This window comes from Streptomyces sp. NPDC001406 (assembly GCF_042895285.1).
GTDB lineage: Bacteria > Actinomycetota > Actinomycetes > Streptomycetales > Streptomycetaceae > Streptomyces.
This window is the reverse complement of the sequence record NZ_JBIAWG010000007.1, coordinates 348,019-396,779: the sequence shown is the minus strand read 5'-3', so window position 1 is coordinate 396,779 and position 48,761 is coordinate 348,019. Positions and strand designations below refer to the sequence as shown.

Sequence of the window (48,761 nt, the reverse complement as noted above, 5' to 3'; positions counted from 1 at the left end):
AGGCCTGACCGACCTCCGCGGGTCCCATCCGATGACCGCCGGCCCCGAACCGACGGCCGCGGGTCTCACCCGATGACCGTGAGCCTGACCCGATGGGCGCGAGCCCGAGCCGACGGGCGCGAGCCCGAGCCGATGGCCGCAGGCCTGACCGACCTCCGCGGATCCCATCCGATGACCGCCGGCCCGAACCGACGGCCGCGGGTCTCACCCGATGACCGTGAGCCTGACCCGATGGGCGCGAGCCCGAGCCGATGGGCGCGAGCCCGAGCCGATGGGCGCGAGCCCGAGCCGATGGCCGCAGGCCTGACCGACCTCCGCGGGTCCCATCCGATGACCGCCGGCCCCGAACCGACGGCCGCGGGTCTCACCCGATGACCGTGAGCCTGACCCGATGCCCGCGGGCCTGACCGACCTCCGCAGGTCCCATCCGATGACCGCCGGCCCGAACCGATGGCCGCGGGTCTCACCCGACCTCCGCGGGTCTCACCCGATGGCCGCAGGCCCGACCCGATCTCCGCGTACCTCACCCGATGTCCGGCGGATCGATCCGTACCCGTACGGCCTCCCCGCTCCCCCGCGCCATCCGCGCGGCCTGCGCCGACTTCAGCGCGGATGCCAGCGCCGCCCCACTTCCCGGCGGCACCCGCACGAGCGCGCGCTCCCAGTGCTCCCCGGGCGGTGGCGCCCCGGTCCGCCTCGGCCGCCCCGGAAGGGTGACCGGCATCGGCACGGGCCCCAACACCTCGGCGTCCGACGGCAGTTCGGCGGTGTGAAGCAACTCCGCGACGGCCTCCGCCGTGCCCGACACCGCGGCCATCCGGGACACCGGCGGAAATCCCAGCTCGGCCCGCTCGGACAGCTCCCGCACCGCGTGTCCGACGGGGTCCCAGCGCACCAGCGCCTGCACCGGCCGCAGCGTCGGCTCGGCGACGACCACCACGGTGCCCCGGTCCCCCTGCGGCCGTACGAGCGCACAGGCACCGATCCACCGGCGCAGCGCATCCTCTCCGGCCCGCAGATCGGGACGGCCCAGCATGGCCCAGCCGTCCAGCAGCAGGGCCGCCGCATAGCCGCCCTCGGCGACGGGTTCGGCCCCGGGTGTGCTCACGACCAGCGCGGGAGTCCCCGGCACCGTGTCCAGCACATGCTCCCGCCCCGAGGTGCGCACCGGTACGGCGGGAAAGGCCCGCCCCAGTTCCTCGGCCGTCCGCCGCGCCCCCACGACCTGGGCCCGCAGCCGGAAGCCGCCGCACTGCGGACAGTGCCAGGCACCTTCCTCGCGACCGCACCACCCGCACCGCAACGCCCCCGCGTCCTGCGCCTCCAACGGCCCGGAGCAGTGCCGGCACCGCGCGGGCGCCCGACACTGGGCACAGGCCATGCGCGGCACATACCCCCGCCGGGGCACCTGCACGAGGACCGGCCCGTGCTTGAGTCCCTCCCGGACCGCCTGCCAGGCAAGCGTCGGCAGCCGGGCGGCACGGGCGGCCTCGTCCCGGGCGAGGTCGCCGTCCCCCACCGTCCGGACAAGGGGCGCGGCCCGCCGCACCTGCTCCCGACCCGCGATCAGGGGGCGCGCCCAGCCGTTCTCCACGAGCTGTGCGGCCTCCACGGTGCAGCTCCAGCCGCCCAGCAGGAAGCCGCACCTGTCCAGGGCCGCGCGCAGCAGGAGCACGTCCCGGGCGTGCGGCTGCGGCGCGTGCTGCTCGCTGTGGCTGTCGTCCCCGTCGTCCCAGATGGCGACGAGTCCGAGGTCCTGCACGGGCGCGAACATGGCGGCCCGCGTGCCGACGACGGCGCGTACGGAACCCCGCCGCACGGCGAGCCACTGTGCGTATCGCTTCTCGGGCCCGGCGTCGGCGGTGAGCAGCGCGTGGCGTCCCTCGCCGAGCAGCGCGGTCAGCGCCGCGTCGACCCGGGCGGCGGCCCGTCCGTCCGGTACGACGACGAGCGCGCCGCGTCCCGAGGCGAGCGTCGCCGCGACGGCCCGCGCGAGCTCCTCGCTCCACTCCGGTCCGGGCAGCGCGTTCCACACGGCGCGGGGCGCGCCGCCCGAGGCCAGCGACTCGACGAAGGCCGGCCCGTGCTCGTACCGGGACCAGGACCCGGCGTCGGGCGCCGCCGGCGGGGGCAGTGGCGAAGGCGAGGGGCGCTGCTCGGCTCGCGCGCTGCGCGGTGGCACGGCCAGTTGCAGCACATCGGCGAGGCTGCCCGCGTACCGGTCGGCGACGGCCCTGGCCAGGCCGAGGAGTTCCGTGCTCAGCACGGGTTCGGGCGACACCACCTGGGCCAGCGCGGCCAGCGGCCCCGAGTAGTCGGACTCGGCCCGCCGCTCCACGAGGAAGCCGTCGATGAGCCCGCCGCCCTCGCGGCGCCCGTCCCGCACGCGGTGCCGGCCGGCCCCGAACCGCACCCGCACCCGCACCCCGGGCTGGGCATCGGCGTCCAGTTCCTCGGGCACGGCGTAGTCGAAGTACCGGTCGAGGTGGAGCACGCCCTTGTCGACCAGCACCCGTGCGACGGGCAACTCCTTGGCGAGCGCGGCCCCGCGCCAGGTCCGGGGCTTGGCCCGCGGCACCTTGGCGCCCCGCACGCTCTCCCGGATGAGCGCGAGCTGCTCCGGCGGCGCCGCTTCGGCCCCGGCGTCCCCCTGCCCGTTCTCGCTGCTCACGCTTGCATTCTTACCAAAAGCCACTGACAACCGACGCCCGCCCGAGATCAACCCGGCCACGGCCGCCGTCAGGCGCTGACTTCTGCCTTGGGCCGCTCGGCCATACCGGTCCAGGACCGGCAGCAGGATTCGAACCTGCGTGGAAATCATTCCGGAAGTTGAAGTACCCGTGACCCTCGCACCGGGCGGCGTCGTTCTCCCGAGATCCAGTCGACAGCGGTCTGTGCAAAGCCAGTTTCACCGCACGCACGAAGCGCACTCCACCGAAGTAACCGCGGTCGTCGCACCGAGAGATCCCCCACCGTAAGGGCGTGACGGAGCGCCCGCGAGCCATTTACCCGGCCGGTGAATCAGCCGGGTCGTGAAACGCCGAGGCCCGGCCCCCGAAGGGAAGCCGGGCCTCGACGGGAAAGCGGCACTCGGGGCTTACAGCCCCGCGGCCTTGCGCAGCGCGTCCACGCGGTCCGTGCGCTCCCAGGTGAAGTCGGGAAGCTCGCGGCCGAAGTGGCCGTACGCCGCGGTCTGGGCGTAGATCGGGCGGAGCAGGTCGAGGTCGCGGATGATGGCGGCCGGACGGAGGTCGAAGACCTCGTCGATCGCCTTCTCGATCTTCTCGGGCTCGACCTTGTGGGTGCCGAAGGTCTCGACGAAGAGGCCGACGGGCTCGGCCTTGCCGATCGCGTAGGCGACCTGGACCTCGCAGCGCGAGGCAAGGCCCGCGGCGACCACGTTCTTGGCGACCCAGCGCATCGCGTACGCCGCCGAACGGTCCACCTTGGACGGGTCCTTGCCGGAGAACGCGCCGCCACCGTGACGGGCCATACCGCCGTACGTGTCGATGATGATCTTGCGGCCGGTCAGACCCGCGTCACCCATCGGGCCGCCGATCTCGAAACGGCCGGTCGGGTTGACCAGCAGGCGGTAGCCCTCGGTGTCCAGCTTGATGCCCTCGTCGAGCAGCGCCTTGAGCTCCGGCTCCACGACGAACTCACGGATGTCGGGGGCCAGCAGCGACTCCAGGTCGATGTCGCTCGCATGCTGCGAGGAGACGACCACCGTGTCGAGGCGGACCGCCTTGTCGCCGTCGTACTCGATGGTGACCTGCGTCTTGCCGTCCGGGCGCAGGTAGGGGATCGTGCCGTTCTTGCGGACGTCCGAGAGGCGCTTGGACAGGCGGTGCGCCAGGAAGATCGGGAGCGGCATCAGCGTCGGCGTCTCGTCCGTCGCGTAGCCGAACATCAGGCCCTGGTCGCCCGCGCCCTGCTTGTCGAGCTCGTCGTCGTCACCCTCGACCCGGGTCTCGTACGCCTTGTCCACACCCTGGGCGATGTCCGGCGACTGCGCGCCGATCGACACCGACACACCGCAGGAGGCGCCGTCGAAGCCCTTCTTGGAGGAGTCGTAGCCGATCTCCAGGATCGTGTTGCGGACCAGCGTCGCGATGTCCGCGTACGTCTTGGTCGTGACCTCACCGGCCACGTGCACCAGGCCCGTGGTGATCAGTGTCTCCACGGCGACCCGGGAGGTCGGGTCCTCGCGCAGAAGCGCGTCGAGAATGGTGTCGCTGATCTGGTCAGCGATCTTGTCGGGGTGACCCTCGGTCACAGACTCCGAGGTGAACAGTCGACGGGACACAACGCTCCCTGGGGTTGCAGCGGCTGCTGGCTGATCATTGTCGGACGACACGGGGGCTGCGCCCGGCGTCGTCCGAGAACAGTTTATCGGTCGTGCCCCGCCACCGGCCCACCCGTCTCGCCTCTCGGGAGCGCTGTGACCTGCGGCACGCGCATTCTGCCCAATGCCGAGCGGCATTGGCCAGTGCCGCCACGCGACAATGTCACCGGGGAAGGCGCCGTCGCATGGCCGAAACGAATCAGCCCAGACGGGGCCCCACCAGGTCCCAGACGATGTCGGCCAGAGCCTCCTTCGGTCCGTGCGGTACGGGCGTCTCACTGCCGTCCGCGCCCAGCACAACGGCCTCGTTCTCCTCGGCACCGAAGGTCTTGCGCTCCCCCACCTCGTTCACCACGAGCAGGTCGCATCCCTTGCGTGCCAGCTTCGCCCGGCCATTGGCGAGGACGTCGTCCGTCTCGGCGGCGAAACCGACAATCACCTGTCCGGGGCGCGCCCGGTCGGCTGAGATCTCCGCGAGGATGTCCGGATTCCGCACCAGCACGACCGGGTCCGGGTCCTGGCCGTCCTTCTTCTTGATCTTCCCCGAGGCGTAGTTCGCGGGCCGGAAGTCCGCGACGGCGGCGGCCATCACCACCGCGTCGGCGTCCGCGGCCGCCTTCAGCACCGCCTCGCGCAGCTGCACGGCCGTGCCGACCGGGACGACGTCCACGCCGGCCGGGTCCGGCAGGCCGGTGTTCGCCGCGATCAGCGTCACCCGGGCGCCCCGCGCGGCGGCCGTACGCGCGAGGGCGTAGCCCTGCTTGCCGGAGGATCGGTTGCCGAGGAAGCGGACCGGGTCGAGGGGCTCACGGGTGCCGCCGGCGGTGACCACGACATGCCGGCCCTTCAGGTCCGGCTCGGTGACGCCCCGGGCCAGCACCCGGCGGCAGACCTCGAATATCTCGGCGGGGTCGGGCAGCCGGCCCTTGCCGGTGTCGACGCCGGTGAGGCGGCCGACCGCCGGCTCGATCACGACGGCGCCGCGGCGGCGCAGCGTCGCCACGTTCTCCCGGGTGGCCGGGTGCTCCCACATCTCGGTGTGCATGGCCGGGGCGAAGACGACCGGACAGCGGGCGGTGAGGAGCGTGTTGGTGAGGAGGTCGTCGGCGAGGCCGTGGGCGGCCTTGGCGAGCATGTCGGCCGTGGCCGGAGCCACCACCACCAGGTCGGCATGCTGGCCGATGCGGACGTGCGGGACCTCGTGGACGCCGTCCCAGACCTCGGTGGAGACGGGGTTGCCGGACAGGGCGGACCAGGTGGCTGCGCCGACGAAGTGCAGCGCGGAGGCGGTCGGGACCACGCGCACGTCATGACCGGACTCCGTCAGCCTCCGCAGCAGCTCACAGGCCTTGTACGCGGCGATGCCGCCGCTGACCCCCAGAACGACCCTTGGCTTGTCCACCGTGGCTCCCCGAACTCGACAACGTACGACGCGATCTCGACAACGTACGACTCAATGCTGCATCACGGGCCGGGAACGACCCCGCACCCCCGAGCACACCACAGGCCCGGCAGTCGCGCTGCCGGGCCTGTGGATAAAGCCAACCGCAATCCGAAAGTACTACTGCGCCGGGCCCTCGATGGCCTCGGACGTCAGCAGACCGGCGTTGATCTCCCGCAGGGCGATCGAGAGCGGCTTCTCGTGGACGTGGGTGTCGACGAGCGGACCGACGTACTCGAGGAGGCCCTCGCCGAGCTGCGAGTAGTACGCGTTGATCTGGCGGGCCCGCTTGGCCGCATAGATCACGAGGCTGTACTTCGAGTCGGTGGCCTCGAGGAGCTCGTCGATCGGCGGGTTGATGATGCCCTCGGGCGCGGTGATGGAAGAGGACACGCTCTACCTTCCGAAAGATGGGAAAAGATCAGACACGATCACACAACGTCCATCAAGGCTAGCAGCTCGCGGGCCACGTCCTCGACGGAGGTGTTGACCAAGGTCACGTCGAACTCCGGCTCGGCCGCCAGCTCGATCTTGGCCGCGTCCAGACGGCGCTCGATCACCTCGGGCGGCTCGGTGCCCCGGCCCGTGAGCCTGCGCACGAGTTCCTCCCAGGAGGGAGGAGCCAGGAACACCAGCTGGGCCTCCGCCATGGAGTCACGGACCTGCCGGGCGCCCTGGAGGTCGATCTCCAGGAGAACCGGCACACCGGCCTCCAGGTGCTCCAGCACCGCCGCACGCGGCGTGCCGTAGCGGTTGCCGGCGAATTCGGCCCACTCCAGCAGCTCGCTGTTGGCGATCAGCTTGTCCATCTCCTCGTCCGTGACGAAGAAGTAGTGGACACCGTGCTTCTCGCCGGGGCGGGGCTGACGGGTGGTCGCCGACACCGAGAGCCAGACTTCGGGGTGTTCCTTGCGCATATGGGCGACGACCGTGCTCTTGCCGACCCCGGAGGGGCCGGAGAGCACGGTCAGCCGCGGACGTTCACTCATGCAGCGATTATTCCAGCAATCCCGGGTTGCCCGGGACGCCGGTCCCGGACTGCCCAGTACTCAGGAACCGGTGCTGCCGAACTCGCGCTCCAGGGAGGCGATCTGGTTGGAACCGAGGCCGCGCACGCGGCGGCTCTCGGAGATACCGAGTCGCTCCATGATCTGCTTGGCGCGGACCTTGCCCACGCCCGGCAGGGACTCGAGCAGGGCGGAGACCTTCATCTTGCCGATGACGTCGTTCTCCTGGCCCTGCTTGATGACCTCGTGAAGAGAGGCGCCGGAGTGCTTGAGTCGATTCTTGACCTCGGCCCGCTCCCGGCGAGCCGCGGCGGCCTTTTCGAGCGCGGCTGCGCGCTGTTCAGGGGTAAGGGGCGGAAGAGCCACGCCTACGTCACCTCGGATGTCGAACTGTCGGATACGGACCGGTGAGGAACCTAGTCGCCCCACACCTGGGGAGCCACGAGCAACACGCTTGCCCGTTCTCCCCCACTACCTAATGGGTGTGGGGGTGTCCCCACTGCTCGGAGACTAGCGGTCGAGACCGCCAGAGTCAGCGAGAACAGCGGAAAAGTCCTGGTCAGCCTCCGTCAGGCCGGACATTTCAGACATACTGCCCCGGATTTGAGGATGTATTCAGACTCAGGACGTCCAGGCGTCCCTCACCGAAACACCCTTCGGACACATACCCAAGCCCCGACGGAGACTCATCGGAGGACTCAGCCGGCCGTCACGGCCGCCCTGATCTCTTCCGCGAAGCGATCCGCGGCCGAACGCAGCGCTCCGACCTCGGGACCGTGACGCAGAACACCCCGGCTGACGTTCGGCACGACATTGCGCACCGCCGCCCCGAAGACCCCGGGAAGATCGGCGGGGGTCGCCCCCTGGGCGCCGATGCCGGGGGCGAGGAGCGGACCGTTGATGTCGAGGTCGTACGACGACAGGTCGCCGAGCGTGGCGCCCACGACCGCCCCGAAGGAGCCCAGGGGCTCCTCCCCCGCGTTCTCGGCCGCCAGGTGGGCCAGCATCGTCGCGCCGATGTTCCGGCCGCCGGCCCGCACCGCGTGCTGCACCTCGCCGCCCTCCGGGTTGGAGGTCAGTGCCAGCACGAACAGACCCGCGCCGCTCTCCCGCGCCAGCGCGATCGCCGGGCTCAGCGAGCCGTAGCCGAGGTACGGCGAGACGGTCAGGGCGTCGGAGAACAGCGGGGCGTCCTTGTGCAGGAAGGCCTCGGCGTAGGCGGCCATGGTCGAGCCGATGTCGCCGCGCTTGGCGTCCATGACGACCAGCGCACCGGCCGCGCGTGCCTCCTCGACGGTCCTCTCCAGGACGGCGACGCCCCGCGAGCCGAAGCGCTCGAAGAACGCGCTCTGCGGCTTGAGCACGGCCACCCGGTCGGCCATCGCCTCGACGACCGTGCGGCTGAACCGCTCCAGGCCTGCGATGTCGTCGTTCAGTCCCCACTCCGTGAGCAGCGACGCGTGCGGGTCGATGCCGACGCAGAGCGGGCCGCGCTCGTCCATGGCGCGGCGCAGGCGTGCGCCGAAGGGCTCCAAGGCGGTCATACCGTCTTTCCTGCCTTCCTTACGTCGGCGCCGACCGCGTCGGCGAGGGTCGCGTACGGGCTCGTACGGAGCCGGGCGGCGAGCCCCTTGTGGATGGCGCGGCCCCAGAAGGGCCCCTCGTAGATGAAGGCGCTGTAGCCCTGGACCAGCGTGGCGCCCGCCAGGATCCGCTGCCAGGCGTCCTCGGCGTTCTCGATGCCGCCCACGCCCACCAGGGTGATCCGGTCGCCCACGCGCGCGTACAGCCGGCGCAGCACCTCCAGGGAGCGCGCCTTCAGCGGGGCGCCGGACAGCCCGCCGGTCTCCTTGACGAGGGACGGGTCCGACTTCAGACCGAGCCCCTCGCGCGCGATGGTGGTGTTCGTGGCGATGATCCCGTCCAGGCCGAGCTCGACGGCCAGGTCGGCCACGGCGTCCACGTCCTCGTCCGCGAGGTCCGGCGCGATCTTCACCAGCAGCGGGACCCGGCGGTGGGACACCGTGCGGTCGGCGGCCTCGCGCACTGCGGTCAGCAGCGGGCGCAGCGCCTCGGTCGCCTGCAGGTTGCGCAGCCCGGGCGTGTTCGGCGAGGAGACGTTGACCACCAGGTAGTCGGCGTACGGCGCGAGCCGCTCGGCGGACTTCACGTAGTCGCCCACGGCCTCCACCTCCGGGACGACCTTGGTCTTGCCGATGTTCACGCCCACGACGGTCCGGAAGACCGGCTCACGGGTCGCGAGGCGGGCGGCGACAGCGAGGGAGCCGTCGTTGTTGAAGCCCATGCGGTTGATCAACGCACGGTCCGGGACGAGGCGGAACAGCCGCTTCCTGGGGTTTCCGGGCTGCCGCTCGCCCGTCACCGTGCCGATCTCGACGTGGTCGAAGCCCAGCATCGCCATTCCGTCGACGGCGACGGCGTTCTTGTCGAAGCCGGCGGCGAGGCCGAAGGGGCCGTGCATCCGCAGTCCGAGCGCCTCCGTCCGCAGCTCCTTGTAGCGGGGCGCGAGGGCGGCCGCGAGGAAGGTGCGCAGCACCGGGACGCGGACGGCGAGGCGGATCCAGCGGAAGGCCAGGTGGTGGGCCTGCTCCGGGTCCATCCGTTTGAAAACCAGACGGAAGAAAAGCTTGTACATGTCGGTGTCCTCATGAAGAGGGGGACACCGTTTTCCGGTGTCCCCCTCAGGGCTGCTAGTCGCGGGCCGCGGTCAGGTGTTCCGCGTGTTCCTGGAGCGAACGCACGCCCACGTCGCCGTGGTTGAGGGCGTCGATGCCCTGGACCGCGGCGGCGAGCGCCTGCACTGTCGTCAGGCAGGGCACGGACCGCGCCACGGCCGCCGTACGGATCTCGTAGCCGTCGAGGCGGCCGCCGGTGCCGTACGGGGTGTTGACGATCAGGTCGACCTCGCCGTCGTGGATGAGCTGGACGATCGTCCGCTCGCCGTTCGGTCCGACGCCCTCCGACTGCTTGCGCACGATGGTGGCGTGGATGCCGTTGCGCTTGAGGACCTCGGCCGTGCCGGACGTGGCCAGCAGCTCGAAGCCGTGCGCGACCAGCTCACGGGCCGGGAAGATCATCGAGCGCTTGTCCCGGTTGGCGACCGAGATGAACGCCCGGCCCTTCGTCGGCAGCGGGCCGTAGGCACCCGCCTGGGACTTGGCGTAGGCGGTCCCGAAGACGGAGTCGATGCCCATGACCTCGCCGGTGGAGCGCATCTCCGGGCCGAGCACGGTGTCCACACCGCGGCCGTGGATGTCGCGGAACCGCGACCACGGCATGACCGCCTCCTTGACGGAGATCGGCGCGTCGAACGGCAGCTCGCCGCCGTCGCCGTTGGCCGGCAGCAGCCCCTCGGCGCGCAGCTCGGCGATGGTCGCGCCCAGGGAGATCCGGGCGGCGGCCTTGGCCAGCGGGACCGCGGTCGCCTTCGAGGTGAAGGGGACGGTGCGGGACGCGCGCGGGTTGGCCTCCAGGACGTAGAGGATGTCGCCCGCCATCGCGAACTGGATGTTGATCAGGCCCCGCACACCCACGCCCTTGGCGATGGCCTCGGTCGAGGCGCGCAGCCGCTTGATGTCGAAGCCGCCCAGCGTGATCGGGGGCAGCGCACAGGCCGAGTCGCCGGAGTGGATGCCGGCCTCCTCGATGTGCTCCATGACGCCGCCGAGGTAGAGCTCGTGGCCGTCGTAGAGGGCGTCGACGTCGATCTCGATCGCGTCGTCGAGGAACCGGTCGACCAGCACCGGGCGCGAGGGGCTGATCTCCGTCGACTCCGCGATGTAGGAGGACAGCCGGGTCTCGTCGTACACGATCTCCATGCCGCGTCCGCCGAGGACGTACGACGGGCGGACGAGCACCGGGTAGCCGATCTCGTCGGCGATGGCCTTGGCCTCGGCGAAGGTCGTGGCGGTGCCGTGCTTGGGGGCCGGGAGGCCCGCCTCGGCCAGCACCCGCCCGAAGGCACCCCGGTCCTCGGCCGCGTGGATGGCCTCGGGGGACGTGCCCACGATCGGCACGCCGTTGTCCTTGAGCGCCTGCGACAGACCCAGCGGCGTCTGGCCGCCCAGCTGGACCACCACACCGGCGACCGGACCGGCCTGCCGCTCCGCGTGGACGATCTCCAGCACGTCCTCGAGGGTCAGCGGCTCGAAGTACAGGCGGTCGGAGGTGTCGTAGTCCGTGGAGACGGTCTCCGGGTTGCAGTTGACCATCACGGTCTCGTACCCGGCGTCGCTGAGCGCGAAGGAGGCGTGGACGCACGAGTAGTCGAACTCGATGCCCTGCCCGATGCGGTTCGGACCGGAGCCGAGGATGATGACCGCGGGCTTCTCGCGCGGCGCGACCTCGGTCTCTTCGTCGTAGGAGGAGTAGAAGTACGGCGTCCGCGCCGCGAACTCGGCGGCGCACGTGTCGACCGTCTTGTAGACCGGCCGGATCCCGAGCGCGTGGCGGACCTCGCGCACGACGTCCTCGCGCAGCCCGCGGATCTCGCCGATCTGCTGGTCGGAGAAGCCGTGCCGCTTGGCCTCGGCCAGCAGCTCCGGGGTGAGCTCGGCGGCCTCGGCCAGCTCGTCGGCGATCTCCTTGATGAGGAAGAGCTGGTCGACGAACCACGGGTCGATCTTCGTGGCCTCGAACACCTCCTCCTGCGTGGCGCCCGCGCGGATGGCCTGCATGACCGTGTTGATCCGGCCGTCGGTGGGCCGTGCGGCCTCGCGCAGCAGTTCGTCCTTGTCCCCGGCGGAGCCCGTCTCGCCGACGAAGGTGAACTGGCTGCCCTTCTTCTCCAGCGAGCGCAGCGCCTTCTGGAAGGCCTCGGTGAAGTTGCGGCCGATGGCCATGGCCTCGCCGACCGACTTCATGGTGGTGGTGAGGGTGGAGTCGGCCTGCGGGAACTTCTCGAACGCGAACCTCGGGGCCTTCACGACGACGTAGTCGAGGGTCGGCTCGAAGGAGGCCGGGGTCTCCCGCGTGATGTCGTTCGGGATCTCGTCGAGGGTGTAGCCGACGGCGAGCTTGGCCGCGATCTTGGCGATCGGGAAGCCGGTCGCCTTGGACGCGAGGGCCGAGGAGCGCGACACACGCGGGTTCATCTCGATGACGATGACCCGGCCGTCCTCGGGGTTCACCGCGAACTGGATGTTGCAGCCGCCGGTGTCGACGCCGACCTCGCGGATGACGGCGATGCCGATGTCCCGCAGGATCTGGTACTCGCGGTCGGTGAGGGTCATCGCCGGGGCGACGGTGATCGAGTCACCGGTGTGCACGCCCATGGGGTCGAAGTTCTCGATGGAGCAGACGACCACGACGTTGTCGTGCTTGTCGCGCATCAGCTCCAGCTCGTACTCCTTCCAGCCGAGGATGGACTCCTCCAGGAGCACCTCGGTGGTCGGCGAGAGGGTCAAACCCTGGCCTGCGATGCGGCGCAGCTCGTCCTCGTCGTGGGCGAAGCCGGAGCCGGCGCCGCCCATCGTGAAGGACGGGCGGACGACGACCGGGTAGCCGCCGAGCTGCTCGACGCCCGCGAGGACGTCCTCCATGGAGTGGCAGATGACCGAGCGGGCGGACTCGCCGTGGCCGGTCTTCTCCCGGACCGCCTCGACGACCAGCTTGAACTGGTCGCGGTCCTCGCCCTTGTGGATGGCCTCGACGTTGGCGCCGATCAGTTCGACGCCGTACTTGTCCAGGACGCCGTTCTCGTGCAGCGAGATGGCGGTGTTGAGGGCCGTCTGGCCGCCCAGGGTGGGCAGCAGCGCGTCCGGCCGCTCCTTGGCGATGATCTTCTCGACGAAGTCCGGGGTGATCGGCTCGACGTAGGTGGCGTCGGCGATCTCCGGGTCGGTCATGATCGTCGCCGGGTTGGAGTTCACGAGGACGACGCGCAGGCCCTCGGCGCGCAGGACGCGGCACGCCTGGGTGCCGGAGTAGTCGAACTCGGCGGCCTGGCCGATGACGATCGGGCCGGAGCCGATGACCAGGACGGACTGGATATCGGTGCGCTTAGGCACGCTGGCCCTCCATCAGGACTGTGTCCATCAAAGACGTGAAGCGGTCGAACAGGTAGGCGGCGTCGTGCGGACCCGCGGCTGCTTCGGGGTGGTACTGGACGCTGAAGGCCGGCTTGTCGAGGAGCTGGAGGCCCTCCACCACGTTGTCGTTGAGGCAGACGTGGGAGACCTCGACGCGGCCGAAGGGGGTGTCGGAGACCTGGTCGAGCGGGGCGTCCACGGCGAAGCCGTGGTTGTGCGCGGTGACCTCGACCTTGCCGGTCGTGCGGTCCTGCACCGGCTGGTTGATGCCCCGGTGGCCGTACTTCAGCTTGTAGGTGCCGAAGCCGAGCGCGCGGCCGAGGATCTGGTTGCCGAAGCAGATGCCGAAGAGCGGGGTTCCGCGCTCCAGGACCGCCCGCATGACGGAGACGGCGTGGTCGGCGGTGGCCGGGTCGCCGGGGCCGTTGGAGAAGAACACACCGTCAGGGTTGACGGCGTAGACGTCCTCGGCGGTCGCCGTGGCGGGCAGCACGTGCACCTCGATGCCGCGCTCGGCCATGCGGTGCGGGGTCATGCCCTTGATGCCGAGGTCGACGGCGGCGACGGTGTACTTCTTCTCCCCGATCGCGGGGACGACGTAGGTCTCCTTGGTGGCGACCTCGGCGGAGAGGTCGGCGCCCTCCATCTCGGGGGCCTGGCGCACCTCGGCCAGCATCGTGCCCTCGTCGGGCAGCGCGTTGCCGGAGAAGATGCCGACGCGCATGGCGCCGCGCTCGCGCAGATGGCGGGTGAGGGCGCGGGTGTCGATGCCGCTGATGCCGACGATGCCCTGGTGGCGCAGTTCCTCGTCCAGTGACCGCTTGGCGCGCCAGTTGGAGGGCACGCGCGCGGGGTCGCGCACGACGTAACCCGCGACCCAGATCCGCTTGGACTCGGGGTCCTCGTCGTTGACGCCGGTGTTGCCGACGTGCGGGGCGGTCATCACGACGACCTGGCGGTGGTACGACGGGTCGGTGAGGGTCTCCTGGTAGCCGGTCATGCCGGTGGAGAACACGGCTTCGCCGAAGGTCACCCCCGCGGCCCCGTAGGCGCGGCCGCGGAAGATCCGGCCGTCCTCCAGGACGAGTACGGCGGGAGCTGCCTTGTGCCTCTGCGAGGCGGCTCCCTTGATGGAGGTCGTCATCGTTCGGCGCCTTCCGTGCTGTTTGTCTTGATCATGGAGTTGATGGCGTCGACCCACTCGTTGTGCTCGGCCGCGCGGTCGGAACGGAAGCCGGAGTCGATCAGCCGGTCCCCGTGGGCCCAGGTGACCACGAGCAGGCCGCCCTCGGTGAGGACCTTGCCCGCAATGCCCTTGTCGAGCCGGGCCTCACGCAGCGCGGCGGCGGGGACGAAGAAGTCGGCCGCCGCGGGGCGTACGACGTCGAGGCCCGCGTCCGTCAGGGTGAGCTCGGCCCGGCTGCGGGTGCCGAGGCCGTGGGCCACGATGCGGTCCAGCCACTGCCCGGCGGTGGTGGAGCCGTGGTAGCGGCCGCTCATGCTCAGTCTGGCCGGGCCGAGGTCGTCCGGCGCGCTGGGCAGCTCCGGGATGTCGCCCTGGAGGGTGCCCCGCCACTTCCAGCCCTCGCGCATCAGCCAGTAGACGAGCGCGACGAACAGGACGAGTCCGACCAGCCAGCCGGCGCGGGCGGCCCAGTCGGTGACCTCGGCCGACTTCTTCTCGGCCAGGTCGGCGGCCAGCAGGATTACAGGTGTCACGTGAGCTTCCCGTCGACGAGCGTCGCCTTGCCCCGCAGCCACGTGTGGGTGACACGGCCCGGCAGCTCACGTCCCTCGTACGGGGTGTTGCGGCTGCGCGAGGCGAAGCCCGCGGGGTCCACCTGGCCACGGTATGCGGTGTCGACGAGCGTGAGGTTGGCGGGCTCGCCTGCCGAGACGGGACGGCCGTGGCCCTCGGCCCGTCCGATCCGCGCGGGCTTGACGGACATGCGGTCGGCGACGCCGGCCCAGTCCAGCAGGCCCGTGTCGACCATGGTCTCCTGGACCACCGACAGCGCGGTCTCCAGGCCCACCATGCCCATGGCGGCCGCGGCCCACTCGCAGTCCTTGTCCTCGTGCGGGTGCGGGGCGTGGTCGGTGGCGACGATGTCGATCGTGCCGTCGGCGAGCGCCTCGCGCAGGGCCAGCACGTCGCGCTCGGTGCGCAGCGGCGGGTTGACCTTGTACACCGGGTTGTAGGTGCGCACCATCTCGTCCGTCAGGAGGAGGTGGTGCGGGGTCACCTCGGCGGTGACGTCGATGCCGCGGGACTTGGCCCAGCGGACGATCTCGACGGACCCGGCGGTCGACAGGTGGCAGATGTGGACGCGGGAGCCGACGTGCTCGGCGAGCAGGACGTCGCGGGCGATGACCGACTCCTCGGCGACGGCCGGCCAGCCGCCCAGGCCGAGCTCGGCGGAGACGACGCCCTCGTTCATCTGGGCGCCCTCGGTCAGCCGCGGCTCCTGCGCGTGCTGGGCGACGACGCCGCCGAAGGCCTTCACGTACTCCAGTGCGCGGCGCATGATCACGGCGTCGTCGACGCACTTGCCGTCGTCGGAGAAGACGGTCACGCCAGCCGCCGACTCGTGCATCGCGCCCAGCTCGGCGAGCTTCTTGCCCTCCAGACCGACGGTGACGGCGCCGATGGGCTGCACATCGCAGTAGCCGTGCTCCTGGCCGAGCCGGTAGACCTGCTCGACGACGCCGGCGGTGTCGGCGACCGGGAAGGTGTTGGCCATGGCGAACACGGCCGTGTACCCACCACTGGCGGCGGCACGCGTGCCGGTCAGCACGGTCTCGGAGTCCTCGCGGCCCGGCTCGCGCAGATGGGTGTGCAGGTCGACCAGGCCCGGCAGCAGCACCTTGCCTGCGGCCTCCACCACCTCCGCGCCGTCGGCGCTCAGTCCGACGCCGACCTCGGCGATCGTCTCGCCGTCGATCAGCACGTCCTGCGGCTCGCCGCCGAGCACCTTCGCACCACGGATCAGGATCTTGCTCATGGGTCCTACTTCTCCTCGAGGGTGCGGGCGTGGGTGACGGCGGGTTCGTTGCCGCCCAGCAGCAGATACAGAACGGCCATCCGGATGGAGACTCCGTTCGCCACCTGCTCGACGACGGTGCAGCGCTCGGAGTCGGCGACCTCGGCGGTGATCTCCATGCCGCGGACCATGGGGCCGGGGTGCATCACGATGGCGTGCTCGGGCATCTTGGCCATGCGGTCGCCGTCGAGGCCGTAGCGCCGCGAGTACTCGCGCTCGGTCGGGAAGAAGGCGGCGTTCATGCGCTCGCGCTGCACGCGGAGCATCATCACGGCGTCGGACTTCGGCAGGGTGCTGTCGAGGTCGTACGACACCTCGCAGGGCCAGTTCCCGACGCCGACCGGCACCAGCGTGGGCGGGGCGACCAGGGTGACCTCCGCGCCGAGGGTGTGCAGCAGGTCGACGTTGGAGCGGGCGACGCGGCTGTGCAGCACGTCCCCGACGATGGTGATGCGCTTGCCGGCGAGGTCCTGGCCGAGCCCGGCGTCCCGGCCGATCAGCCGGCGGCGCATGGTGAAGGCGTCGAGCAGGGCCTGGGTGGGGTGCTGGTGGGTGCCGTCACCGGCGTTGATGACGGCCGCGTCGATCCAGCCGGAGTTGGCCAGGCGGTAGGGGGCTCCGGAGGCGCCGTGCCGGATGACGACGGCGTCGACGCCCATCGCCTCCAGGGTCTGGGCGGTGTCCTTCAGGGACTCGCCCTTGGAGACGCTCGACCCCTTGGCGGAGAAGTTGATGACGTCCGCGGACAGACGCTTCTCCGCGGCTTCGAAGGAGATCCGGGTCCGCGTGGAGTCCTCGAAGAAGAGGTTGACGATCGTGCGGCCGCGCAGGGTCGGCAGCTTTTTGATCGGCCGGTCGGCGACCCGGGCCATCTCCTCGGCGGTGTCGAGGATCAGGACGGCGTCGTCGCGGGTGAGATCGGCGGCCGAGATGAGATGACGCTGCATCTGTCAGGCTCCGTAAGGCAGTTCAGGTTTTGGGAGATTCCGGGCAGGCAGGGGCGCGGGTGCGGGGCGTACGGCGGGTGCCGTACGCCGGTGCGCTACTGCTGCTCGCCCGGGGCGGCCGGCTTCGCACCGAGCAGCACGGTGTCGCGACCGTCCTCCTCGGCGAGCTGGACCTTGACCGTCTCCCGCAGCGACGTGGGGAGGTTCTTGCCGACATAGTCGGCGCGGATGGGCAGTTCGCGGTGGCCGCGGTCGACGAGGACCGCGAGCTGGACCGCCCGGGGGCGCCCGATGTCGTTCAGGGCGTCGAGGGCGGCGCGGATCGTGCGGCCGGAGAAGAGCACGTCGTCGACGAGGACGACCAGCCGGCCGTCGATGCCGTCACCGGGGATGTCGGTGCGGGCCAGCGCACGAGGCGGGTGCATGCGCAGGTCGTCGCGGTACATGGTGATGTCGAGGGAGCCGACCGGGATCTTGCGGTCGGTGACCTCTTCGAGCTTGGCGGCGAGCCGCTGGGCGAGGAAGACGCCCCGGGTCGGAATGCCGAGGAGCACCACATCGTCGGCGCCCTTGGCGCGCTCGACGATCTCGTGGGCGATACGGGTCAACACCCGTGCGATGTCGGGCCCTTCGAGAACGGGCCGCGCATCGGACGCTTGAATGTCCTGCTTGTCCATACGAAACGGACCTCCTTCTCCGCCTCACGGGACGGACCTTAAAGGACGTCGGATTTGCGCCATCCACGGTAGCAGGTCGCGGCGACGCCCCTGATCACCCCTATGGCGTAATGAGTCACCGCTACCACGGAAGAGTCGGTGTGGACCATTCGGCTTGACGCGCGGGTGTCACGCTGCGTAACCTCACAGTGAGTTACCAGCCGCGCGGCTCGGAACCACAGCCGGCCGCGTCGACACAGTGTCCGGGGAGCCATATGTCCAGCGAATACGCCAAACAGCTCGGGGCCAAGCTCCGGGCCATCCGCACCCAGCAGGGCCTTTCCCTCCACGGTGTCGAGGAGAAGTCCCAGGGACGCTGGAAGGCGGTCGTGGTCGGTTCGTACGAGCGCGGCGACCGCGCCGTAACCGTGCAGCGCCTTGCGGAGCTGGCCGATTTCTATGGTGTTCCGGTGCAGGAGCTGCTTCCGGGCACCACCCCGGGCGGCGCGGCCGAGCCGCCGCCGAAGCTGGTCCTGGACCTGGAGCGGCTCGCCACGGTCCCGGCCGAGAAGGCCGGCCCCCTGCAGCGGTACGCGGCGACGATCCAGTCCCAGCGCGGCGACTACAACGGCAAGGTGCTGTCGATCCGGCAGGACGACCTCCGCACACTCGCCGTCATCTACGACCAGTCGCCCTCGGTCCTGACCGAGCAGCTGATCAGCTGGGGTGTCCTGGACGCGGACGCGCGCCGTGCCGTGGCCACCCACGAGGAGAGCTGAGCCCGCTCAGCACTTGAGCAGAAACGTGCCGCCGGGGTGGCCGGAACTTCACGGTTCCGGCCACCCCGGCGGCTTTCTGCGGGCCTCACAGGGCTCACACGTACGAAGACGCCAGAGGGCCCGCAGCAGTCGTGCTGCGGGCCCTGTGGCGTCTGTACCGCTGAGGCCTTCGATGCCTCTTGGGCCTCGTTCCGGCTTACGCCTCGTCCCGGCGCAGCGAGGGCTTGAGCTCCTTCAGCCGCCCGAGCAGGCCGTTGACGAACGAGGGCGACTCGTCCGTGGAGAACTCCTTCGCCAGCTGCACCATCTCGTCGAGGACGACGGCGTCCGGGGTCTCGTCGACCCAGATCAGCTCGTACGCACCCAGCCGCAGGATGTTGCGGTCGACGACCGGCATGCGGTCGAGCGTCCAGCCGACCGCGTACTGGGCGATCAGCTCGTCGATGCGCCGCACGTGCTGCGCGTAGCCCTCGACCAGCTGCATCGTGTACTCGCTCACCGGCGGCTGCCGGTCGTCGGTCCGGGAGAGCCGGATCCAGTCCGCGAGGACCGTCAGGACACCGGCCCCGCGCTGATCGCCCTCGAAGAGGATCTGGAAGGCGCGCTTGCGGGCCGTGTTACGGGCAGCCACGGTTAGCTGTTCACCCGGCCGAGGTAGTCGCTCGTACGGGTGTCGACCTTGATCTTCTCACCGGTGGTGATGAAGAGCGGGACCTGGATCTGGTGCCCGGTCTCCAGGGTGGCGGGCTTGGTGCCACCGGTGGAGCGGTCGCCCTGGACGCCCGGCTCGGTCTCCTGGATGGTCAGCTCGACGGCGGCCGGGAGCTCGACGAAGAGCACCTCGCCTTCGTGCTGGGCGACGACGGCCGTGAAGCCCTCGATCAGGAAGTTCGCGGCGTCGCCGACGGTCTTCCGGTCGATGTGCAGCTGGTCGTACGTGTCCATGTCCATGAAGACGAAGTACTCGCCGTCCATGTACGAGAACTGCATGTCGCGCTTGTCGACAGTGGCCGTCTCGACCTTGACGCCGGCGTTGAAGGTCTTGTCGACCACCTTGCCGGACAGCACGTTCTTGAGCTTGGTGCGCACGAAAGCGGGGCCCTTGCCGGGCTTGACGTGCTGGAACTCGACGACGGACCAGAGCTGGCCGCCTTCGAGCTTGAGCACCAGGCCGTTCTTGAGGTCGTTCGTGGAAGCCACGGTTGCGGAATCTCCTGGACTGACGTGGACGACCCCGGGGCACGCACCTGCCTAGAGGGCGAGCAGCTCCTTGGTCGTGATGGTGAGTAGCTCGGGTCCGCCGTCCGCCTCGGGGCGCACGACGAGCGTGTCATCGATCCGGACACCGCCCCGGCCCGGGAGGTGGACCCCCGGTTCGACGGTGACCGGCACGCAAGCGTCCAGTTTACCCATGGCTGCGGGAGCCAACTGCGGGTCCTCGTCGATTTCGAGTCCTACCCCATGTCCCGTGAGCGGCTGCAGGCCTTCTCCGTACCCTGCCGAATCCAGTATCTGCCGTGCGGCCCGGTCCACGTCACGGTAGGCCGCACCGGGTGCCAGGGCCTCCCGGCCGGCCCGCTGAGCGGCGAAGACCAGGTCGTACAGCTCGATCTGCCAGTCGGCCGGGGACGTACCGATGACGAAGGTACGGCCGATCTCGCAGCGATAGCCGCGATAGGTGGCGCCCAGACAGACGGAGAGGAAGTCGCCCTCCTCGACGCGCCGGTCGGTGGGGCGGTGGCCGCGGCGGCCGGAGTTCGGCCCGGTGGCCACGGAGGTGGGGAAGCCGGGGCCGTCGGCGCCGTGGTCGACGAGCCGCCGCTCCAGTTCCAGGGCGAGGTGCCGTTCGGTGCGGCCGACCAGGATGGACTCCAGGAGTTCGCCCAGCGCCTGGTCGGCGATCTCGGCGCCGATCCGCAGGCAGGAGATCTCCTCCTCGTCCTTGACGACCCTGAGCTGCTCGACGGCTCCGCCGAGGTCGGCGAGGCGCAGCTCGGGGGCGGTCGAGGCGAGCGCCCGGTGGCGGCTGACCGTGAGGTGGTGTTCCTCGACGGCCATGGAGTCGGCGTCCTGGGCCGTGGCGAGCCCGGCTGCCGCGACCGCCGGGTCGCCTCCCCTGGCGGACAGGATGTGCACCCTCAGGTTCTCGTCCGGCCGCCCTTCGCAGGGGCGGTCGTCGGGCGGGTCGGCGCACACCAGGAGATCCTCGCGTCTGCCGAGCAGCAGCACGGCACCCTGCGGGGACGCGCCCGCGAGGTACCGCACGTTGGCGGGGCATGACACCAGCGCGGCGGGGCTGCCGCCGGCGTTGCAGCGTTCTTTGAGCCTGGCTCGGCGGGCCGCGTACACCTCTGACATGACACGAGCGTAGGAGCGGTGGGCGGATTGTGCCGGTTGGGAGGGTGCGGTCGGGGGACGGGGTGGGTTCGGCCGCGAAGTGCGGGGGGCGGCGGCGCCCCTGGCTACCAGTTCGGGGGGCTGGCTATCGCCCTGGCCAGGACGTCGTCCAGGACCCGTGCCGTGGCCGGGACGTCGAGCTGGGAGTTGTCGATGATCGGGAGGCCCGAGCCGTACCAGCCGGCCATGCGGCCGTGGATGCGGGCGACCTCCTCGTCGGTGAGGCGGCGGTTGCCGGTGCGCTCGGCGTTGCGCTCCAGGACGATGTCCAGGCCGGGCAGCAGGACGACGGGGAGCAGGCCGGGGCCCACATGGCGCTTCCAGCCGCCGAGGCCGACGACCGGGCGGTCCGGGAAGACCGCGTCGTCGAGGATGCACGAGATGCCGTTGGCCAGGAAGTTCCGGGCGGCGAAGCCGCAGGTGCGGCGGGCCAGGCGGTACTGCGCCTCGGAGTGGTCGTTCCAGCCGGACTGGGGGTCGGCGAAGCCCGAGCGGACCCATTCGCGCACGTCGTCGAGGCTGATGTGGGCGGTGGGGACCCGGCGGTGGTCCGCCCAGTACTTGGCCACGCTCGTCTTGCCCGCACCCGCCGGGCCGATCAGCAGCACGGCCAGCGTCGTGGCCGTCGGGTCGGGCGCGACCGCGGCGGGCGGCGCGCTGGGCATGGCGACGGGGCCGCCGGGCGGCAGTGGCACATGGCCGGTGGTGTCGGGCGTCGACGGAGCGGGAGCGTGCTGCGGGACCGGGGGCTGCGGGGGTGCGGGCGGCATCGGTCCGGACGGGATTCCGGCGCCGGTGAAGCCCGGCGCCGGTGGCGGTGGAGGCACGGGTGCGGGACCCTGGTGGGCTCCCGGGTGGTGCGGACCCGGGTGGTGTGCGGCCGGCGACCAGCCGGCGGCCGGTCCCTGCCCCGGCTGAGGGGGCTGCGGCAGCGGAGATCCCACTGCGTGCTGCATCCGGTGCCACTCCGTCTCGTTCTTCTTGCTCGGTCCACCACTCGCCGCGGGCAATTGGTGCTGGCAGCGGGCGTGGACCCGCTCTCCCCCACAGCCTAAAGGGCGTGGGAGGGGCCCCCATCCGAACGGTACCGCCCCCGGTCGTCGTTTGGTGAAACGACCGGGGGCGGTGCAAAGTGCCCGCCTGCGAAGGCGATTCGGGCAGAAGGAACGTCGGGGGACTTACTGGCCCACTTCTCCGTACGCGGCGAGAAGTACGGCCGGGTCGGGACCCTCCAGGACGGTCGGCTTGGCGAGGCCGTCGAGAACGATGAAGCGCAGCAGGTCGCCGCGGGACTTCTTGTCGACCTTCATCGTCTCCAGCAGCTTGGGCCACTGGTCGTGGCGGTAGTGCAGCGGCAGCCCGACGGCCTCCAGGACCGTGCGGTGACGGTCGGCCGTCGCGTCGTCCAACCGGCCCGCCAGGCGGCCGAGTTCGGCGGCGAAGTGCATACCGACCGCGACCGCGGCGCCATGCCGCCACGTGTAGCGCTCGTTCTTCTCGATCGCGTGGCCGAGCGTGTGGCCGTAGTTGAGGATCTCGCGCAGGCCCGACTCCTTCAGGTCGGAGGAGACGACCTCCGCCTTGACCCGGATCGACCGCTCGATCAGCTCGGCCGTGTGCGGGCCCGCCGGGGTGCGCGCCGCCTCGGGGTCGGACTCGATGAGCTCCAGGATCACCGGGTCGGCGATGAAACCGGCCTTGATGATCTCGGCGAGCCCGGAGACGTAGTCGTTGACGGACAGCGACTCCAGCGCGGCCAGGTCGCACAGCACGCCCGTCGGCGGGTGGAAGGCGCCGACGAGGTTCTTGCCCTCGGCCGTGTTGATGCCGGTCTTGCCGCCGACGGCCGCGTCGACCATGGCCAGCACGGTCGTCGGGACCGCGATCCAGCGGACCCCGCGCAGCCAGGTCGCGGCCACGAATCCGGCGAGGTCGGTGGTCGCGCCGCCGCCGACGCCGACGATCACGTCGCTGCGGGTGAACCCGGACTGGCCGAGCGCCTTCCAGCAGTAGGCGGCGACCTCGGCGGTCTTGGCCTCCTCTGCGTTGGGCACCTGGATGGCGACGGCCTCGTAGCCCTGTCCGGCCAGGTCGGCCCGCAGGGCGTCGCCCGTCTCCGCGAGGGCCTCGGGGTGGATCACCGCGACCCGCTTGACCCGGTCACCGATCAACCCGGCGAGTTCACCCAGGAGTTGACGGCCCACCAGGACCTCGTACGGCTCGGTGCCCGCCGTGCCGCCGACCTGGATCCGCGTCACTGCCTCGCTCATGCTTCCTTCAACTCCAGTGCGTCCAACGCTGCTTGGGTGACCTCTTCGGGTGTACGGCCGTCCGTGGACACGACCGCCGTGGCGACCCCCTCGTACAGGTGCCGCCGCGCCTCCATCAGCTCGCGCCACTGCTTGCGCGGGTTGACCGCGAGCAGCGGCCGGGCCACGTTCAGACCGGTCCGCCTGACGGCCTCCTCGACGTCCATCGAGAGGTAGACCACCCGGTTCCCGGCGAGCAGCGCACGGGTGTCCTCGTCGAGGACGGCGCCGCCGCCGAGCGCGAGAACGCCCTGGTGCTCGGCGAGCGCGGTGTGCACCGCCCGCTTCTCGATCGCGCGGAAGGCGGGCTCGCCGTCCTCCACGAAGATGTCGGCGATGGTCCGGCCCTCGGCGGCCACGATGTCCTCGTCGGTGTCCCGGTAGCCGACGCCCAGCCGCTCGGCGAGCAGCTGCCCGACCGTGGACTTGCCGACACCCATCGGACCGACGAGCACGACCGCGGGCACGGCGCTCACCGGATCGCCAGGTTGTCGAGGTACGACTGGACGTTGCGGCGGGTCTCGGTGACCGAGTCGCCGCCGAACTTCTCCGCCACCGCGTCGGCGAGGACCAGGGCGACCATCGCCTCGGCGACGATGCCCGCGGCCGGCACGGCGGAGACGTCGGAGCGCTGGTGGTGGGCCTGGGTGGCTTCGCCGGTCGACACGTCCACGGTCTGCAGCGCCCGCGGCACGGTCGCGATCGGCTTCATCGCGGCCCGCACCCGCAGCAGCTCGCCGGTGGTCAACCCGCCCTCGGTGCCGCCGGAGCGGCCGGAGACGCGGCGGATGCCCTCGGGCGTGTTGACGATCTCGTCGTGCGCCTTAGAACCCGGAACCCGGGCCAGCTCGAAGCCGTCGCCGAGCTCGACGCCCTTGATCGCCTGAATGCCCATCAGGGCCCCGGCCAGCCGGGCGTCCAGCTTGCGGTCCCAGTGCACATGCGAACCGAGGCCCACCGGAACGCCGTACGCCAGCACCTCGACCACGCCGCCGAGCGTGTCGCCGTCCTTGTGGGCCTGGTCGACCTCCGCGACCATCGCCTTCGACGCGTCCGCGTCCAGGCAGCGCAGCGGGTCGGCGTCCAGCTTCTCGACGTCCGCCGGGGTCGGGTACACACCCTGCGGAGCCTTCACGGAGCACAGCTCCACGACGTGCGAGACGATCTCGATGCCCACCGTCTCCTTCAGGTACGACCGGGCGACGGCGCCGAGTGCCACACGGGCCGCCGTCTCACGCGCCGAGGCACGCTCCAGGATCGGCCGGGCATCGTCGAAGCCGTACTTCTGCATGCCCGCGAGGTCCGCGTGACCAGGACGCGGACGGGTCAGCGGGGCGTTGCGGGCGAGCCCGGCGAGGACCTCCGGGTCCACCGGGTCGGCCGCCATGACCTGCTCCCACTTGGGCCACTCGCTGTTGCCGACCATGATCGCGACCGGGGAGCCGAGGGTGAGGCCGTGGCGGACGCCGCCGAGGAAGGTGACCTCGTCGCGCTCGAACTTCATCCGCGCACCGCGCCCATAGCCGAGCCGCCGCCGCGCGAGGTGGTCGGCGACCATCTCGGTGGTGATCGGCACGCCGGCGGGAAGGCCCTCCAGCGTCGCGACAAGTGCGGGACCGTGGGACTCTCCCGCGGTCAGCCAACGCAGCCTGCTCAACGATGCTCCTCAGTGCTCGCGCCCTGGTACTGCCCTGCGTACGCGCGACCTCGCGTACGGCGACGGCTCGACCGGGTGCGCGGCCCCGGTCCGCCACCTCCGATCCTCCCACGTCCGAGGCGCTGTCCGGCCGCCGGTCCAGCAAGCGGACGCGCGTCGGGAGGGAAACGGGAAGTCAGCGCTCGGCGAGCGCCTTCTCCCCGGCCCGGCGCATGGCGTCCAGCGGGCCCGGCGCACGCCCGGTCATCTGCTCTACCTGGAGCACGGCCTGGTGCACCAGCAGGTCCAGGCCGCTGACGACGGCCCCGCCGAACATGGACCAGCGGGCGGCGAGGTCGGTGGGCCAGGGGTTGTAGAGCACGTCGAAGAGGGTGGCGGGCCGCTCGGGTACGGCGGTGGCCAGCGCGTCGGTGGTGCCGGCGGGGGTGGTGGCGATCACGAGGGGCGCGCGCAGGGCCTGTGCCGCGTCGTCCCAGTCCGCCGTACGGACCTCGACGTCGAGCCGCTCACCCCACTGCCGCATCTCGGCGGCCCGGGTCTCGCTGCGGACGTAGGCGACGACCTCGCCGGTGCAGATCCGGGCCAGGGCGGCCAGGGCGGAGGAGGCGGTGGCGCCCGCACCGAGGATGGCCGCCGAGTCGACCTGTTCGATGCCGTGCTCACGAAGGGCGGCCACGATGCCCGGAATGTCGGTGTTGTCTCCCAGGCGCCGGCCGTCCTCGGTGAAGACGACCGTGTTGACCGCGTCGACGGAGGCGGCCGTCTCACTGATCTCGTCGACCAGCGGGATGACCGCCCGCTTCAGCGGCATGGTCAGCGACAGCCCCGCCCACTCCGGGCCCAGCCCCTCCAGGAAACCGGGCAGGCCGGCCTCGTCGACCTCGAAGCGGTCGTACGACCACCCGGTGAGGCCCAGAGCGTCGTACGCGGCCCGGTGCAGCACCGGGGAGAGCGAGTGGGCGATGGGCGAACCGAGCACGGCGGCACGGCGGGCGTCAACTGCCCTTGACGTCATGGGAACCTCGGATATCGGGACATCGCCACTCATCGACCGAAGAGCTGCTGTCTGACGGTGTGTGCGGATCTTACGCAGATGGTCAGCTCTTCTTCCGCGCCTCGTTCCACTGGTTGACCAGCTTCTCGTGCTCCGCGAGCGTCTTGGTGAACTTGCTGGTCTTGCCGTCCATCGAGATGAAGTAGTACCAGCCGTCGTGCGTCGGGGCGAGCGCGCCCCTGAGCGCCTCCTCGCCGGGGTTGTCGATCGGGCCCGGCGGCAGACCCTTGGAGTAGTAGGTGTTGTACGGGTTGTTGTACCTGCGCAGCTCGGCGATGCTCAGGTCGATCTTGCTCTGGTTCTTCACGTAGTTGTACGTGGAGTCGAACTCCAGCCGCCCGTAGGTCTGCGGATTGTCGGGCTTGAGGCGGTTGTAGACGACCTCGGCCATCTTGCGGAAGTCGTCGTGGCTCGTGCCCTCGGCCTGCACCAGGCTCGCCACGGTGAGCAGCTGCCACGGACTGTCGAGGCCGAGCGCCTTGGCCTTCTTCTCCACGCCCAGTTCCCGGTACGTGGCGGTGGCCTGGGACACCATGTTCTTGAGGACGGCCTCGGGCTTCTGACCCTTTGCGACCGGGTAGCTGGAGGGGTAGAGGAAGCCTTCCAGCGGGTCCTTGAGGTTCGGCTGGTTCAGCGCCCAGGCGGGCAGACCGAGGTGCTTGTACTCCTTCTTCGCGACGGCGGCCGTGGTGCCCGCCTTCACTCCGAGGCGCTGGTCGATCTCGCTGTAGACCGCCGAGTTGCGCCGGCCCTCGGCGATGATCATGTTGCTGCGGCTCTTCGGGCTGAGCATCAGTTCCACCGCGCTCGCGGCGGACATGTGCTTCTCCAGCGTGTAGACGCCGTCCTGGAGGAACTTGCTCTTGGGGTTGGCCTGCTGTGCGGAGACGAACGCGGCCGCGCTCTCGACGACGCCCGCCTCTTGCAGCTTCTGGCCGATCGCCCAGCCGCCGGCGCCCTTCGGGATGACGACCACGACCTGCTCACCGTTTCCGCTGCCCGCATAGTCCGGGGCCGCGCCGAAACGATTTTGGTAGAACTGATACCCGTAGTAACCGACCGCGCCGAGGCCGCCGCCGAACACCAGGACGACCACCATGCAGGCGCAGCCGTTGCGCCGTTTCTTCTTGGCGCCCTTGCCGCCCTTGGCCGTCTTGCCCTTCCCGTCACCGCCCCCGCGCCGGCCCTTCGGGTCGTCGTCGAGGTCGTCCTCGTCATCGTCGTCCGAGAAGAAGGCGTGCTCGCCCTGGTCGGGGCCCGGGTCCCAGTCGGTCTCCGGCTCAGGTTCGGGACGCCTGCGGCCGGGCGGCTCCGGCGGGGGATACGCGTCGGGTGTGCCGTAGAGATCGGGCTGCTCCCCGCCGTACGCCACGGGCTGCTGGCCGTACGGGTCGCCCGGGTCGGCGGCGTAGGGGACGTGTCCATGGGTGCCGGTCGCGTCCCAGCCGCCCTGCTGGTACTGCGGCTGGGCCTGCGCGGCGTACTGCTGCTGTGGCTGACCGGCGTACTGCTGCTGGCCGTAGGGCCGACCCTGAGCGTCGTAGTACTGGTTCTGCTGCTGGCCGTATCCGCCCTGCTGCCCTTGACCCTGGCCCCAGCCACCCTGCTGCGGCTGCTGCGGATAGTGCTGCGGCTGGCCGCCGTAGGCAGGCTGCTGGCCCACGTGGGCCTGCTGCTGCCCTTCCCATCCGACGTCCCCGTACAACGGGTCCTCCGGATGCCACGGTTCGGAGCCTGGGCCCCGGCCATACTCAGTCATCGATCCCCTAGAGCCGCGAGGCGGCGGCGACACGCGGCCCGGGGGCCGGTATCCGTTCCGCCTCTTGCTGTGCGGTGGCTGTTCGAACACCGTCGCATCGCGCGGAACGTTACCGTATCGCGATCAGATGACCACTTCGACGCCCTCGCCGGGTGGTTTACCTGACACCCGTTCGGATTCCAGGGCCTGCTGCAGGATGATCACAGCGGCCGCCTGATCGATGACGGAGCGGCCCTTCTTGGATTTCACCCCGGAGGCGCGCAGTCCCTGACTGGCCGTCACCGTCGTCATCCGCTCGTCGACCAGGCGGACCGGCACCGGTTTGACGCCCTTGGCGAGTTCCTGGGCGAAGGCGCGGACCTTGATCGCGGCCGGGCCCTCGCCCCCCTTGAGAGAGCGAGGCAGACCGACGACGACCTCGATCGGCTCGTACTCCTCGACCAGTTGCCTGAGCCTGCGGTGAGCTGCCGGAATGTCCCGCCCGGGAACGGTCTCCACCGGAGTGGCGAGGATCCCGTCGGGGTCGCACGAGGCGACCCCGATCCGGGCATCCCCGACGTCGATCGAAAGTCGACGCCCTCTGCGCATTTCTGACCGTTTCCTTACTTGGCGGTGTCGGCGACGAGACGCTCGACGGCGTCCACGGCCTCCCCGACGGCGCCCGGGTTCTGACCGCCGCCCTGGGCGACGTCCGGCTTGCCGCCACCGCCGCCGCCGAGCGTCTTGGCGGCCGTACGGACCAGGTCACCGGCCTTGAGACCGCGCTCACGGGCGGCCTCGTTGGTGGCGATGACCGTGAGCGGCTTGCCGTTGTTCACCGTGAACAGGGCGACCACCGCGGCCCGGCCGCCCTGGATGCGGCCGCGCACATCGAGGACCAGCTTGCGCAGATCGTCCGGCGTGGTGCCGTCCGGGACCCGGCCGGTGACCACGGCGACGCCGTTGATGTCCCTGGCGGACTCGACGAGACCGGCGGCGGCCTGCAGCACCTTCTCGGCGCGGAACTTCTCGATCTCCTTCTCGGCGTCCTTCAGCTTGCCGAGCATGGCGGAGACCTTCTCCGGAAGCTCCTCCGAGCGGCCCTTGATCAGCTCCTGGAGCTGGGCGACGACCGTGTGCTCGCGGGCGAGGAAGTTGTAGGCGTCGACACCGACGAGGGCCTCGATACGGCGCACACCGGAGCCGATGGACGACTCGCCCAGCAGCTTCACCAGACCCAGCTGGGCAGTGTTGTGCACATGCGTGCCGCCGCACAGCTCCTTGGAGAAGTCGCCGATGGTCACGACGCGGACCCGCTCGCCGTACTTCTCGCCGAACTCGGCGATGGCGCCCTGCTTCTTGGCCTCGTCGATGCCCATGACCTCGGCGTGCACGTCGAGGTCGCGGGCGAGCACCTCGTTGATCTTCTGCTCGACGTCGGTCATCACGGCCGTCGGAACGGCGGACGGGGAGCCGAAGTCGAAGCGGAAGCGGCCGGGCTGGTTCTCGGAACCGGCCTGGGCGGCCGTCGGGCCGAGGGCGTCGCGCAGCGCCTGGTGGGTGAGGTGGGTGGCCGAGTGGGCGCGGGCGATGGCCTTGCGGCGACGCTGGTCGATCGAGGCGTGGGCCTTGGCACCGACGGTCACCTCGCCGACCTGGACGACGCCCTTGTGGACGTACACGCCCGGGACCGGCTTCTGGGTGTCGCGGACCTCGATGACGGCACCGGAGTCCACCTTGATACGGCCGGTGTCACCGATCTGCCCGCCGCCCTCGGCATAGAACGGGGTGCGGTCGAGGACGATCTCGACCTCGTCGCCCTCGGTGGCGGCCGGGGAGGAGACGCCGTCGACCAGGATGCCGACGACGGTGGTCTCGCCCTCGGTGTCCGCGTAGCCGATGAAGTCGGTGGCACCGGCCTTGTCGGCGATCTCACGGTAGGCACCCATGTCGGCGTGGCCGGTCTTCTTGGCCTGGGCGTCGGCCTTGGCGCGCTCCCGCTGCTCCTTCATCAGGCGGCGGAAGCCCTCCTCGTCCACGGAAAGGCCCTGCTCGGCGGCCATCTCGAGGGTGAGGTCGATCGGGAAGCCCCAGGTGTCGTGGAGCAGGAAGGCCTTGTCGCCGGCCAGGACCGTGCCGCCGGACTGCTTCGTCTCGGTGACGGCGGTGTCGAGGATGTTGGTGCCGGCCTTCAACGTCTTGAGGAAGGCGTTCTCCTCGGCGAGGGCGACCTTCTCGATGCGCTCGCGGTCGGTGACCAGCTCCGGGTACTGCTGGCCCATCATGCCGATCACGACCTCGATCAGGTCCTTGACGACCGGACCGGTGGCGCCCAGCAGCCGCATGTTGCGGATGGCGCGGCGCATGATGCGGCGCAGGACGTAGCCGCGGCCCTCGTTGCCGGGGGTGACTCCGTCGCCGATGAGCATGGTGGCGGTGCGCATGTGGTCGGTGACCACACGCAGGGAGACGTCCGAGTCGTGGGCGTCGCCGTAGGCGACACCGGTCAGCTCGGTGGCCCTGTTGATGACGGCCATCGAGGTGTCGATCTCGTACATGTTCTGCACGCCCTGCAGAATCATGGCAAGACGCTCCAGGCCGAGGCCCGTGTCGATGTTCTTGCTCGGGAGCTCGCCGAGGATCTCGAAGTTGTCCTTGCCGGTGCCCTCGCCGCGCTCGTACTGCATGAAGACGAGGTTCCAGATCTCCACGTACCGCTCGTCGTTGACGGCGGGGCCGCCCTCGACGCCGAACTCGGGGCCGCGGTCGTAGTTGATCTCGGAACAGGGGCCACAGGGTCCGGGGACGCCCATGGACCAGTAGTTGTCCTTCATGCCGAGGCGCTGGATGCGCTCCTTGGGCACACCGACGACCTCGTGCCAGATGCGCTCGGCCTCGTCGTCGTCCTTGTAGACGGTGATCCACAGACGCTCGGGGTCGAGGCCGTAACCGCCCTTGTCCTGGGGGTCGGTGAGCAGCTCCCAGGCGAGCTTGATGGCGCCTTCCTTGAAGTAGTCGCCGAAGGAGAAGTTGCCGCACATCTGGAAGAACGTGCCGTGGCGGGTGGTCTTGCCGACCTCTTCGATGTCGGGCGTGCGCACGCACTTCTGCACGCTGGTGGCGCGCGGGTACGGCGGCTTGACCTCACCCAGGAAGTAGGGCTTGAAGGGCACCATGCCGGCGGGAACGAGGAGCAGAGTCGGGTCGTCCGCGATGAGCGACGCCGAAGGGACGACGGTGTGCCCGCGCTCCTCGAAGAAGCTCAGCCAGCGGCGGCGAATCTCGGCCGACTCCATCAGTGGTCCTCATTCCGGTTGTACCAGTACGTCGTGTTCTCGATGTACTTCGGGTTGCTGCGGTTGTTCTCGATGGCGGTGTACCGCCGGGGCGCGGGGAGTTGGGGGCTCTGGTCGATGCCCAGGGCCTCCTCCAGCTCGGCCTCCCGCTGCGCCATGTTGTCGCGGACGTCGAGCGCGAAGCCGACCGCGCGGTCCTTGAGGCGCTGACCCGTCTCGAGCGCCTTGTTCGCGGCGGTCGCGGCGAGGTTCTCGGGGGTCAGCTGCTTGAGCTTGCGGTTGACCTTCGTGGTGGCCCACACACCGGCGGCGACACCCGTGGTGAACCAGAACGTACGGCGGAACATCGCTAGGTCTCAGTCCTTCTTCCGCTTCGCCCGCCGCGCGGCCGGGACCGTCCGGCCCACGATCACGGTACGCCTGGGTTCCTTGGCGGGCACGTCCGCCTTGCGGCCGCCCAGCGCCCGGCGCACGCCGTAGCCGAAGGCCGCGACCTTGACCAGGGGGCCGCCGAAGGTGGAGGCGACGGTGGTCGACAGCGCGGAGGCGTTCGACGTGACCTCCTGGACGTCGGAGGCGATCGCGTCGACCCGGTCGATCTGCGTCTGCGCCGAGCGCACGGCCGTCGAGGCGTCGGCGAGCAGCGGCACGGCCTGGTCGGTCACGTCCGCGACGAGCTTGGTGGTCGCCTTGAGCGTCTGGGCCAGCCTCGCCAGCGCGACGGCGAGGAAGGAGACCAGGATCGCCCAGAAGACGGCCACCAGGATCCCGGCCACCTCTCCACCGGACACCGTGCGCACCCGCTCTCTGAAACGTGCTCTGAAGATCGGAACCATGAAAAAAGCAGTGCACCGAGCCTATCGCGCCGGGCATGGGGCTCCGTACCGGATTACCTTCCGCGAGGGGCGTAGTTGCGCGAAGCGATTGTACGGACCGAACACGCTTCAGTACGCTCCGTGTCCCATGCGAGTTCCTCAGCGCCCGGGTCCCTCGGCGGACGGCAATCTGCCCCTGGAGCTCGACTCCTTCGTGGGCCGGTCGGCCGAACTCGCCGGGCTGAGCCGGGCACTCCGGGCCGGGCGGCTGGTGACGGTGACCGGTGCGGGCGGGGTCGGCAAGTCGCGGCTCGCGGCGCGGGCGGCCGCGGAATCGGCGCCGCGGGACGGCGTGTGGCGCGTGGAGCTGGCGCCGGTGCACGATCCGGAGTTCGTGGACTATGCGGTCGTGGCGGCGCTGGGGCTGACGGACCACACCACGCGGCCGCCGCGCCGGGCGCTGCTTGAGCATCTCGCCCATCGCCAACTCCTGCTGGTTCTGGACGGGTTCGAGCATCTGGCGGACGCGTGCGCCGCGCTGGTGACCGAACTGCTGCGGCGGGTGCCGGGGCTGCGGGTGCTCGCCGTGGGACGGCGGCCGCTGGCGGTGGCGGGTGAGCGGCTGTTCCCGCTGGCTCCGCTCGCTGAGGACGAGGCGGTGGAGCTGCTCCTGGACCGGGCGGCCCGGCAGGGGGTGGAGGCGCGGGACGATGCGGACCTACGGGAGCTGTGCCGCCGTCTGGAAGGGATCCCGCTGGCGGTCGAACTGGCCGCGGGGCGGTTACGGGTTCTGCCGCCCGGCCGACTGCTGGAGCGGCTCGACGACCGGTTCCGGCTGCTGACCGGCGGGAACCGGGACGCCCTCCCCCGCCATCGGACCCTGCGCACGACCATCGGCTGGAGCCACGAGCTGTGCACGCCGGCGGAGCGGCTGCTGTGGGCGCGGCTCTCGGTGTTCGCCCAGACCTTCGACCTGGAGGCCGCCGAGTATGTGTGCAGCGGTGCCGGACTGCCCGCAGCCGACGTCCTCGACGTGCTGTCGGAACTGCTCACGCAGTCGGTCGTCTCGCGCGAGGAGAGCCCGGCGGGCGTGCGCTACCGCATGCTGGACACGGTCCGTGCCTACGGCGCCGACTGGCTGGCGGCGACGGGGGACGCGGAGCGGCTGCGCCGGCGCCATCGCGACTGGTACATGGGCCTGGCGACCTGGTGCGAACTGGACTGGTTCTCACCGCGGCAGGCCGAGGTGGCCGCGCGCGTCGAGGCCGAGCTGCCGAACCTGCGGATCGCCCTGGAGCACTGTCTGTCCGGGTCCGACGACGCGCATCTGGGCCAGTACCTGGCGGGTTCGCTGTGGTTCTACTGGGTCGGCTGCGGACAGCTGTCGGAGGGACGGCGCTGGCTGGAGCGCAGCGTGGAGCTGGAGTCGGACTACGAGCAGTCCCGGCTGAAGGCCCTGTGGGTGCTCGCTCATGTCGCGATCCTGCAGGGCGACCCGGTCCCGGCGCTGGCCGCCCTGCACGAGTGCGTGGAAGAGGCGGAGCGAACCGCGAACGCGACGGCGGTGGCGTACGCGGAGCACCGCAGCGGCTGTCTGGCCCTGGTCACGGACGACATGGCACGCGCAGAAACGCTGCTGCGCTCGGCGCTGGCCCGCTACCGGGAGATCGGCGAGCTCAACAGCAACGTGCTGATGGCCCAGGTCGAGCTGGCGATGGCGCGGGCGTTTCGCGGGCAACTGCCGGACGCGGTGCGGCTGTGCGAGGACGTGCGTCAGGTGTGCGACGACCACGGGGAGCGGTGGGCCCGGTCGTACGCGCTGTACGTGCTGGCGTACGCGGCCTGGCGGGACGGCGATCCGGCGCGGGCCCGGGAGCTGCTGGCGGACAGCCTGGACCATGCGCACTCGTTCCGCGACCTGCTGGGCTCGGTGCTGTCGATCGAGCTGCTGGCCCTGGTCACGGCGACGCTGGGCGACCCCGGTGAGGCGGCGGTGCTACAGGGCGCGGCGGGCCGGTTGTGGCCGTCGGTGGGGTTGCCGCTGTTCGGCTCGGCCCACTTCAACGCCCCGCACGAGCTGTGCGAGGCGACGGCCCGGGAAGCGCTGGGCGACGAGGGGTACGAGGAGTGCGTACGGGAGGGAGCGCGGCTGGACCGGGAGGCGGCGGTGGCCCGGGCGCTGGGGCGGCACGACGTGCGCCCGCTCGACGCCCTGCCGTCGCCGCGCGGACCGGAGCGGCACACCCCGGAAGCGTCGGGCATGCGAAAGCCCGCCGCCTCGCCCACCCGGAAGGGCGGGGAGACGGCGGGCTGAGGTACTACGTCCGGCTGGTGATCAGCGGGCGTAGTACTCGACGACGAGCTGCTCGTCGCAGATGACCGGAACTTCCTTGCGGTTCGGCTCGCGGTCCAGGCGGAACGCCAGGGCCTTGAGGTTCACCTGCAGGTAGCGGGGGGTCTCGCCGTCGGGGGCGAAGCCACCCTCACGGGCGATCTGGAAGAGCGTCTTGTCCTTGGAGCGGTCGCGGACCTGGACGACGTCGTCCGGACGGACACGGAAGGACGGCTTGTCGACCTTCTGGCCGTTGATCTGGATGTGGCCGTGAACGACCATCTGGCGGGCCTGGTAGATCGTGCGGGCGATGCCCGAACGCAGGACCAGCGCGTCGAGGCGGCGCTCCAGCTCGACGATCAGGGCCTCACCGGTCTTGCCCTGAACCTTGGAGGCGCGCTCGTAGGCGCGGACCAGCTGGCGCTCGGAGATGTCGTACTGCGCGCGCAGACGCTGCTTCTCCAGCAGACGGACCTTGTAGTCCGAGTTCTGCTTGCGGCCACGGCCGTGCTCACCCGGCGGGTAGGGGCGGGCCTCGAAGTACTTGACGGCCTTCGGGGTCAGCGCGATGCCGAGGGCACGCGACTTCTTGACCTTGGGGCGGGACTGGTTCGCCACTGTCTCTTTCTTCCTTCTGATATTCGGCTCGTCAGGGTTGAGGGAGGTCGCATCCGCAGCCGGGGAAACCCGCCGGGTCCACCTGGGACCTGCCGGGCAGCCGCTCCCCTGGTCTGGGCACATACGTGCAGTACGCGAGTGGCCCACCGACCGCTCCCAAAGCTCCGGGTGGTGGTGGGCTGCCCGCGACACCTTCGACGGTGCGCGACGCTCCTGGAGCCGGTCCACGAGGAACCGGGCTCCGGCTGGTTGTCCCGCTCTGACAGCGCGGGACTCAGCGCTCCGAGAATTCTACAGGCTGCTCAGGACCGCCTGCGACCGAGGTGCTTCCTGGTCCACTCGACCGCGTCCGCGTAGCGTGCCTCGGCGCCGTGCCGGGTCGGGGTGTAGTACTCGCGGTCCTTGATCGGGTCCGGGGCGTACTGCTGCTCGGCGATGCCCTCGGGCAGGTCGTGCGGATAGACGTACCCCTGCGCATGGCCGAGCTTGGCGGCGCCCTTGTAATGCCCGTCGCGCAGATGCGGGGGCACCTGACCGGCCAGTCCCTTGCGTACGTCCTCCAGGGCGGCGCCGATCGCGGTGGTCGCGGAGTTGGACTTGGGGGCCAGGGCGAGGGCGATGGTGGCGTGGCTGAGGATGAGGGCGGCCTCGGGGAAGCCGATCATGGCCACGGCCTGCGCGGCCGCGACCGCTGTCGGCAGCGCGTTCGGGTCGGCGAGGCCGATGTCCTCGCTGGCGGAGATCATCAGACGGCGGGCGATGAAGCGGGGGTCCTCGCCCGCCTCGATCATGCGGGCAAGGTAGTGCAGGGCCGCGTCGACGTCGGAGCCGCGGATCGACTTGATGAGGGCGCTCGCGACGTCGTAGTGCTGGTCGCCGTCGCGGTCGTACTTCACCGCGGCCCGGTCGACCGTCTCCTCCAGCGTGGCCAGGGCGATCTCCGTCTCGCCCTTGTCGAGCGCGGCCCCGGCGGCGGCCTCCAGGGCGGTCAGGGCACGGCGGGCGTCGCCGCCGGCGATCCGCAGGAGGTGGTCCTCGGTGTCCTCGGGCAGGGTGACGGCGTCCTTCAGACCGCGTTCGTCGCTCAGCGCGCGGCGCAGCAGGCCGCGTACGTCGTCGTCCGTGAGGGGTTCGAGGGTCAGCAGCAGGGAGCGGGACAGCAGCGGGGAGATCACCGAGAAGTACGGGTTCTCGGTGGTCGCCGCGATCAGGGTGACCCAGCGGTTCTCCACCGCCGGGAGCAGGGAGTCCTGCTGGGCCTTGCTGAAGCGGTGGATCTCGTCGAGGAAGAGGACGGTCTCCTTGCCGTATCCACCGGTGGCGCGGCGGGCGCCGTCGATGACCGCGCGGACCTCCTTGACGCCCGCCGTGATCGCGGACAACTCCACGAACCGCTTGTTGGTGGCCTTGGAGACGACGTACGCGAGGGTCGTCTTGCCGGTGCCGGGCGGGCCCCAGAGGATCACCGAGGACGGTCCGGCCGGGCCGCCGTTGCCCTCGCCGACCAGCCTGCGCAGGGGCGAGCCGGGCTTCAGGAGGTGCTGCTGGCCCACGACCTCGTCGAGGGTGCGCGGGCGCATCCGCACCGCCAGGGGGCTGCCGGTCGGGTCCTTCTCCTGGCGTTCTTCGGCGGCTGCGGTGAACAGGTCGGGTTCCACGCTGAAACCCTAAGACACGGCACTGACAATCCCGTCAGGGCCGTCAGCCGGACCGTCCGGACCGTCAGCCGGTCCAGAAGTCCCACCAGCGGGTCAGGATCAGCATGCCGATGATGCCGATGTGCAGGACCGGCAGCACCCAGGTGAACTCGCCGAAGAAGCCCTTGAGCCAGCGCGGGGCCGGCAGGAAGTCGTTGCGGACGTTGAACGAGGTCACGTACCAGAACATGATGATCGTGGCGACCCAGGCCAGCGAGCACCACAGGCACAGCGCGTTGATCCGGTACAGGGACTGGAACTGCAGCCAGGTGACGAAGCCGACGCCGAAGAGCGTGCCGAAGTTGAAGGTCAGCCAGTACCAGCGCGGGAAGCGGGCCCGGGCCAGCAGGCTCATGCCGACGCAGATCACGATGCCGTAGGCCACCAGGCCGAGCATCGGGTTGGGGAAGCCGAAGGCGGAGGCCTGCTTGCTCTCCATGACGCTGCCGCAGGAGACGACCGGGTTGAGGCTGCACCCGGGGGTGAAGGTCTTGCCCGCGACCTTGGCCTCGAGGATCTTGAACTTGTCGATCGTGATGACCCAGGCGGCGAGCAGACCGGCGGCGCCGGTGATGATCAACAGCAGGGCGAAGGCGCGGCTGCCGCCTTCCGTGCGCGCGGTGGCGCGCTCGGGCGCGGGGTCCGTCGAGACGTCTTTGACTGTCGTCTTGCTCATCACGCCGATCCGTCTGCTTGAGAGTTGGACATTCTTTGGGCAGGGGCCATTGTGCCGCACGAGCACGTCTGTCCACCGTTCGGTGGACATAAGGAGGTACGCACGGTCGTCCCCGAACGTTCGGTTCCGGCCGAAGCTCGACGGCATGACAGCACACGCGAACGAACACGCGGTGCACGTACGAGGGCTGCGCAAGCAGTACGGGGACGTGACCGCGGTGGACGGAATCGATCTCGGCATCCGACGGGGCGAGGTGTTCGGCCTGCTGGGACCCAATGGCGCGGGCAAGAGCACCACGGTGGAGATCCTCCAGGGCAACCGCACGCGGGACGCGGGAGAGGTCTCGGTCCTGGGCGCGGACCCGGCGACGGGCACGCGCGCGTGGCGATCCCGTGTGGGAATCGTCTGGCAGGACGAATCGGCGCCCGCGGAGTTGACGGTCCGCGAGACCGTACGGCATTTCGCCCGCTACTACCCGAGGCCGCGCGATCCGCGGGAGGTCATCGGACTGGTCGGTCTGGAGGCGAAGGCGGACAGCCGGATCAAGGCCCTCTCGGGCGGGCAACGGCGCCGTCTGGACGTGGCGCTCGGCGTGATCGGCAACCCCGAACTGTTGCTCCTGGACGAGCCGACGACCGGCTTCGACCCGGCGGCCAGGCGGCAGTTCTGGGACCTGATCCGGCTGCTGGCCGACGAGGGCACCACGATCCTGCTGACCACGCACTATCTGGAGGAGGCCGAGGCGCTCGCGGACCGGCTGGCGATCGTCGCCCGGGGCCGGGTCGTCGCCGAGGGCGAACCCGTCGGGCTCCGCGAGCGGTACGGCACCGGCGCCACCGTCGCGTGGACGGACCCCGACGGCTCCACGCGCGCGGAGCACACGGACACCCCGACGAAGACCGTCGCCGGGCTCATGCACCGCTTCGACGGCGAGATACCGGGCCTCAGGGTGAGCCGCCCGACACTGGAGGACGTCTACCTGCGGCTGACCGGACAGGAGACAGCGCGATGACCACGACCGCCGTACCCACCCGGACGGAACCCGCCGCCGTGCGCCTGCCCGGAGCCTGGGCCCTCGGACTGCACCGGGGCGCGCTGGAGATCAAGCAGTTCTTCCGGCAGCGCGAGCAGGTGGTCTTCACCTTCTCCTTCCCGGTCGTCTTCCTGTTCCTCTTCGCCTCGATCTTCCACGACGACGTGCGCGGCAGCGGCGTCACCGCCTCCCAGCTGTACGTCCCGGCGATGATGGCCTCGGGGATCATGTCGACCAGCTTCCAGTCGCTGGGCATCTCGATCGCCATCGAGCGGGACGAGAAGGTGCTGCGCCGGCTGCGCGGCACTCCGATGCCGCCGGCGTCGTACTTCCTGGGGAAGATCTGGCTGGTTCTGTTCACCGGCGTGCTGGAGACCGCGATCCTCCTGCTCGTCGGCACCACGTTCTACGGCGTCGACCTGCCGTCGGACGCGGGCCGCTGGTTCGACTTCGCATGGATCTTCGTGCTCGGAATGACCGGCTGCGCGCTGCTCGGGATCGCCATCAGTTCGGTGCCCAAGTCGGGCAAGAGCGCGAGCTCCGTCGTCGTACTGCCCTTCCTCGTCCTCCAGTTCATCTCCGGCGTCTACATCTCCATCGGCACCATCCCCGGCTGGATGCTGGACATCGGCGCCCTGTTCCCGCTGAAGTGGCTGTGCCAGGGGCTGCGCGGGGTGTTCCTGCCCGACTCCGCGCGTGTCCTCGAACAGGCGGGGAGCTGGGAGTTCGGGCGCATCGCACTGGTGCTGGCCGCCTGGTGCGTCGGAGGATTGGCGCTGTGTCTGCTCACTTTCCGGTGGAAGAACCGGCGCGAGGGATGACCCGCTGGAGCGCGGCGCGCGGCGCGGACGTCTGGGACCGCGCGATCGGGCTCTGGGACGCGTACTTCGCGGTCGCCTGGGCGGCCACCCTGGCCTTCGTCCTCGCGGCGGCGCATCCGGGGTGGACCGTCCGGGCCGTCGCCGCCGCGCTGCTCGTACCGCTGGTGCCGTGGTACGCCGCGGTGGGCCGTCCCCTGCTCCTGGCGGAGGAGCCGGGCGAGCGGCGGATGCTGCGCTATCTCTCGGGGGCGATCGCGCTGTTCCTGCCGTCGGCGGTGCTGGTCGGCGAGACGCGGCTGATGGCGTTCGCCCTCGTCCCCCAGTGCTTCATGGCGCTGCGCATGCGCGCGGCCCTGGCCGCGGTGACCGTGATCAACCTGGTGCCGGTGGTGGGCTGGGCGCTGGTGTGGCGGCCCGAGGCCACCGATCTGTTCGCCAACGCGCTGTTCGCCGTGGTCACGCTCGTGTTCTCGGTGGCGGTCGGCAGCTGGATCATCCGGATCATCGAGCAGAGCGGGGAACGGGCCGAGCTGATCGCGGAACTGGACGCGAGCCGGCACGAGATCTCCCGGCTGTCGGCCGCGCACGGCGCACTCGCCGAGCGTGAGCGCATGGCCCGTGAGATACACGACACCCTCGCTCAGGGCTTCACCAGCCTGCTGATGCTGGTGCAGGCGGTCGAGGCCGAGTTGGAGGACGATCTCCCGCAGGCCCGCCGTCATCTGGCGCTGATGGACGAGACGGCCCGCCAGAACCTCGCCGAGGCCCGCGCCCTGGTGGCCGGCGGCGCACCCGCCGACCTCGACGGCGCCTCCCTCCCCGACGCGCTGGACAGACTGGCCGCGCGGCACGCGGCGACGCTGAAGGTGACCGGTCCGGTGCGGGCGCTGCCGGCCGCCCCGGAGGTGGTGGCGCTGCGCTCCTGCCAGGAGGCGCTGGCGAACGCCCGCAAGCACGCGGGGAGTTCGGCGGCGGTCGGCATCCGGCTGTCGTACGCCGACGAGACGGTGACCGTCTCCGTGCGCGACGACGGCTGCGGCTTCGACCCGGTCACGGTGTCCGGCGGCTACGGTCTGGCGGGGCTGCGCGCCCGGGTCGCCGAGGTGGGCGGGACGGCCTCGGTGTGCAGCACGCCCGGCGACGGCACGACCGTGACCGTACGACTGCCCGTCCCCGCCACCGTGAGGAGTGGGACCCCGTGATCCGGATCGTCCTGGCCGACGACCATCCCGTCGTCCGCGAGGGGCTGCGCGCCATGCTGAGCGCCGAGCCGGACCTGGAAGTGGTGGCCGACGCGACCAGCGGCCCGCAGGCCGAGGCGCTGGCGGCCGAACTCCGGCCCGACATCGTGCTGATGGACCTGCGCATGCCGGGCGGTGACGGCGTCGACTCCATCGTGCGGATGAGCGAGGCCGGGCTGCCGTGCCGGGTGATCGTGCTCACCACGTACGAGACCGACCGCGACATCCTGCGGGCCGTGGAGGCGGGGGCGGCGGGCTATCTGCTGAAGGACCTGCCCCGCGGCCAACTGGCCGACTCGGTACGGGCCGCGGCCCGGGGCGAGACCGTACTGGCACCGTCGGTCGCGGCCCGTCTGGTGGACCAGCTCCGCGCCAGGCCGGAACGGCCGCGGCTGTCGGAGCGGGAGAGGGCGGTGCTGCGGCTGGTCGCGGAAGGCTGCACGAACGCAGAGATCGGGAGACGTCTGTTCATCGGGGAGTCGACGGTGAAGACGCACCTGCTGCGCATCTTCGGAAAGCTGGGAGTCGACGACCGAACAGCCGCCGTGACGAACGCCATGCGCCATGGACTGCTGGACCACTGACACAGCACACCGAACACCGCGCGGACGCCGGGATCGGGCGGCGGCCCACGCGGCGGCAGCCGCACCTGGACACAGCATCGGTGAGTCGACGGTGAAGACCCATCTGCTGCGCGTCTTCGGCAAGTTGGGCGTGGACGACCGGACGGCGGCGGTCACCTGCGCGATGCGGCACGGGCTGCTCGACCAGTGAGCGAAGGGGCGCCGGATTCCCGGCGCCCCTTCGTGAACTGCTACTGGCCCAGCCGCTTGCTCTACTAGCCGAGCCTCGACTCCAGCTCGGCCACGATCTCGTTCACGCCGATCGCCGTCTGCTCGCCGGACTCCATGTCCTTGAGCTGGACGACGCCCTCGGCGAGGTCGCGTTCGCCGGCGATGAGCGCGTAGCGGGCCCCGCTGCGGTTGGCGCTCTTCATCGCGCTCTTGAGCCCCTTCACGCCGTAGGAGAAGTCGGCCGCGACACCGAGCCTGCGCAGCTCCGTGACCTTCGCGAAGAGCAGCCGACGGGCGTCCTCACTGAGCGGGACCGCGAAGACCGAGGTCGAGGACGGGAGGTCGAGCTCGACGCCCTCCGCCTCCAGGGCCAGGACCGTGCGGTCGACGCCCAGCGCCCAGCCCACGGACGGCAGCGCCGGGCCGCCGATCATCTCCGACAGGCCGTCGTAACGGCCGCCGCCGCCCACCGCGGACTGGGAGCCCAGACCGTCGTGGACGAACTCGAAGGTCGTACGGGTGTAGTAGTCCAGGCCGCGCACCAGCTTCGGGTCGTCCTCGAAGGCAACGCCCGCCGCCGTGATCAGGTCACGGACCTCCTCGTGGTACGCCTTGCAGGCGTCGCAGAGGTAGTCCCGCAGGAGGGGCGCGTCGCCCAGCTGCTTCTGGACCGACTCACGCTTGTCGTCGAGCACCCGGAGCGGGTTGATGTCGACGCGGCGGCGCGTGTCCTCGTCCAGGTCCAGACCCCGCAGGAAGTCCACCAGCGCGGCCCGGTACACCGGCCGGCACTCCTTGTCGCCCAGGCTGTTCAGCAGGATGCGGAAGTTCCGCAGGCCCAGCGAGCGGTACGCCTGGTCGGCCAGGATGATCAGCTCGGCGTCCAGCGCCGGGTCCTCCGCGCCGATCGCCTCGGCGCCGACCTGGGAGAAGTGCCTGTAGCGGCCCTTCTGGGGGCGCTCGTAGCGGTAGTACGAGCCCGAGTACCAGAGCTTGACCGGGAGGTTGCCCGCCTTGTGCAGGTTGGCCTCCAGCGCCGCGCGCAGGACGGAGGCCGTGCCCTCGGGGCGCAGGGCGAGCCGGTCGCCGCCCTTGGTCTCGAAGGCGTACATCTCCTTCGTCACGATGTCGGTCGACTCGCCGACACCGCGCGCGAAGAGCTCCACGCTCTCGAAGCCGGGCGTCTCGATGTAGCCGTAGCCGGAGTTGCGCAGGGGCGCGGCGATCGCCTCGCGCACAGCGAGGTACTTGGCGGAATCCGGCGGGATCAGGTCGTACGTGCCCTTGGGGGCCTTGAAGGTGCTCACGGAAAGTCTCGTCACATTCCTCGTCGGGGAGCGTCGACGTTCGCTCCCGGGCCGGCGGCCACCTGCCGCAGATACGGGTTGGTGGCGCGCTCCTGGCCGATGGTCGTCTGGGGGCCGTGGCCGGACAGCACCACGGTCGAGTCGTCGAGCGGCAGGCACACGCGGGCCAGCGAGTCGAGCATCTCGGCCATGTCACCGCCGGGCAGGTCGGTGCGTCCGATGGAGCCGGCGAAGAGCAGATCGCCCGAGAAGAAGACCGACGGGATGTCCGCGGTCTCGGGCATCTGGAAGGTCACCGACCCCTTGGTATGGCCGGGCGCGTGCGCGACGGAGAGTTCCAGACCCGCCAGTTCCAGCCGGGCGCCGTCGGTCAGCTCCTTGACGTCGTCGGGCTCCCCCACGGTCAGCTCGCCGATGAGCGGCATGCCGATGGAACGGCCGAGCGCCTTTGCGGGGTCGCTCATCATGTACCGGTCCTCGGGGTGGATCCACGCGGGTACGTCGTGCGCGCCGCACACCGGGACGACCGAGGCCACGTGGTCGATGTGGCCATGGGTGAGGACGACGGCGACGGGCTTGAGCCGATGCTTCCTGAGCGCTTCCTCGACTCCTTGGGCGGCCTGGTGGCCCGGGTCGATGATCACGCACTCCTCACCGGCGGCGGGGGCGACGAGATAACAGTTCGTCCCCCAGGCCCCGGCGGGGAACCCGGCAATGAGCACGATCGTCCTTCGTTGTGTCGATACGGGCAGGCTGATGCTGCTGCAGAGCCTACCGGCGCTGCCGATTCCTCAGCGAACCCATATACGGTACGGGGCTACACGCTGCGGTCGGCTCACAGGGCGCACGCGTACCGGTCGACACACGACACTCATGAGGAGAGAACCCGGTGGTCAGCCAGGAACAGCGGAAGCGTCAGCTCGCCCGGGAGAAGTTCTTGCGGCAGCAGCAGCGGCGCACGAGCGCGCGGCGCAAGGCACGCATGCGCAACTCCGTGATCGCGTCGGTGCTCGGCGTGGTCGTCATCGGCAGTGTCGCCCTGTACACGACCGGGGTACTCAAGAACGACGACGACAAGACCAACGCGAGCGCGGACGTCACGCCCAGCGCCTCGGCCCCCAGCAAGGCGCCGGACCCGTGCGAGAAGGCCGCCGCGGGCTCCGTGAAGAAGCTCAGCTGGAAGAAGGAGCCGGCGGTCACGATCGACAAGTCGGCCAAGTACACGATGAAGCTGGCGACGACGTGCGGTGACATCGACGTCGCGATGAAGGCGTCCGCGGCGCCGCACACCGTGAACTCGTTCAACTTCCTCGCCGGCCAGGGCTACTTCGACCACACCAAGTGCCACCGGCTCACCACCAACGGCATCTACGTGCTCCAGTGCGGCGACCCGACGGGAACCGGCAGCGGCGGTCCCGGCTACACGATCCCGGACGAGAACCTGAAGGACAGCAGCCTGAAGGGCAACGTCTACCCGGCGGGCACGGTCGCGATGGCGAACACCGGCCAGAAGCACACCGGCGGCAGCCAGTTCTTCCTGGTGTACGCGGACTCCCAGTTGCCGCCCAGCTACGCACCGTTCGGTACTGTCGACGCGGCGGGCCTGAAGGTGCTGAAGAAGATCGCCACTGCGGGCGAGAACACGGGCGCCGGTGACGGAGCCCCGAACGCGACGGTCGTCATCAACAAGGCGACGGTCACAAAATCCTGACGAGCATGACGGCCAGCTGCGGAATTTCGGTCGCGCGGGATGCGGACAGGCAACCCGCCGGTCGCCTATGTTGGCCGTGACGAAACTGTGGACGATGCCCGGGGGCGCGAAGGCTCCTCGCAGGCATCATGTGGAGGAGGCGCTGTGAGCAGCGACCCGTGGGGCCGCGTCGACGAGACGGGGACCGTGTACGTGCGTACGGCCGACGGCGAGCAGGTCGTCGGTTCCTGGCAGGCCGGCTCCCCCGAGGAGGCGCTGGCCTACTTCGAGCGCAAGTACGAGGGCCTGGTTGTCGAGATCGGCCTCCTCGAAAAGCGAGTGCAGACCACCGACCTGTCGGCGAAGGACGCCCAGACGGCCATCGACCACCTGCGGGAGCAGATCGAGGCGCACCACGCGGTGGGCGACCTGGACGCGCTGCGGGCGCGGCTGGACAAGCTGGTGGCGACCGTCGATGCGCGCCGCGAGGAGCGCAAGGCGCAGCGTGCGAAGCAGTCCGACGAGGCCCGCAAGGCCAAGGAGGACCTGGTCACCGAGGCGGAGCAGCTGGCCCAGTCCGACCAGTGGCGGGCGGCCGGCGAGCGGCTGCGCGCGCTGGTGGACACCTGGAAGGGGCTGCCGCGGCTGGACCGCAAGTCCGACGACGAGCTGTGGCACCGCTTCTCGCACGCCCGCTCGGCGTTCTCCAAGCGCCGCAAGGCCCACTTCGCGCAGCTCGACGCGCAGCGCGAGGACGCCCGCAAGGCCAAGGAGAGGCTGGTCGCCGAGGCCGAGGCGCTGTCCGACTCCACGGACTGGGGTCCGACGGCCGCCCGCTACCGCGAGCTGATGGCGGAGTGGAAGGCCGCGGGCCGCGCCCAGCGCGAGCACGAGGACGATCTGTGGAACCGCTTCCGCGGCGCCCAGGACGTCTTCTTCGCCGCCCGCAGCTCGGTCTTCGCCGAGCGGGACGCGGAGCAGTCGGAGAACCTGAAGCTGAAGGAGGAGCTGGCCGAGGAGGCCGAGAAGCTCCTTCCGATCACGGACCTGAAGGCCGCCCGGGCCGCCTTCCGCTCGATCAACGAGCGCTGGGAGGCCATCGGTCATGTGCCGCGTGACGCGCGTCCGAAGATCGAGGGCCGGATGCACACGGTCGACCGGGCCATCCAGGAGGCCGAGGAGGCCGAGTGGCGCCGGACGAACCCGGAGGCACGCGCGCGTGCCGAGGGTCTGACCGGTCAGCTGCAGGCGGCCGTGGACAAGCTGAGGGGCCAGATCGAGCAGGCGCGCGCCCAGGGCAACACGTCCAGGGCCGACAAGCTCGAAAAGGAGCTGGAGGGCCGCCAGGCGCTCCTGGACCAGGCGCTGAAGGGTCTGCAGGAGTTCGGCGGCTGACGGGCCGCTGACCACGCCTTACGCATGCGAGAGGGCCCCGTACACGCTGTACGGGGCCCTCTCGTCGTATGCGGCGGTGCGACGCGGTGTGCGCCTGTGCCACGCGCTAGCGCGGTGCGGTGGTCATGACCGGTTGCGCGCCGAGGTCACGCGGTAGACGTCGTACACGCCCTCCACGCCCCGCACGGCCTTCAGGACGTGTCCGAGGTGCTTCGGGTCGCCCATCTCGAAGGTGAAGCGGGAGGTGGCGACGCGGTCGCGGGAGGTCTGGACGGCCGCGGAGAGGATGTTGACGTGCTGGTCCGACAGGACGCGGGTGACGTCCGACAGGAGCCGGGAGCGGTCCAGCGCCTCGACCTGGATGGCGACCAGGAAGACCGAGGACTGGGTGGGCGCCCACTCGACGTCGAGGATGCGCTCGGGTTCGCGGGACAGTGACTCCACGTTGACGCAGTCGCTGCGGTGAACCGATACGCCGCTACCGCGTGTGACGAAGCCGATGATCGGGTCGCCGGGTACGGGCGTACAGCAGCGGGCCAGCTTGACCCACACGTCGTCGACGCCCTTGACCACGACGCCCGGGTCGGCGCTGGAGCGGCGCTTGCGGCCGCGGGTGCGCGTGGGCGGTACGGCCTCGTCGATCTCCTCGGTGGCGGCCTCCTCGCCGCCGAGGGCCTGGACGAGCTTCTGCACGATGTTCTGCGCGGAGACATGGCCCTCGCCGATCGCCGCATACAGCGCGGAGATGTCCGAGTAGCGCATCTCGTGGGCGAGCGTCACGAGCGAGTCGCCGGTGAGGATGCGCTGGATCGGCAGGTTCTGCTTGCGCATCGCGCGGACGATGGCGTCCTTGCCCTGCTCGATCGCCTCGTCGCGGCGTTCCTTGGAGAACCAGGCCCGGATCTTGTTGCGGGCGCGCGGCGACTTGACGAAGCCGAGCCAGTCGCGGGACGGGCCCGCACCGGGTGCCTTGGAGGTGAAGACCTCCACCAAGTCGCCGTTGTCCAGGGTGGATTCGAGCGGTACGAGCCGGCCGTTGACCCGTGCTCCTATGGTGCGGTGGCCGACCTCGGTGTGGACCGCGTAGGCGAAGTCGACCGGGGTGGCCCCGGCCGGCAACGCTATGACATCGCCCTTGGGGGTGAAGACGAAGACCTCGTTGCGGGACAGGTCGAAGCGCAGCGACTCCAGGAACTCGCTGGGGTCCTCCGTCTCCTTCTGCCAGTCCAGCAACTGCCGCAGCCACGCCATGTCGTTGATGGCGTCCTTGTCCTTGCCGGACGTCCTGGGCGCGTCCGTACGGACCTTGGAGGCGCCGGCGACGGCCTCCTGCTTGTACTTCCAGTGCGCGGCGATGCCGTACTCGGCGCGGCGGTGCATGTCGAACGTGCGGATCTGGAGCTCGACGGGCTTGCCGTTGGGGCCGATCACCGTCGTGTGCAGCGACTGGTACATGTTGAACTTGGGCATCGCGATGTAGTCCTTGAACCGGCCGGGGACCGGGTTCCATCGCGCGTGCACGGTGCCGAGGGCCGCGTAGCAGTCGCGGACGGTGTCGACAAGTACACGAATCCCCACCAGGTCGTAGATCTCCGCGAAGTCCCGGCCGCGGACGATCATCTTCTGGTAGACGCTGTAGTAGTGCTTCGGGCGGCCGGTGACCGTCGCCTTGATGCGGGCGGCGCGCAGGTCGGACTGGACCTCGTCGGTCACTATGGCCAGATACTCGTCACGCTTCGGTGCCCGCTCGGCCACCAGCCGTACGATCTCGTCGTACATCTTGGGGTAGAGGATCGCGAACGCGAGGTCCTCCAGTTCCCACTTGATGGTGTTCATGCCGAGGCGATGGGCGAGCGGCGCGTAGATCTCAAGGGTCTCGCGCGCCTTCTTCTCCTGCTTCTCGCGCTTGAGGTAACGCATGGTGCGCATGTTGTGCAGGCGGTCGGCGAGCTTGATGACCAGGACACGCGGGTCCTTGGCCATGGCGACGACCATCTTGCGTACGGTCTCGGCCTGCGCGGCCTCGCCGAACTTGACCTTGTCCAGCTTGGTGACGCCGTCGACGAGGAGGGCGACGGTGTCGCCGAAGTCACGGCGGAGCTGGTCGAGGCCGTACTCGGTGTCCTCGACGGTGTCGTGCAGCAGGCCCGCCATGAGGGTGGCCGGGTCCATGCCCAGCTCGGCGAGGATCGTGGTCACCGCGAGCGGGTGGGTGATGTACGGGTCGCCGCTCTTGCGCTTCTGGCCGCGGTGCCAGCGTTCGGCGACCTGGTAGGCGCTTTCGATCTGGCGGAGCGTGGCGTTCTCGATCTTGGGGTCGTTGCTGCGCACTATCCGCAGCAGCGGTTCGAGAACCGGGTTGTACGGGTTCGCGCGCTGGACGCCGAGGCGGGCGAGGCGGGCGCGGACGCGGTTGGAGGAGCCGGAGCGGGCGGGCTGGCCCGCGGAGGGACGGACCACGGGGGGCTGCGCGGAGCGCTCGGGCGGGGCCGGCTTGGGGCGCGAGGTCGCGGCAGGCTTCTCGACGGGCGCGGACTGGGCGTGCTCGACCGTCCCGCGGGTGTCGTCCTTCGCGTGCGGCGCGGGCTTGGCCGCCGGCGCCGAGGCGGACTCGGCCTTGGCGGCGGTCAGGTGCTGGGCCTCGTCTGGCAAGAGGACTCCTCGTGCGCGATCCGGGTCCCCCGGTCAGGCTCCGGAGACCCCATGGTAGCGATCCTGAGCCCAAGCATCGCCTTCAGGCCGATGTGAGGACCGACTACCAGAGAAACACGAGAGGCTGCCGCCGGATTCCACAGGGGCGGAGCGCGGGTGGTCGGCGGGTGTCCCGGGGGTTGCGAGAGCCTTGCGGCAGCCGCCGTGAGCGAAGCCGATTTCCGCGGGCACAGGCTTGCGGCAGCCCGCCGCGGCAATGTCGCCGGCTCCACGGACACTCGCACGAAAGGCTGCCACCGGACCCACACGGACCGCCTTCGGGCGGTCGGCCGGCCCGCGGGTTGCGAGCGCCTTGCGGCAGCCGCCCGGGACCGAAGCCGACCTCCGCGGACGCAGACTCGCGGCAGCCGCCCCGGGAACGACGCAGACCCCGCAGAACGTACGGACGACAGGCTGCCACCCGACCCGCACGGGCCGCCCGCGAACGGTCCCGGGAGGCCTGGGGTTGCGGAAGCCGTGCGATAACCCCTCCGAAGGCGAAGCCCACTCCGCCGACGCGCCAACGACAGGCTGCCACCGAACCCACACGGACCGCCTTCGGGCGGTCGGCGGGTGGCCTGGGGGTTGCTGAAGGTTTGCGGGGGCTGCCCGTGGGAGCGCTCACGGTGCTGCCGAGGGACAACGTGGCCGAACGCCGAACGGCCGCCCCGGGGTCCGGGGTGGCCGTTCGGTCGGGGCTGTGGTGCTCAGAGCTGGAGGAGGGCCTCCAGCGGCGCTCCGTTCAGGGGCGCTTCCAGGCGGGCGCGGCCGTCGAGGAAGCCGAGTTCCATCAGGACCGCGACGCCCGCCACCTCGGCGCCCGCCCGGTGGATGAGCTGGATCGCGGCCTCGGCCGTGCCGCCGGTGGCCAGCACGTCGTCGACGATCAGGACACGGTCGCCGGACGTGAGGTCCTCCGCGTGCACCTCGATCT

The 48,761-nt window shown here is 70.6% G+C and carries 42 protein-coding genes and 1 pseudogene (1 of these 43 running past the window's edge); 9 read left to right on the top strand and 34 right to left on the bottom strand.

The annotated features are described in order from the left end of the window. Nucleotides 1–523 precede the first annotated feature (523 nt). The 14 genes from ACFY1J_RS19660 to pyrR form a co-directional block, all read right to left on the bottom strand. The gene (locus ACFY1J_RS19660) at nucleotides 524–2,671 is read right to left on the bottom strand and encodes a primosomal protein N' (protein ID WP_390731577.1); all 2,148 of its coding nucleotides are present in this window, start codon (nucleotides 2,669–2,671) and stop codon (nucleotides 524–526) included. A 426-nt stretch (nucleotides 2,672–3,097) separates the two neighbouring features. Then, nucleotides 3,098–4,306, bottom strand: coding sequence for a methionine adenosyltransferase (gene metK / locus ACFY1J_RS19655; protein WP_390731576.1), 1,209 nt, complete (start codon nucleotides 4,304–4,306; stop codon nucleotides 3,098–3,100). A 238-nt stretch (nucleotides 4,307–4,544) separates the two neighbouring features. Continuing rightward, a complete protein-coding gene (coaBC, locus tag ACFY1J_RS19650; protein WP_390710828.1) occupies nucleotides 4,545–5,747 on the bottom strand; it encodes a bifunctional phosphopantothenoylcysteine decarboxylase/phosphopantothenate--cysteine ligase CoaBC in 1,203 nt (400 codons plus the stop codon). A gap of 159 nt (nucleotides 5,748–5,906) precedes the next feature. After that, entirely contained in the window at nucleotides 5,907–6,179 is a 273-nt protein-coding gene (gene rpoZ / locus ACFY1J_RS19645; RefSeq protein ID WP_005319902.1) for a DNA-directed RNA polymerase subunit omega, read from the bottom strand. A 38-nt stretch (nucleotides 6,180–6,217) separates the two neighbouring features. Beyond that, a complete protein-coding gene (gene gmk, locus ACFY1J_RS19640) occupies nucleotides 6,218–6,775 on the bottom strand; it encodes a guanylate kinase (protein ID WP_390731575.1) in 558 nt (185 codons plus the stop codon). 60 nt (nucleotides 6,776–6,835) lie between these two features. Continuing rightward, entirely contained in the window at nucleotides 6,836–7,159 is a 324-nt protein-coding gene (locus ACFY1J_RS19635; protein ID WP_003977346.1) for an integration host factor, read from the bottom strand. A 332-nt stretch (nucleotides 7,160–7,491) separates the two neighbouring features. Beyond that, a complete protein-coding gene (pyrF, locus tag ACFY1J_RS19630) occupies nucleotides 7,492–8,337 on the bottom strand; it encodes an orotidine-5'-phosphate decarboxylase (RefSeq protein WP_390710830.1) in 846 nt (281 codons plus the stop codon). After that, on the bottom strand, nucleotides 8,334–9,449 hold the full coding sequence (locus ACFY1J_RS19625) for a quinone-dependent dihydroorotate dehydrogenase (protein WP_390731574.1): 1,116 nt from the start codon (nucleotides 9,447–9,449) through the stop codon (nucleotides 8,334–8,336). The genes pyrF and ACFY1J_RS19625 overlap by 4 nt, the downstream gene beginning before the upstream one ends. A gap of 55 nt (nucleotides 9,450–9,504) precedes the next feature. Beyond that, nucleotides 9,505–12,822 (bottom strand): carbamoyl-phosphate synthase large subunit, encoded by a 3,318-nt coding sequence (gene carB / locus ACFY1J_RS19620; RefSeq protein WP_390731573.1) that lies wholly within the window; start codon nucleotides 12,820–12,822, stop codon nucleotides 9,505–9,507. Continuing rightward, entirely contained in the window at nucleotides 12,815–13,987 is a 1,173-nt protein-coding gene (gene carA / locus ACFY1J_RS19615) for a glutamine-hydrolyzing carbamoyl-phosphate synthase small subunit (protein ID WP_390731572.1), read from the bottom strand. The genes carB and carA overlap by 8 nt, the downstream gene beginning before the upstream one ends. Next, nucleotides 13,984–14,562, bottom strand: coding sequence for a hypothetical protein (locus ACFY1J_RS19610; RefSeq protein ID WP_390731571.1), 579 nt, complete (start codon nucleotides 14,560–14,562; stop codon nucleotides 13,984–13,986). Before ACFY1J_RS19610 ends, carA begins: the two co-directional genes overlap by 4 nt. After that, the gene (locus ACFY1J_RS19605) at nucleotides 14,559–15,845 is read right to left on the bottom strand and encodes a dihydroorotase (RefSeq protein ID WP_390710835.1); all 1,287 of its coding nucleotides are present in this window, start codon (nucleotides 15,843–15,845) and stop codon (nucleotides 14,559–14,561) included. Before ACFY1J_RS19605 ends, ACFY1J_RS19610 begins: the two co-directional genes overlap by 4 nt. A 5-nt stretch (nucleotides 15,846–15,850) precedes the next feature. Next, on the bottom strand, nucleotides 15,851–16,831 hold the full coding sequence (locus ACFY1J_RS19600) for an aspartate carbamoyltransferase catalytic subunit (RefSeq protein ID WP_263206597.1): 981 nt from the start codon (nucleotides 16,829–16,831) through the stop codon (nucleotides 15,851–15,853). Between the two features lie 95 nt (nucleotides 16,832–16,926). Beyond that, complete coding sequence (gene pyrR, locus ACFY1J_RS19595) at nucleotides 16,927–17,508, bottom strand: bifunctional pyr operon transcriptional regulator/uracil phosphoribosyltransferase PyrR (protein ID WP_363296842.1); 582 nt, start codon at nucleotides 17,506–17,508, stop codon at nucleotides 16,927–16,929. Nucleotides 17,509–17,762: 254 nt separating this feature from the next. On the opposite strand from pyrR, the gene bldD reads away from it, so the two are divergent. Beyond that, nucleotides 17,763–18,266, top strand: a complete 504-nt coding sequence (gene bldD / locus ACFY1J_RS19590) for a transcriptional regulator BldD (RefSeq protein WP_086170636.1) — start codon at nucleotides 17,763–17,765, stop codon at nucleotides 18,264–18,266. A 196-nt stretch (nucleotides 18,267–18,462) separates the two neighbouring features. Here bldD and nusB read toward each other — a convergent pair whose 3' ends face one another. From nusB to ACFY1J_RS19525, 13 genes are all read right to left on the bottom strand, one after another. Continuing rightward, nucleotides 18,463–18,897 carry a transcription antitermination factor NusB gene (gene nusB, locus ACFY1J_RS19585; protein ID WP_390710836.1) on the bottom strand — a complete coding sequence of 145 codons (435 nt, stop codon included), beginning with the start codon at nucleotides 18,895–18,897 and terminating at the stop codon, nucleotides 18,463–18,465. A 2-nt stretch (nucleotides 18,898–18,899) separates the two neighbouring features. Continuing rightward, complete coding sequence (gene efp / locus ACFY1J_RS19580) at nucleotides 18,900–19,466, bottom strand: elongation factor P (RefSeq protein WP_046726575.1); 567 nt, start codon at nucleotides 19,464–19,466, stop codon at nucleotides 18,900–18,902. A 51-nt stretch (nucleotides 19,467–19,517) separates the two neighbouring features. Continuing rightward, the gene (locus ACFY1J_RS19575; protein WP_390710837.1) at nucleotides 19,518–20,624 is read right to left on the bottom strand and encodes an aminopeptidase P family protein; all 1,107 of its coding nucleotides are present in this window, start codon (nucleotides 20,622–20,624) and stop codon (nucleotides 19,518–19,520) included. A 104-nt stretch (nucleotides 20,625–20,728) separates the two neighbouring features. Beyond that, nucleotides 20,729–21,619 (bottom strand): Pro-rich N-terminal domain-containing protein, encoded by an 891-nt coding sequence (locus ACFY1J_RS19570; protein WP_390710838.1) that lies wholly within the window; start codon nucleotides 21,617–21,619, stop codon nucleotides 20,729–20,731. A 222-nt stretch (nucleotides 21,620–21,841) separates the two neighbouring features. Next, nucleotides 21,842–22,933 (bottom strand): 3-dehydroquinate synthase, encoded by a 1,092-nt coding sequence (aroB, locus tag ACFY1J_RS19565; RefSeq protein ID WP_390710839.1) that lies wholly within the window; start codon nucleotides 22,931–22,933, stop codon nucleotides 21,842–21,844. Continuing rightward, a complete protein-coding gene (locus ACFY1J_RS19560; protein ID WP_390711026.1) occupies nucleotides 22,930–23,412 on the bottom strand; it encodes a shikimate kinase in 483 nt (160 codons plus the stop codon). Before ACFY1J_RS19560 ends, aroB begins: the two co-directional genes overlap by 4 nt. Before the next feature lie 32 nt (nucleotides 23,413–23,444). After that, complete coding sequence (gene aroC, locus ACFY1J_RS19555) at nucleotides 23,445–24,629, bottom strand: chorismate synthase (RefSeq protein ID WP_390710840.1); 1,185 nt, start codon at nucleotides 24,627–24,629, stop codon at nucleotides 23,445–23,447. Between the two features lie 175 nt (nucleotides 24,630–24,804). Then, the gene (locus ACFY1J_RS19550; RefSeq protein ID WP_390710841.1) at nucleotides 24,805–25,644 is read right to left on the bottom strand and encodes a shikimate dehydrogenase; all 840 of its coding nucleotides are present in this window, start codon (nucleotides 25,642–25,644) and stop codon (nucleotides 24,805–24,807) included. 82 nt (nucleotides 25,645–25,726) lie between these two features. Then, nucleotides 25,727–27,442 carry an endolytic transglycosylase MltG gene (mltG, locus tag ACFY1J_RS19545; protein WP_390710842.1) on the bottom strand — a complete coding sequence of 572 codons (1,716 nt, stop codon included), beginning with the start codon at nucleotides 27,440–27,442 and terminating at the stop codon, nucleotides 25,727–25,729. A gap of 123 nt (nucleotides 27,443–27,565) precedes the next feature. After that, nucleotides 27,566–28,030 carry a Holliday junction resolvase RuvX gene (gene ruvX / locus ACFY1J_RS19540; RefSeq protein WP_390710843.1) on the bottom strand — a complete coding sequence of 155 codons (465 nt, stop codon included), beginning with the start codon at nucleotides 28,028–28,030 and terminating at the stop codon, nucleotides 27,566–27,568. A gap of 14 nt (nucleotides 28,031–28,044) precedes the next feature. Further along, on the bottom strand, nucleotides 28,045–30,717 hold the full coding sequence (gene alaS, locus ACFY1J_RS19535) for an alanine--tRNA ligase (RefSeq protein ID WP_390710844.1): 2,673 nt from the start codon (nucleotides 30,715–30,717) through the stop codon (nucleotides 28,045–28,047). Next, nucleotides 30,717–31,064: a hypothetical protein gene (locus ACFY1J_RS19530; RefSeq protein ID WP_390710845.1), complete on the bottom strand. Its 348-nt coding sequence runs from the start codon at nucleotides 31,062–31,064 to the stop codon at nucleotides 30,717–30,719. The genes alaS and ACFY1J_RS19530 overlap by 1 nt, the downstream gene beginning before the upstream one ends. A 9-nt stretch (nucleotides 31,065–31,073) precedes the next feature. Then, nucleotides 31,074–31,517 carry a DUF948 domain-containing protein gene (locus tag ACFY1J_RS19525; RefSeq protein WP_390711027.1) on the bottom strand — a complete coding sequence of 148 codons (444 nt, stop codon included), beginning with the start codon at nucleotides 31,515–31,517 and terminating at the stop codon, nucleotides 31,074–31,076. A 163-nt stretch (nucleotides 31,518–31,680) separates the two neighbouring features. On the opposite strand from ACFY1J_RS19525, the gene ACFY1J_RS19520 reads away from it, so the two are divergent. Continuing rightward, the gene (locus tag ACFY1J_RS19520) at nucleotides 31,681–33,846 is read left to right on the top strand and encodes an ATP-binding protein (protein ID WP_390731570.1); all 2,166 of its coding nucleotides are present in this window, start codon (nucleotides 31,681–31,683) and stop codon (nucleotides 33,844–33,846) included. A gap of 21 nt (nucleotides 33,847–33,867) precedes the next feature. Here the strand turns inward: ACFY1J_RS19520 and rpsD are convergent, their stop codons facing one another. From rpsD to ACFY1J_RS19505, 3 genes are all read right to left on the bottom strand, one after another. Then, nucleotides 33,868–34,482 (bottom strand): 30S ribosomal protein S4, encoded by a 615-nt coding sequence (gene rpsD / locus ACFY1J_RS19515; protein WP_390710847.1) that lies wholly within the window; start codon nucleotides 34,480–34,482, stop codon nucleotides 33,868–33,870. 302 nt (nucleotides 34,483–34,784) lie between these two features. After that, on the bottom strand, nucleotides 34,785–36,140 hold the full coding sequence (locus tag ACFY1J_RS19510; RefSeq protein ID WP_390710848.1) for a replication-associated recombination protein A: 1,356 nt from the start codon (nucleotides 36,138–36,140) through the stop codon (nucleotides 34,785–34,787). 64 nt (nucleotides 36,141–36,204) lie between these two features. Then, entirely contained in the window at nucleotides 36,205–36,855 is a 651-nt protein-coding gene (locus ACFY1J_RS19505) for a vitamin K epoxide reductase family protein (RefSeq protein ID WP_390710849.1), read from the bottom strand. 145 nt (nucleotides 36,856–37,000) lie between these two features. On the opposite strand from ACFY1J_RS19505, the gene ACFY1J_RS19500 reads away from it, so the two are divergent. From ACFY1J_RS19500 to ACFY1J_RS19480, 5 genes and pseudogenes are all read left to right on the top strand, one after another. Continuing rightward, entirely contained in the window at nucleotides 37,001–37,867 is an 867-nt protein-coding gene (locus ACFY1J_RS19500) for an ABC transporter ATP-binding protein (RefSeq protein ID WP_390731569.1), read from the top strand. Further along, complete coding sequence (locus ACFY1J_RS19495) at nucleotides 37,864–38,709, top strand: ABC transporter permease (protein WP_390710851.1); 846 nt, start codon at nucleotides 37,864–37,866, stop codon at nucleotides 38,707–38,709. The genes ACFY1J_RS19500 and ACFY1J_RS19495 overlap by 4 nt, the downstream gene beginning before the upstream one ends. Beyond that, nucleotides 38,706–39,911, top strand: a complete 1,206-nt coding sequence (locus ACFY1J_RS19490; protein ID WP_390731568.1) for a sensor histidine kinase — start codon at nucleotides 38,706–38,708, stop codon at nucleotides 39,909–39,911. Before ACFY1J_RS19495 ends, ACFY1J_RS19490 begins: the two co-directional genes overlap by 4 nt. Continuing rightward, complete coding sequence (locus tag ACFY1J_RS19485; protein WP_390710853.1) at nucleotides 39,908–40,534, top strand: response regulator; 627 nt, start codon at nucleotides 39,908–39,910, stop codon at nucleotides 40,532–40,534. Before ACFY1J_RS19490 ends, ACFY1J_RS19485 begins: the two co-directional genes overlap by 4 nt. A 76-nt stretch (nucleotides 40,535–40,610) precedes the next feature. Then, a pseudogene (locus tag ACFY1J_RS19480) lies at nucleotides 40,611–40,724 on the top strand (LuxR C-terminal-related transcriptional regulator); the annotation flags it as partial. Nucleotides 40,725–40,788: 64 nt separating this feature from the next. Here ACFY1J_RS19480 and hisS read toward each other — a convergent pair. Together hisS and ACFY1J_RS19470 are read right to left on the bottom strand one after the other, a co-directional pair. Then, nucleotides 40,789–42,051, bottom strand: coding sequence for a histidine--tRNA ligase (gene hisS, locus ACFY1J_RS19475; RefSeq protein ID WP_390731567.1), 1,263 nt, complete (start codon nucleotides 42,049–42,051; stop codon nucleotides 40,789–40,791). Between the two features lie 11 nt (nucleotides 42,052–42,062). Next, nucleotides 42,063–42,773, bottom strand: coding sequence for an MBL fold metallo-hydrolase (locus ACFY1J_RS19470; RefSeq protein ID WP_390710855.1), 711 nt, complete (start codon nucleotides 42,771–42,773; stop codon nucleotides 42,063–42,065). 167 nt (nucleotides 42,774–42,940) lie between these two features. On the opposite strand from ACFY1J_RS19470, the gene ACFY1J_RS19465 reads away from it, so the two are divergent. Next, nucleotides 42,941–43,762 carry a peptidylprolyl isomerase gene (locus tag ACFY1J_RS19465; protein WP_390710856.1) on the top strand — a complete coding sequence of 274 codons (822 nt, stop codon included), beginning with the start codon at nucleotides 42,941–42,943 and terminating at the stop codon, nucleotides 43,760–43,762. 144 nt (nucleotides 43,763–43,906) lie between these two features. After that, the gene (locus tag ACFY1J_RS19460) at nucleotides 43,907–45,136 is read left to right on the top strand and encodes a DUF349 domain-containing protein (RefSeq protein ID WP_390710857.1); all 1,230 of its coding nucleotides are present in this window, start codon (nucleotides 43,907–43,909) and stop codon (nucleotides 45,134–45,136) included. A gap of 123 nt (nucleotides 45,137–45,259) precedes the next feature. On the opposite strand, the gene ACFY1J_RS19455 is transcribed toward ACFY1J_RS19460, so the two are convergent. Next, nucleotides 45,260–47,788, bottom strand: coding sequence for a RelA/SpoT family protein (locus ACFY1J_RS19455; RefSeq protein WP_390731566.1), 2,529 nt, complete (start codon nucleotides 47,786–47,788; stop codon nucleotides 45,260–45,262). A 746-nt stretch (nucleotides 47,789–48,534) separates the two neighbouring features. Then, on the bottom strand, nucleotides 48,535–48,761 hold the final stretch of the coding sequence (locus ACFY1J_RS19450) for an adenine phosphoribosyltransferase (RefSeq protein WP_390710859.1). It continues 313 nt past the right edge of the window; the window shows 227 of its 540 coding nt (coding positions 314–540); the start codon falls outside the window, past its right edge; the stop codon is at nucleotides 48,535–48,537.

Coding starts and splice junctions, on each gene's coding strand:
- gmk (WP_390731575.1), bottom strand. CDS start 6,775: ATGAGTGAACGTCCGCGGCTGACCGTGCTCTCCGGCCCCTCCGGGGTC.
- pyrF (WP_390710830.1), bottom strand. CDS start 8,337: ATGACCGCCTTGGAGCCCTTCGGCGCACGCCTGCGCCGCGCCATGGAC.
- ACFY1J_RS19625 (WP_390731574.1), bottom strand. CDS start 9,449: ATGTACAAGCTTTTCTTCCGTCTGGTTTTCAAACGGATGGACCCGGAG.
- carA (WP_390731572.1), bottom strand. CDS start 13,987: ATGACGACCTCCATCAAGGGAGCCGCCTCGCAGAGGCACAAGGCAGCT.
- ACFY1J_RS19605 (WP_390710835.1), bottom strand. CDS start 15,845: ATGAGCAAGATCCTGATCCGTGGTGCGAAGGTGCTCGGCGGCGAGCCG.
- ACFY1J_RS19600 (WP_263206597.1), bottom strand. CDS start 16,831: ATGCAGCGTCATCTCATCTCGGCCGCCGATCTCACCCGCGACGACGCC.
- pyrR (WP_363296842.1), bottom strand. CDS start 17,508: ATGGACAAGCAGGACATTCAAGCGTCCGATGCGCGGCCCGTTCTCGAA.
- bldD (WP_086170636.1), top strand. CDS start 17,763: ATGTCCAGCGAATACGCCAAACAGCTCGGGGCCAAGCTCCGGGCCATC.
- ACFY1J_RS19575 (WP_390710837.1), bottom strand. CDS start 20,624: ATGTCAGAGGTGTACGCGGCCCGCCGAGCCAGGCTCAAAGAACGCTGC.
- ACFY1J_RS19570 (WP_390710838.1), bottom strand. CDS start 21,619: ATGCAGCACGCAGTGGGATCTCCGCTGCCGCAGCCCCCTCAGCCGGGG.
- aroB (WP_390710839.1), bottom strand. CDS start 22,933: ATGAGCGAGGCAGTGACGCGGATCCAGGTCGGCGGCACGGCGGGCACC.
- ACFY1J_RS19560 (WP_390711026.1), bottom strand. CDS start 23,412: ATGGGTGTCGGCAAGTCCACGGTCGGGCAGCTGCTCGCCGAGCGGCTG.
- ACFY1J_RS19550 (WP_390710841.1), bottom strand. CDS start 25,644: ATGACGTCAAGGGCAGTTGACGCCCGCCGTGCCGCCGTGCTCGGTTCG.
- mltG (WP_390710842.1), bottom strand. CDS start 27,442: ATGACTGAGTATGGCCGGGGCCCAGGCTCCGAACCGTGGCATCCGGAG.
- ruvX (WP_390710843.1), bottom strand. CDS start 28,030: ATGCGCAGAGGGCGTCGACTTTCGATCGACGTCGGGGATGCCCGGATC.
- alaS (WP_390710844.1), bottom strand. CDS start 30,717: ATGGAGTCGGCCGAGATTCGCCGCCGCTGGCTGAGCTTCTTCGAGGAG.
- ACFY1J_RS19530 (WP_390710845.1), bottom strand. CDS start 31,064: ATGTTCCGCCGTACGTTCTGGTTCACCACGGGTGTCGCCGCCGGTGTG.
- ACFY1J_RS19520 (WP_390731570.1), top strand. CDS start 31,681: ATGCGAGTTCCTCAGCGCCCGGGTCCCTCGGCGGACGGCAATCTGCCC.
- ACFY1J_RS19505 (WP_390710849.1), bottom strand. CDS start 36,855: ATGAGCAAGACGACAGTCAAAGACGTCTCGACGGACCCCGCGCCCGAG.
- ACFY1J_RS19500 (WP_390731569.1), top strand. CDS start 37,001: ATGACAGCACACGCGAACGAACACGCGGTGCACGTACGAGGGCTGCGC.
- ACFY1J_RS19495 (WP_390710851.1), top strand. CDS start 37,864: ATGACCACGACCGCCGTACCCACCCGGACGGAACCCGCCGCCGTGCGC.
- ACFY1J_RS19490 (WP_390731568.1), top strand. CDS start 38,706: ATGACCCGCTGGAGCGCGGCGCGCGGCGCGGACGTCTGGGACCGCGCG.